At 57.9% G+C, this 56518-nt stretch carries 54 protein-coding genes and 2 pseudogenes (2 of these 56 cut by a window edge); 27 read left to right on the forward strand and 29 right to left on the reverse strand.

Translation table 11 applies throughout. The annotated features are described in order from the left end of the window. A protein-coding gene (locus ACIPIN_RS03020) for a helix-turn-helix domain-containing protein (RefSeq protein ID WP_401115093.1) crosses the window boundary here: on the reverse strand, positions 1–768 show its 5' portion. 57 nt of this gene lie to the left of the window's left edge; the window shows 768 of its 825 coding nt (coding positions 1–768); the start codon lies at positions 766–768; its stop codon lies off the left edge, out of view. A 33-nt stretch (positions 769–801) separates the two neighbouring features. Next, positions 802–1419: a LysE family translocator gene (locus ACIPIN_RS03025; protein ID WP_401115096.1), complete on the reverse strand. Its 618-nt coding sequence runs from the start codon at positions 1417–1419 to the stop codon at positions 802–804. Positions 1420–1665: 246 nt separating this feature from the next. Here ACIPIN_RS03025 and ACIPIN_RS03030 point away from each other — a divergent pair, with 246 nt between their 5' ends. Continuing rightward, positions 1666–2151: a MaoC family dehydratase gene (locus ACIPIN_RS03030; protein ID WP_401115099.1), complete on the forward strand. Its 486-nt coding sequence runs from the start codon at positions 1666–1668 to the stop codon at positions 2149–2151. 147 nt (positions 2152–2298) lie between these two features. Here the strand turns inward: ACIPIN_RS03030 and ACIPIN_RS03035 are convergent, their stop codons facing one another. Continuing rightward, complete coding sequence (locus ACIPIN_RS03035; RefSeq protein ID WP_401115102.1) at positions 2299–2634, reverse strand: hypothetical protein; 336 nt, start codon at positions 2632–2634, stop codon at positions 2299–2301. A 149-nt stretch (positions 2635–2783) separates the two neighbouring features. Here ACIPIN_RS03035 and ACIPIN_RS03040 point away from each other — a divergent pair. From ACIPIN_RS03040 to ACIPIN_RS03060, 5 genes and pseudogenes are all read left to right on the forward strand, one after another. Then, positions 2784–3152 (forward strand): annotated as a pseudogene (locus ACIPIN_RS03040) (LysE family translocator); the annotation flags it as partial. Positions 3153–3805: 653 nt separating this feature from the next. Then, positions 3806–4351 carry a DUF2867 domain-containing protein gene (locus ACIPIN_RS03045; RefSeq protein WP_401115105.1) on the forward strand — a complete coding sequence of 182 codons (546 nt, stop codon included), beginning with the start codon at positions 3806–3808 and terminating at the stop codon, positions 4349–4351. A gap of 197 nt (positions 4352–4548) precedes the next feature. Continuing rightward, positions 4549–4812: pseudogene (locus ACIPIN_RS03050) on the forward strand (LysE family translocator); the annotation flags it as partial. A 393-nt stretch (positions 4813–5205) separates the two neighbouring features. After that, entirely contained in the window at positions 5206–5706 is a 501-nt protein-coding gene (locus ACIPIN_RS03055; RefSeq protein ID WP_401115107.1) for a GNAT family N-acetyltransferase, read from the forward strand. Between the two features lie 519 nt (positions 5707–6225). Then, positions 6226–6516 carry a hypothetical protein gene (locus ACIPIN_RS03060; protein ID WP_401115110.1) on the forward strand — a complete coding sequence of 97 codons (291 nt, stop codon included), beginning with the start codon at positions 6226–6228 and terminating at the stop codon, positions 6514–6516. 225 nt (positions 6517–6741) lie between these two features. Here the strand turns inward: ACIPIN_RS03060 and ACIPIN_RS03065 are convergent, their stop codons facing one another. Continuing rightward, positions 6742–8169, reverse strand: a complete 1428-nt coding sequence (locus ACIPIN_RS03065) for a phophatidylserine decarboxylase associated domain-containing protein (protein WP_401115113.1) — start codon at positions 8167–8169, stop codon at positions 6742–6744. Between the two features lie 442 nt (positions 8170–8611). Here ACIPIN_RS03065 and ACIPIN_RS03070 point away from each other — a divergent pair, with 442 nt between their 5' ends. The 4 genes from ACIPIN_RS03070 (at position 8612) to ACIPIN_RS03085 (ending at position 11253) form a co-directional block, all read left to right on the forward strand. Beyond that, complete coding sequence (locus ACIPIN_RS03070) at positions 8612–9652, forward strand: DMT family transporter (RefSeq protein ID WP_401115116.1); 1041 nt, start codon at positions 8612–8614, stop codon at positions 9650–9652. 157 nt (positions 9653–9809) lie between these two features. Further along, positions 9810–10421, forward strand: a complete 612-nt coding sequence (locus ACIPIN_RS03075; protein WP_401115119.1) for a DNA-3-methyladenine glycosylase family protein — start codon at positions 9810–9812, stop codon at positions 10419–10421. Then, positions 10418–10711 carry an Ada metal-binding domain-containing protein gene (locus tag ACIPIN_RS03080; RefSeq protein WP_401115121.1) on the forward strand — a complete coding sequence of 98 codons (294 nt, stop codon included), beginning with the start codon at positions 10418–10420 and terminating at the stop codon, positions 10709–10711. The genes ACIPIN_RS03075 and ACIPIN_RS03080 overlap by 4 nt, the downstream gene beginning before the upstream one ends. A gap of 56 nt (positions 10712–10767) precedes the next feature. Continuing rightward, positions 10768–11253 carry an adenosine-specific kinase gene (locus ACIPIN_RS03085; protein ID WP_401115262.1) on the forward strand — a complete coding sequence of 162 codons (486 nt, stop codon included), beginning with the start codon at positions 10768–10770 and terminating at the stop codon, positions 11251–11253. Positions 11254–11323: 70 nt separating this feature from the next. Here the strand turns inward: ACIPIN_RS03085 and ACIPIN_RS03090 are convergent, their stop codons facing one another. The 3 genes from ACIPIN_RS03090 to ACIPIN_RS03100 all read right to left on the reverse strand — a co-directional run bounded on the left by ACIPIN_RS03090 (position 11324) and on the right by ACIPIN_RS03100 (position 13110). After that, entirely contained in the window at positions 11324–11899 is a 576-nt protein-coding gene (locus ACIPIN_RS03090; RefSeq protein ID WP_401115124.1) for an antibiotic biosynthesis monooxygenase, read from the reverse strand. Between the two features lie 27 nt (positions 11900–11926). After that, positions 11927–12358, reverse strand: a complete 432-nt coding sequence (locus ACIPIN_RS03095) for a DoxX family protein (protein WP_401115127.1) — start codon at positions 12356–12358, stop codon at positions 11927–11929. A gap of 107 nt (positions 12359–12465) precedes the next feature. Continuing rightward, a complete protein-coding gene (locus tag ACIPIN_RS03100) occupies positions 12466–13110 on the reverse strand; it encodes a hydrolase (protein ID WP_123425321.1) in 645 nt (214 codons plus the stop codon). A 176-nt stretch (positions 13111–13286) separates the two neighbouring features. Between ACIPIN_RS03100 and ACIPIN_RS03105 the strand changes: the two genes are divergently transcribed. Then, on the forward strand, positions 13287–14180 hold the full coding sequence (locus tag ACIPIN_RS03105) for a LysR substrate-binding domain-containing protein (RefSeq protein ID WP_401115130.1): 894 nt from the start codon (positions 13287–13289) through the stop codon (positions 14178–14180). Between the two features lie 149 nt (positions 14181–14329). Here the strand turns inward: ACIPIN_RS03105 and ACIPIN_RS03110 are convergent, their stop codons facing one another. From ACIPIN_RS03110 to ACIPIN_RS03120, 3 genes are all read right to left on the reverse strand, one after another. After that, positions 14330–14695: a DoxX family protein gene (locus ACIPIN_RS03110; RefSeq protein ID WP_401115132.1), complete on the reverse strand. Its 366-nt coding sequence runs from the start codon at positions 14693–14695 to the stop codon at positions 14330–14332. Positions 14696–14815: 120 nt separating this feature from the next. Continuing rightward, the gene (locus tag ACIPIN_RS03115; protein ID WP_401115133.1) at positions 14816–15442 is read right to left on the reverse strand and encodes an NAD(P)-dependent oxidoreductase; all 627 of its coding nucleotides are present in this window, start codon (positions 15440–15442) and stop codon (positions 14816–14818) included. Between the two features lie 141 nt (positions 15443–15583). Continuing rightward, complete coding sequence (locus ACIPIN_RS03120; RefSeq protein WP_401115134.1) at positions 15584–16456, reverse strand: NmrA family NAD(P)-binding protein; 873 nt, start codon at positions 16454–16456, stop codon at positions 15584–15586. A gap of 313 nt (positions 16457–16769) precedes the next feature. On the opposite strand from ACIPIN_RS03120, the gene ACIPIN_RS03125 reads away from it, so the two are divergent. After that, positions 16770–17216, forward strand: a complete 447-nt coding sequence (locus ACIPIN_RS03125) for a helix-turn-helix domain-containing protein (RefSeq protein ID WP_262114314.1) — start codon at positions 16770–16772, stop codon at positions 17214–17216. Between the two features lie 233 nt (positions 17217–17449). Here the strand turns inward: ACIPIN_RS03125 and ACIPIN_RS03130 are convergent, their stop codons facing one another. Beyond that, positions 17450–18358 carry a DMT family transporter gene (locus ACIPIN_RS03130; protein WP_401115137.1) on the reverse strand — a complete coding sequence of 303 codons (909 nt, stop codon included), beginning with the start codon at positions 18356–18358 and terminating at the stop codon, positions 17450–17452. Between the two features lie 159 nt (positions 18359–18517). Here ACIPIN_RS03130 and ACIPIN_RS03135 point away from each other — a divergent pair, with 159 nt between their 5' ends. After that, entirely contained in the window at positions 18518–19402 is an 885-nt protein-coding gene (locus ACIPIN_RS03135; RefSeq protein WP_401115139.1) for a LysR substrate-binding domain-containing protein, read from the forward strand. A gap of 217 nt (positions 19403–19619) precedes the next feature. On the opposite strand, the gene ACIPIN_RS03140 is transcribed toward ACIPIN_RS03135, so the two are convergent. From ACIPIN_RS03140 to ACIPIN_RS03160, 5 genes are all read right to left on the reverse strand, one after another. After that, positions 19620–20315: a tRNA (adenine(22)-N(1))-methyltransferase gene (locus ACIPIN_RS03140; protein WP_401115142.1), complete on the reverse strand. Its 696-nt coding sequence runs from the start codon at positions 20313–20315 to the stop codon at positions 19620–19622. A 281-nt stretch (positions 20316–20596) separates the two neighbouring features. Beyond that, positions 20597–21337, reverse strand: coding sequence for a Mut7-C RNAse domain-containing protein (locus ACIPIN_RS03145; protein ID WP_401115145.1), 741 nt, complete (start codon positions 21335–21337; stop codon positions 20597–20599). Between the two features lie 298 nt (positions 21338–21635). Beyond that, on the reverse strand, positions 21636–22847 hold the full coding sequence (locus tag ACIPIN_RS03150) for a patatin-like phospholipase family protein (RefSeq protein ID WP_401115147.1): 1212 nt from the start codon (positions 22845–22847) through the stop codon (positions 21636–21638). 289 nt (positions 22848–23136) lie between these two features. Beyond that, on the reverse strand, positions 23137–24492 hold the full coding sequence (locus tag ACIPIN_RS03155) for a dicarboxylate/amino acid:cation symporter (protein ID WP_401115150.1): 1356 nt from the start codon (positions 24490–24492) through the stop codon (positions 23137–23139). 106 nt (positions 24493–24598) lie between these two features. Further along, positions 24599–25654 carry a tartrate dehydrogenase gene (locus tag ACIPIN_RS03160; RefSeq protein WP_401115152.1) on the reverse strand — a complete coding sequence of 352 codons (1056 nt, stop codon included), beginning with the start codon at positions 25652–25654 and terminating at the stop codon, positions 24599–24601. A 138-nt stretch (positions 25655–25792) separates the two neighbouring features. Between ACIPIN_RS03160 and ACIPIN_RS03165 the strand changes: the two genes are divergently transcribed. After that, a complete protein-coding gene (locus ACIPIN_RS03165; RefSeq protein WP_401115155.1) occupies positions 25793–26716 on the forward strand; it encodes a LysR family transcriptional regulator in 924 nt (307 codons plus the stop codon). Positions 26717–26886: 170 nt separating this feature from the next. Continuing rightward, positions 26887–27312: a DUF1810 domain-containing protein gene (locus ACIPIN_RS03170; RefSeq protein ID WP_401115157.1), complete on the forward strand. Its 426-nt coding sequence runs from the start codon at positions 26887–26889 to the stop codon at positions 27310–27312. Positions 27313–27458: 146 nt separating this feature from the next. Here the strand turns inward: ACIPIN_RS03170 and ACIPIN_RS03175 are convergent, their stop codons facing one another. Then, entirely contained in the window at positions 27459–28313 is an 855-nt protein-coding gene (locus ACIPIN_RS03175; protein ID WP_401115160.1) for a LysR substrate-binding domain-containing protein, read from the reverse strand. Positions 28314–28420: 107 nt separating this feature from the next. Between ACIPIN_RS03175 and ACIPIN_RS03180 the strand changes: the two genes are divergently transcribed. After that, positions 28421–29062 carry an FMN-dependent NADH-azoreductase gene (locus ACIPIN_RS03180; protein ID WP_401115162.1) on the forward strand — a complete coding sequence of 214 codons (642 nt, stop codon included), beginning with the start codon at positions 28421–28423 and terminating at the stop codon, positions 29060–29062. Positions 29063–29253: 191 nt separating this feature from the next. Here the strand turns inward: ACIPIN_RS03180 and ACIPIN_RS03185 are convergent, their stop codons facing one another. Then, positions 29254–30150, reverse strand: a complete 897-nt coding sequence (locus ACIPIN_RS03185; protein ID WP_401115164.1) for a LysR family transcriptional regulator — start codon at positions 30148–30150, stop codon at positions 29254–29256. A 128-nt stretch (positions 30151–30278) separates the two neighbouring features. On the opposite strand from ACIPIN_RS03185, the gene ACIPIN_RS03190 reads away from it, so the two are divergent. From ACIPIN_RS03190 to ACIPIN_RS03200, 3 genes are all read left to right on the forward strand, one after another. After that, entirely contained in the window at positions 30279–30944 is a 666-nt protein-coding gene (locus tag ACIPIN_RS03190) for an RraA family protein (RefSeq protein WP_401115166.1), read from the forward strand. Positions 30945–30956: 12 nt separating this feature from the next. Then, positions 30957–32165, forward strand: a complete 1209-nt coding sequence (locus ACIPIN_RS03195) for a pyridoxal phosphate-dependent aminotransferase (protein ID WP_401115169.1) — start codon at positions 30957–30959, stop codon at positions 32163–32165. A 93-nt stretch (positions 32166–32258) separates the two neighbouring features. After that, positions 32259–33527, forward strand: a complete 1269-nt coding sequence (locus tag ACIPIN_RS03200; RefSeq protein ID WP_401115172.1) for a cation:dicarboxylate symporter family transporter — start codon at positions 32259–32261, stop codon at positions 33525–33527. A gap of 145 nt (positions 33528–33672) precedes the next feature. Here the strand turns inward: ACIPIN_RS03200 and ACIPIN_RS03205 are convergent, their stop codons facing one another. From ACIPIN_RS03205 to ACIPIN_RS03220, 4 genes are all read right to left on the reverse strand, one after another. After that, on the reverse strand, positions 33673–34797 hold the full coding sequence (locus ACIPIN_RS03205; RefSeq protein WP_401115174.1) for an agmatine/peptidylarginine deiminase: 1125 nt from the start codon (positions 34795–34797) through the stop codon (positions 33673–33675). Positions 34798–34914: 117 nt separating this feature from the next. Next, complete coding sequence (locus ACIPIN_RS03210) at positions 34915–36018, reverse strand: extracellular solute-binding protein (RefSeq protein WP_401115177.1); 1104 nt, start codon at positions 36016–36018, stop codon at positions 34915–34917. A gap of 1 nt (position 36019) precedes the next feature. After that, positions 36020–36928 (reverse strand): N-carbamoylputrescine amidase, encoded by a 909-nt coding sequence (gene aguB / locus ACIPIN_RS03215; protein WP_401115180.1) that lies wholly within the window; start codon positions 36926–36928, stop codon positions 36020–36022. Positions 36929–36932: 4 nt separating this feature from the next. Further along, positions 36933–37985 carry an agmatine/peptidylarginine deiminase gene (locus ACIPIN_RS03220; protein ID WP_401115182.1) on the reverse strand — a complete coding sequence of 351 codons (1053 nt, stop codon included), beginning with the start codon at positions 37983–37985 and terminating at the stop codon, positions 36933–36935. A 134-nt stretch (positions 37986–38119) separates the two neighbouring features. Between ACIPIN_RS03220 and ACIPIN_RS03225 the strand changes: the two genes are divergently transcribed. Then, positions 38120–38998, forward strand: a complete 879-nt coding sequence (locus ACIPIN_RS03225) for a LysR substrate-binding domain-containing protein (RefSeq protein WP_401115185.1) — start codon at positions 38120–38122, stop codon at positions 38996–38998. A 168-nt stretch (positions 38999–39166) separates the two neighbouring features. Here ACIPIN_RS03225 and dapF read toward each other — a convergent pair whose 3' ends face one another. From dapF to ACIPIN_RS03245, 4 genes are all read right to left on the reverse strand, one after another. Beyond that, complete coding sequence (dapF, locus tag ACIPIN_RS03230) at positions 39167–39985, reverse strand: diaminopimelate epimerase (RefSeq protein ID WP_401115265.1); 819 nt, start codon at positions 39983–39985, stop codon at positions 39167–39169. Positions 39986–40287: 302 nt separating this feature from the next. Beyond that, a complete protein-coding gene (locus ACIPIN_RS03235; RefSeq protein WP_401115187.1) occupies positions 40288–42156 on the reverse strand; it encodes an amidohydrolase in 1869 nt (622 codons plus the stop codon). A 159-nt stretch (positions 42157–42315) separates the two neighbouring features. Then, the gene (locus ACIPIN_RS03240; protein WP_401115267.1) at positions 42316–43338 is read right to left on the reverse strand and encodes a helix-turn-helix transcriptional regulator; all 1023 of its coding nucleotides are present in this window, start codon (positions 43336–43338) and stop codon (positions 42316–42318) included. Positions 43339–43466: 128 nt separating this feature from the next. Further along, entirely contained in the window at positions 43467–45425 is a 1959-nt protein-coding gene (locus tag ACIPIN_RS03245; RefSeq protein WP_401115189.1) for a methyl-accepting chemotaxis protein, read from the reverse strand. 384 nt (positions 45426–45809) lie between these two features. On the opposite strand from ACIPIN_RS03245, the gene ACIPIN_RS03250 reads away from it, so the two are divergent. Then, positions 45810–46301, forward strand: a complete 492-nt coding sequence (locus ACIPIN_RS03250; RefSeq protein WP_401115191.1) for a GNAT family N-acetyltransferase — start codon at positions 45810–45812, stop codon at positions 46299–46301. A 70-nt stretch (positions 46302–46371) separates the two neighbouring features. Here the strand turns inward: ACIPIN_RS03250 and ACIPIN_RS03255 are convergent, their stop codons facing one another. Beyond that, positions 46372–47289 (reverse strand): LysR substrate-binding domain-containing protein, encoded by a 918-nt coding sequence (locus tag ACIPIN_RS03255; RefSeq protein WP_401115193.1) that lies wholly within the window; start codon positions 47287–47289, stop codon positions 46372–46374. A 210-nt stretch (positions 47290–47499) separates the two neighbouring features. Here ACIPIN_RS03255 and ACIPIN_RS03260 point away from each other — a divergent pair, with 210 nt between their 5' ends. From ACIPIN_RS03260 to scpB, 3 genes are read left to right on the forward strand one after another with little or no spacing between them, the layout of a single operon-like run. After that, a complete protein-coding gene (locus ACIPIN_RS03260) occupies positions 47500–48795 on the forward strand; it encodes an MFS transporter (protein WP_401115195.1) in 1296 nt (431 codons plus the stop codon). Positions 48796–48829: 34 nt separating this feature from the next. Next, the gene (locus ACIPIN_RS03265; protein ID WP_401115198.1) at positions 48830–50086 is read left to right on the forward strand and encodes a CaiB/BaiF CoA transferase family protein; all 1257 of its coding nucleotides are present in this window, start codon (positions 48830–48832) and stop codon (positions 50084–50086) included. After that, the gene (gene scpB, locus ACIPIN_RS03270; RefSeq protein ID WP_401115200.1) at positions 50083–50883 is read left to right on the forward strand and encodes a methylmalonyl-CoA decarboxylase; all 801 of its coding nucleotides are present in this window, start codon (positions 50083–50085) and stop codon (positions 50881–50883) included. The genes ACIPIN_RS03265 and scpB overlap by 4 nt, the downstream gene beginning before the upstream one ends. Before the next feature lie 56 nt (positions 50884–50939). On the opposite strand, the gene ACIPIN_RS03275 is transcribed toward scpB, so the two are convergent. Both ACIPIN_RS03275 and ACIPIN_RS03280 read right to left on the reverse strand, forming a co-directional pair. Beyond that, a complete protein-coding gene (locus tag ACIPIN_RS03275) occupies positions 50940–51293 on the reverse strand; it encodes a BON domain-containing protein (protein ID WP_401115202.1) in 354 nt (117 codons plus the stop codon). A gap of 250 nt (positions 51294–51543) precedes the next feature. After that, complete coding sequence (locus ACIPIN_RS03280; protein WP_401115205.1) at positions 51544–53403, reverse strand: APC family permease; 1860 nt, start codon at positions 53401–53403, stop codon at positions 51544–51546. A gap of 762 nt (positions 53404–54165) precedes the next feature. On the opposite strand from ACIPIN_RS03280, the gene ACIPIN_RS03285 reads away from it, so the two are divergent. The 3 genes in view from ACIPIN_RS03285 to kdpB are tightly spaced (at most 60 nt apart) and all read left to right on the forward strand, a layout consistent with a single transcriptional unit that may run on beyond the window. Next, positions 54166–54249 carry a potassium-transporting ATPase subunit F gene (locus ACIPIN_RS03285; RefSeq protein ID WP_401115270.1) on the forward strand — a complete coding sequence of 28 codons (84 nt, stop codon included), beginning with the start codon at positions 54166–54168 and terminating at the stop codon, positions 54247–54249. A gap of 60 nt (positions 54250–54309) precedes the next feature. After that, a complete protein-coding gene (gene kdpA / locus ACIPIN_RS03290) occupies positions 54310–56037 on the forward strand; it encodes a potassium-transporting ATPase subunit KdpA (RefSeq protein WP_401115208.1) in 1728 nt (575 codons plus the stop codon). 16 nt (positions 56038–56053) lie between these two features. Then, positions 56054–56518 carry the start of a potassium-transporting ATPase subunit KdpB gene (gene kdpB, locus ACIPIN_RS03295; protein ID WP_401115211.1) on the forward strand. 1623 nt of this gene lie beyond the right edge of the window, so the window shows 465 of its 2088 coding nt (coding positions 1–465); the start codon lies at positions 56054–56056; the stop codon falls past the right edge of the window.

Below are 56518 nucleotides of genomic sequence, written 5' to 3' on the forward strand. Positions count from 1 at the left end.
CTTCTTGAAGTGCCTGGACATGTGGCTCTGGTCGAAAAAACCCGCCTCGATCGCGGCATCTGATAGCGCCTTCCCCGCATGGGTTAGCGTCTTTACCCGGTCCAGGCGCCGCAAAGTGAGATACCGGTGCGGGCTGGTGCCGAAAAACAGGCGGAAGTCATTCGACAAGCTCCAGCGATCCCGTCCGGCACAGTCGGCGAGATCGTCCAGCGTAATCGCTCGGTCCAGATTGTCCTCTATGTACTCGCGAGCTCGCGCTGCCGCTGCAAAGCTTTGGGTGGTCCTTGCGAGGGGTTGGTCAGCGAGTTCTGCCAGAGTAATGACGAAGGTGTAGAGGGCATCATCTTCCGCCAGCGGGTCCAGCTCGGCGTCCAGCGTATTGAGGAGCGCATCGGCCGCAGCGGCCAGTCGTGTGTCCTGAGTCACGCCTGCCTTGAAAAACGGCAGCGGCTTGCCCTTCACGATCTGCTGAACCAGTGACGGCGGTACGTACACACCCCGATAACGGAAGCCCGACTCGGAACCGGCGCAACCGTCGTGCTGTTCGTCCGGATGCACAATCATGGTTTCACCGGGCAAACACAGTTTCGCTTCACCCCGGTAGTGGAAACGATGCACGCCGGAGACGGTTCGCCCGATGGCGTACGTATCGTGCCGATGAGGGTCGAAGGCATGGCCGCCGAAAAACGCTTCGAACCGCTCGACCTTCGAGGCCTGGGGCGCATGTTTGACCCAGTCCCGTTCCGAATGGCGATCTTGCCTGTTCAAGTTGCCTCCGCAAACGCTGGTCATGGAACTCACTTATAGAATCTTAACGTGCAGGTAGAACTCGTGAAACATGAAGTAAGCACACACCACCAGCGCGAGCCCCATCAGACGATTGAACACCGTGAACCAGGACTCCCGGGTGATACGTCGGCCAAGGATAGCACCCAGCAACAAATAGACTCCTGGCGCCCCGCCACCGGCAATCGCCAGCAACGCGGAGACCATGGCGATCGAGGCGCCGGTGATATGCGAGGCCGGCAGCATGACGCTGGTGATCGGTAGCACCACCATGATGCCTTTGGGGTTCAGCAACTGGATCAGGAAACCGTTCCAGAAAGTCAGGGTCTGCTGCGGCGCGGCCGACTGTTCGTTGGCCTCCCCAGGAACTGCGGTTGTCGCGGTGTAGACCTGGTACGCGAGATAGAGCGTGTAAATACCGCCGACCAGCGAAATGTAAGGCAGCGCCGCCTGGGAAATAATCGCCTCACCGGTATAGCCGAAGAGGATAAACAGAACCAACAACGCACATCCCACACCGACGAAGAAGCCCAGCGAACGACGAAACCTTCCGGTCAACCCGGCATTCAGCGCCATGAAATTGACCGGGCCGGGGCTGTACATGACGCTGAAGGCGTAAAGAAAAATTTCCATGACGTGCCTGTAGTTTACGAAGGAATAACGCTGTTGCCTGGAAGCGTCGCCGAGTGTCCGCGCCATCTATCCGTGAAAGAATCGTCCGAGTCTACGCAAGCCACTGATGACCTGGCTTGTACGTTTGTGGGTGGCGGATTACCGGGTTGACACGTGGCAATAACGCACTTATTTATTGAACACGCTCACGCGGTTTTCCGTTTGATGAGTGGCCAATAACCACACACAACGATGAAGGATTATTCAGTGATCAGCTTCAGACAGCGCGCCGTGAAAGGACTGCAAGTGGGCGATAGCTTCACCGTCTCCCGCCATTTTTGCGAGGAAGACATCCAGGTCTTCGCCAGAATTTCCCGGGACTACAACCCGGTCCATTTCGATGCGCGCTACGCCGAGGCCCGTCGCTTCAGGGCGCCGATCTCCCATGGCCTGCTGACGGCCAGTCTGGTCACCGAGATCGGCGGGCAGATCGGTTGGCTCGCCTCCGGCATGACGTTCCACTTCAAGAAGCCGGTCTATGCCGGCGACACCATCACCTGCCACTGGGTCATCAAGGCAATGGATGATCGGGGTCGAGCTACGGCAGCTATCACGATGACCAATGAGCAAGGAATCACCGTACTGGAAGCAGAAACCAGCGGCGTAGTGCCTGGCGTGAAGGAGCGAGAAATCCTGATGCAGATGCTTTCGGAGGGGGATCCCACTAATGGTGGAGCTACAGCTCCCTGTTAACTCAATGACTGGCCATGGCGTTGCGCAATGGCTATGACTTGATGGATGTATCTCCCCCATTTCGCGCAACGAGTACATACGAATAAGCCCGGCTAAACCGGGCTTATTCACGTCAGAGCGCACTCGCCAGCAGGCTGAGTACTGCGCTTACTGAACGTTTTTCAGCTTGACCACATCACCGGAGATCTTGGTGGTGTAACCGGTCAGGACCCAAGCCCAGAACCAGTTTTCCTGCACCTGGGTGTTGATCATTGCGTCGCCGCCCTTGGCCTTGATCGCCGCGTCCTGAGCACGAACAAAACGGCTGTTCTGCTGGATCGGGATGCAGCCAAACAGCAGGATGCCAGTGGCGCTCGCTTCACTGTGGCCCAGAACGGTGTATTGGCTGCTGTCATAGTGCTGGGTCTTCATCGAGGTGCCGGTGCAACCCGCCAAAACCAGGCCGAACAGGGCAACGGCAACCACTTTGCTGAGGTGTTTCACTGATGTAACTCCATGAGAAAAGCCCGGGATCCATCTCTCGAGCGGCGCACACTTTAACGGACGAGATGGCAAATTGGTATCACCTTTGAAATCAGGTAACCCGCCCGTCAGCTGTGATAAAAATACCGCCCCTGCTTCTGGAGGCTGCCATGGATCTCGCCACGCTCACACTATTCCTTCCCGCCTGTTTCGCCCTGAACATGGCGCCTGGCCCGAACAATCTGCTGTCGGTCAGCAACTCGACCCGATACGGCTACCGCACGTCCTGTGTAGCCGGGCTCGGACGTTTGCTGGCGTTCGCCGGGATGATTGCGTTGGCCTCGGCCGGGCTGGCGGTGGTGCTACAAACGTCGGAGCTGCTGTTTTACGGGATCAAGATTCTTGGTGCGGCGTATCTGTTCTACCTGGCGTTTCAACTCTGATGAGCCAATCCGCAGGCTGAAAGCGCAGTCGCCAGCGCACCGATCGGCATCATGGCGTTGGCCCGGCAAGAGTTCTTGGTTGCGGCCGGTAAGCCAGACGATTGCCAATATTAATTTTCTAAATGGACCGCTTTCGGCCAGAAGCTGCCATCTAGCAATTTCTCAGATAACTGCCGTTTGAGTTCTTCCAACTGCAGATTTGTTGCTGATGATGCAATCTTCACATACACCGTCGCGACATGGACTGGCGCCAAAGGTGTCCGTCTTTCTCGGATTTTTATGTTTCCTGTTAAATCGACCGATCTCCCGCACGCTAAGCCCCAAGCGGCTTGTCATCCGATCAGCGTCCGCGCATGATGGACAGGTCAAGCCTGTGAAATGTACAGTTAAATTTCAATATGCCGCTCTACACATACATCGTCGCTTTTAAAGGCTCAATGTATGCTGCGCAGGGCAGCTACAGCAATTTCAAATGGTTTGTTTCGAGTTGGTCTGGAAATTTGCCGCCAAATGCCTTGTCAGGTCTTACTCCGGCATTAAAAAGTGAACTGTCACAGAAAGCATATCGAGGCGAGTTTTCAGAAGTGCCGAATCGAAAGCACGTGTGGAAAAAGACTATCGACTTGAGTGGAGAAGAATTCGTCGTCTATGCAGTTCAGACCCAAATTTAACTTGTCACTCGACGCCGTCACGCAAGCGTGCCGGTCAGCTCGGCGTTAGACCTCAGAAACGAACCATAGGCCGCATACATGTCAACCGAACACCATCACGCAACATCTGTGTCGCTTCCTCCAGAGTCGGCGATTGCTAAAGCCTACGCATCGATGAATCTCGCCGACGCTTACTCGATCGAGCTTCCCACCGGAGCGTCAACCAATCCCGAATTGTTGGCGAGGTTCATCTTCGCTCACCAAGCGCCTTGGGTCAGCAGCCTCATGACGGTTCGAGACGCGCTCGTAGCCGGTTTCGGCCTCAAGACAGCTAAGCATCTCGCATCACTGGATGCGGAGAGCGGAGCGGGCCGACTCGGCATCTTTAAGATCTACAGCACAAGTCCAACTGAAGTTGTTCTTGGAGAAGACGACAAGCACCTGGACTTCAGGCTCTCTGTTCTGTGTTCCGGTCAGTCGTCGCCGGGAGCTAAACGTCACTTGATTCTGTCGACCGTTGTTCATTGCCACAATCGCTTAGGTCGTCTCTATATTTTTCTCATTGCCCCGTTTCATCGCTTAGTCGTTCAGTCCAATCTTCGTAGTGCGGCACGGATCGGCTGGCCGTCGGCGACGGAGGCGTAAGCCAAAGTCCAAATCATCATGCGCGGCCAACTGAGGTCTAACCCTTTCCTCAACCCGGACCGCAACCGAAGACTGCCGCTGCGCGGCATAGGTTGCGGCCTGTTAGCTCGGCGTTGAACGACAGCTTCCGGGAAGCATGACCGACGGCAAAGGGTCGATAGCAGCTACCCGCGCCGACGAAAAAAATCAAGCCAGGCTCCAGCAATCCCAAAGCCATTCTCATTTTCACCGCGTTCCTCCCGCAGTTCGTCGACCCGACGCAAGCCGTGACGCCGCAATTCGCAGTATTGGGTGCGTTGTTTTTGTGTCTGGAGTGGATCGCCATCAGTGCCTACGCCTACATGGGTTTGCACATGCGTCGCTGGTTTGCCGAACCGCGAGGCAAACGGATTTTCAATCGTTGCTGCGCCGGGCTGTTGTCGGCGGCGGCTTCGGTGTTGCTGATGGCGCGGCGGGCCTGATGATGGCCTTGCTTGATACTCTTGATGAGCAGTTTTCGGCCCAGGCTGTGTAAAAACGCAGGCGCTGTTATGAAGTCTGCGTTGCTACGTAAAATCTGCCAGTGCTTGGTTAATCAGCGACCTGAAATTTACGTAGGAACGCAATTTTCGTTCTGGTTCTAACCGTCAAACCTGCTCTAAAACGTTTTTACGCAGCCTCGGTCGATTCCGGCCGGGTGTGACCGGTAGAAACCGGCCAAGAGCCGACCTAATCCAACGTGACCTGAAAATCTGGAGAAATGTTGTGTTGGTACCATTGACTTCAAAAAAGTATTGATTATCTCATTTAGACTGATAAGACTCGGTAAGCAGAGACTCAAAACCAGGATAGTTTAAGCGAGGAGATGCGACCCAATGAATACATTCAGAGTTCGCAAGCTGGAAAATACTGATATTGAAGCGTTACTGACATTCGAAATCCATAACCGTGAATGGTTCGAATCTCACATTGATGCGCGCGACCCTGCCTTCTACTCATTGCAGGGGGTTGCCGATCATATTGAGAGCTATTTGTCCGATTTTGCTATCGGGGCCTGGCACCCATTTGTTATCGAAGATTCCAGTGAGGGAATAGTGGGTCGAGCAAATTTGAAGAGCATCAACTCACCGAAGGGTTCCGCAGAAGTAGGCTATCGGATTGATCAACGCTTTTGCGGGCAGGGACTAGCAACACTGGCACTGAAGCATCTAATCCAAGAGGCACAGATGCACTGGAACCTTACGCAACTGCTTGCCAATGTATACAAGAATAATATTGGCTCAAGAAAAGTACTTAATCGGTGCGGATTTTTAGTTGAACATAAATCTTGGATGGACAAAACGAAGGACGAATGCCGATTCATCCTTTCGATCTAGAAACATGTTTCGGACGTGATTTGCAATTCTCTTCTTCTCATCTCGGCGAAAGTTTGAGAGCCTCCGACTTTATTCATTGGTAAGTTAAGACTCACCATCTCCCGCTATCTGGTTAAACCTGATTAACGAGGGCGGGTGAGTATTTTGATTCATCAAGCAGGAGAGAAGTGACGGATGTTATGTTGGTATACAAAAGCTCAACAGTCAGCCTTAGGCCAGATAGGTTCTTTATGACGCAAGGGCTTTCTGCTGTATCACTGTGAGCTTGGGAATGAAATGCTTAGAGGCGGCCGAGAGGCCAGGCCTGATCACGCTCGTACACGTTACAGGCAGCCTGGGTCGATTGCAGCCTTTCGCGACAGGCAACAATCGGCCAAAAGTAGCCGGTGGTCGTTGCATTTCGCTTGTCGCCGGCGTTTGGCTAAGCTGAATACATCGGGACGAACTGAAACCTGAGTGATAGCGGCCATCAGCGGATCTGGATTGGCATCAAGACGGTAACTCCCCAAGGAGACGACTATGTATGCGGTTATAAGAACCTACCTGGGTGCTGGAGCAAAGCAGCTTTTCAATCTTTTGGAAGAGCGCAAGGCCGACGTCGAAGCTACCCTGCGGACAGTGCCTGGCCTCGTAAGCTACACACTGCTGAATACGGGTGATGGCGTTACGGCGGTGACTGTTTGCACGGACAAGGCCGGCAGCGATGCGAGCTTGAAAGTCGCGCGCGACTGGATTCAGAAAAATGCCTCGAATATCCACGCGAACCCGCCGATCGTAACGGAAGGTCCGGTCATTGTGCAGATCAAATAGCGCGCCCTTCCGATTGATCTCACGACACTATCGCTGTCGCAAATTTTGTATCTTTGCTTCGCAGAGATGTGATCGTCCGCAAACCATCAGATTGGGGCAGATTTTCAACCATTGCTGCGCCGGTTTGTTGCCGGCGGCGTCGGTGTTGCTGATGGCCCGCCGTGCCTGACGCTTGGGCTCAGGGCACCGGCGCGATAGCGCCGGAGTCCTTTGTCAGCCATCAGATTACTTTGATACTGTTTTATCCAGCGCCGTGGCGATGACACTGCCCATTCGCGTAGGTTGGGGATCGTTCTGGTGCTGCACTGCGTTGACAGCCCACTCCTCGAGACGCACGCGGTCTCGCTGGAAGACCATCATGTGCGTCGAACCGCCAAACTCGAAGTGTCCGATCTCGGTGCCGCGGGTGATGCTGACGGGTTCAGCCCCCTCATCGACGATGAACTCTGGCTCAATAATGCACGTCGACACCTCGACCATGCCTATGCAGATGAGCCCGACGTAGCCGCATAACGGGTGCTCGAAGATGAAGATGGCGCGGGCCGCGACATGGCCGAGGTAGGGCTGCGATTCGGTGCCCTCCCAGGTGCCACTGCCCTCGCTTTGTCCCGGGCGCTGTGCGAAGTAGGTTCCCGGCTGCACCCATGAACGCACAAGGGTGCCGTCTAACGGTGCATTCCAACGGTGGTAGTGTGTCGCAGACAGGAACCCTTGGTAGATTTGCCCCCCCTCGAAAGGCTTCGCCCACCGTTCCTGTCCCCCGAAGATGTCTAGCAAGGAGTAGTTGACATCCTTGATCCAGAAATCGGTCTCAAGCGAGACGTTATTTTCGTATTGCCATGGCGTGGTCTCACAGCCAATGTCGATCTGGGTCTTTGGATCTCCCTGGAACGGACGCGCGCCAGGCACGAACTTGCGAATAAAAAACGAGTTCCATGAATCAAAACCATACCCCGGCTTCTCGGGGTCGCATTCCATTTGATCCCACACACCGGCCTCCCATGCAGCTTCAGATATCCATGAGCCTTCTTTCTCGGGGTCATTGATGTCGAGCTTGTCGAGCGAGGCACTGCTCTTGAGGAATGTGTTCCACGCATTGAGCACCTTCTTGAATTGAAGGTTGAACGTCATATCGTGGAACAACGCGACGCCCGCTTCAGTGGCCATCGAAACCGCCAGAAAGCCATTCATCGGAGTGCCGACCTGGGCCGTCGCGTTGAACGACGAGGAAGTCGTGATGATCTCGTTGAGAATCTCGAAGAAGCTGTCGTAGCCTTTAATCCAGACAGCGTCGCCGTCCGCGTCTTTAATTTCCTCCCTGGTTTTTTCATCAAGCGTAAGGACGTAAGCGTTCGACTGCTCGATCATCGACATGACCCACATGCGGTACACGCTGTGCGTTGTCACCCAAGTCTTGAATTCAGCTATCTGAGGTTGCATCGGGGCCAGCGTACCGGCCCTTTTCTTCTCGGCGATAAAGTCGCGAAGCGGGACGAGGAACCGGGCAGTCGCCCACACACGGTTGGGAACCCAGAAGCCCATCTGGATAGGCCCGGCATTCTCTAGCGTGAGAAGGCTGGACGAAGTTCCTTCTATGCGGGCTTCCTTCGAAGGCTGTTTTGGATTTGATATCTGGTTATCGAATTGAGTCATTGCTTACTCCTTTAAATTCAGGAACTCCCAAAAACTCCATCCAGGCAATTTTTAGAGTCGCCATTCCAGACTGCGGTTGTGTAACTGCTCGCTCTAAACAGCCCCCAAAAGGGGCAAGAACTCACACCTTCAGGCGTGATAATGATTTAACGGGCTGGGTGGGCAACATTCCTTGTCCTCTGTGCTATCCCTGTCCAGGGAGGGGCGTTGCAGTGGCCGGATGACCGTATAGAAGTGTTGTTCACAATAGTTGGTAAAGGCGTTCCTGCTAGCTTTTGGCTGAAAGGAGGCACATTTATTTTCCAGGATCTGAACGACTGCTTTGGTCCAGAGCCGCCGGCGAAGAGCGGATCGTGGTGTAATTGAGATATTGATTGCCTGCGCTGTCGCAGGTTTAGCCGTGCATCTATTGCGCTAATGAACATCAGTGGAACGAAAGCCCATGAACCTGAGCATTTTCTACGCCTTGAGCGCAGCCGCACTGTTTGGCGCCAGCACACCGCTGGCCAAGCTGTTGGGTGTGGACGTCTCACCGGTTTTACTGGCCGGGTTGCTGTATCTGGGCAGTGGCATCGGTTTGACTCTTGTCAGGTTTATCCGTGATCGCGGCTGGCAGGCAACCGGCCTGACGGCCGGCGAGTGGCCGTGGTTGATCGGGGCAATCGCCTTCGGCGGTGTGCTCGGCCCGGTGGCATTGATGTTCGGTTTGACCCTGACGTCGGGGGCAACGGCATCGCTGATGCTCAATCTGGAATCGGTGCTGACAGCGTTGCTGGCCTGGCTGGTGTTCAAGGAGAACGCAGATCGGCGAATCGTTGCGGGGATGCTGGCCATCACCGTTGGCGGAGTGATCCTCGCCTGGCCACAAGGTCCGGCGCAGACCCAGGGCTGGATCGGCCCGTTGGCTGTGGCGCTGGCCTGTGCCTGCTGGGCCATCGATAACAACCTGACCCGCAAGATCTCGGCGTCCGATGCGCTATTTATTGCCGGCATCAAGGGGCTCGCTGCCGGGACGGTCAACTGCGCCATTGCGGTGTTTCTCGGGGCCAAAATTCCGGGCGTTGCCACGCTCGCGCCGACACTCCTGGTCGGCTTTCTGGGCTACGGCATTAGCCTGGTGCTGTTCGTGCTCGCCCTTCGCGGCCTGGGCACCGCGCGCACGGGTGCATACTTTTCGACCGCGCCGTTTCTGGGGGCAGCGATTGCCATTGTGCTTCTGGGCGAGCCGGTGTCAGTTACGTTCTGGATCGCCGCCATGCTGATGGGGATCGGCGTATGGATTCACCTTCATGAAAACCATGCCCACGAACATCAGCACGACCCGCTCAGCCATGACCATCGACATGTTCACGATGAACACCATCAGCATGAGCACGACGCTGAATGGGACGGCACCGAACCTCACAGCCACTTTCACCAGCATGCGCAGATCCGCCACAGCCATCCACACTTCCCGGATATTCATCACCGGCACAAGCATTGAGGTCAGCCCGGGCAACCCCACGCCACTGGAGTTTTGACGGTTGAATGGCTTGATGGCGCCGTAACCTCTGCGAAAGTTTGAGCGCAAGAGACCGGGTGCGATCCTGTGAGCAGACCTTTAATCTGCTCGCAGTGCCTAAACTTCAGTCGGAACACCCATGCCCTATCACCACGCCAGCCAATTCCTGTGCGCCATCGACCCGGACTGGGCGCGGCACATCGCAGCAACCGGTCCGTGCCTGCATCAGCCGAAACCGGCCCGCGATCCCTATGAAGCGTTGGTTCGGGCCATTGCTTATCAGCAACTGCATGCCCGGGCCGGCGATGCGATTCTCGGGCGTTTGCTAGCGCTGTTTCCCGAATCGCCCTTCCCTACGCCCGAGCAATTGCTGGCCTGCGAATTCGAGGTGCTGCGCGGTTGTGGTTTCTCCGGCAGCAAGATCGCCACGCTTCAAGGCATCGCCCAAGGAGCGCTGGAGGGTCTGGTGCCGGATCGCTCAAGCGCGCTGTCGATGAGCGATGACGTACTGATTGATCGCCTGACTCAGTTGCGCGGCGTCGGCCGCTGGACTGTCGAAATGCTGTTGATCTACACCCTCGAACGCATGGATATCCTGCCCGTCGACGACTTTGGCGTGCGCGACGGCTACCGTCGCCTCAAAGGTCTGGAGCAACAGCCGAGCCGTAAGCAGATGGTCGATATCGGTCAGGCATGGAGCCCTCACCGCACCGTGGCGGCCTGGTATTTGTGGCGAGTGCCGAACCCATGAAACGCTTTGTGTTGCTCAACGCTCTGGGCAAGTCAGTAGACAGCGCCGCCCCCGGACAATTGGGCGGCCATCGACGATCACGAATCTTCGGTCGACTGGACTGCCCAGTTGCGCTGCGCGCCATTGCCCGTGGCGGCTATGTCGCGCATCGGGTGTTCTTTGCCGATGAGGCCACCGCCCGGGCTGCCGGTTATCGACCGTGTGCGGTGTGTTTACCGCAGGCTTATGCGCAATGGAGGGTAGTTTTCGACCAGACGCCATCAGTGGACGGAGCAATGGTAAATGAGTAGCTATGCTAGGTCTGTTGCCAGGCTCTGCTAGCAACATCGTGAAAGGAGGCGTTGAGATGCAACTCATCACGTTGAAAATCGATAAGCCGGAAGCGACGAACTTCATTTTTGGTCAGACGCACTTCATCAAGTCCGTCGAGGACATTCACGAAGCATTGGTAAACGCGGTGCCAGGTATCACGTTTGGCGTGGCCTTTTGTGAAGCCTCTGGCAAATGCCTGGTGCGTTGGTCTGGCACCGATACAGCGATGATCGAACTGGCCCGAAAAAATGCACACGCCATCGCGGCAGGCCATAGCTTCATCATTTTCCTCGGCGACGGTTTCTATCCGCTGAACGTGTTGAACACCCTCAAAATGGTTCCAGAGGTGTGCCATATCTTTTGTGCGACAGCCAATCCAACTGAAGTGATTCTCGCTGAGACGGAACAGGGACGAGCAATCCTGGGCGTAGTGGATGGCTTCTGCGCCAAGGGCATTGAAGGCGACGAAGACATCCTGTGGCGCAAGAACTTGCTGCGGCAGATCGGTTACAAGCAGTGAGAAAAAACGGGGCAGATTGATTTTAAAACTGCCCTTGTTCTTGCTGCCGAGCCTTCATCAATGGCCTCGCTCATGGGCCGGGTTTCGGCTGCAGCCATTTCCCGAACAGGCGGGTCACCCGTGGCATGAACACATACACCACCAACAGCACAATGCTTGCGGTGATCAGCACATTGCCTTGTACATAGCCGCCCAGCCAGGGCATCCAGCCAAACAGCGGCTTGAACAGCATCGGTACCAGAAAGCTCAGGGGCAGGATGACCAAAAAGGTCACGCAGGCCTGCTTCCAGCGCGGTGGGGGCGGCGCAGCCGCATCGATCGGGGTAAACCAGAACTCACGGTCGGCATTGACCTCGGTCTGGTCGCCATCGGCGAGCAATGGCTGCGCCTCTTCCACCAGCGTGCGGCGATCCTCGGAGTCGAGCCAGTACTGCAATTGTTCAGTCGTAGCAAAGCGCAGCACACTGGTGAACTGGGCCAGCCCCTGGCTTTGTCCGCGCACAACATCAATGCCCAAATGCCCCGGATAGGTACGAGCCTTGGCGATGGTGCGACGCAACCAGTGTTCATACGCCTCATCTCCGCCCTTTTTGACCCGGTGGCGCACCAGCAGCGTGACCACGCCTTCCGACAGTTCGATGTTCATGACTGACTCTCCCGACCCTGATGGTTTTTAAAGGTTTTTGAACAGCGGATAGCGACGCGCCAACCGTGCACCCAAGGCGAGTCGCCCTGCTCCACCGATCAACAGCGCGCCAAATACAATCACCAGCAACCAGGCAAACTGCCCTTCGCCCAGGCTCCACTCCGGGTGCACCAGCACCAGTGACACCAGCAGCAGGAAAAGAATCGGCAAACTGGCCAGTCGCGTCAGTAGCCCAAGTGCTATCAGCAGTGGGCAAAGCACCTCGGCGAATATCGCCAGCATCAACGTCAGATGCGCCCCGAGCCCGAAGGGATCTTCGATCAGGCCCAGTTCATGTTGGAAGTTCAGCAGTTTGGGCAGGCCATGGACGCAGAGCAGCAAGGCTGCGCCCGTAATCCGCAGCCAGAGCAAGGCCCAATCGGCTGGCGTGTTACTGGAAAACGTGGGGGCGGCGTTCATTGTCTGACTCTCTGAAGAATCCGTGGCGTGGAGGCCACTCTCACGATAGCCCCTGGCTGTGACGGCGCAGCGAACTGCGCCGTTGTGCAGCTGTATTTTTTAAAGGTTCACTTGACCTGACGTTGCGGCGCCTTGTGCACCATGGTGTAGGCGTAATCCACGCCCATGCCGTAGGCACCACTGTGTTCCAGCACCAGACCCATCACTGCGTCGTAAGTCTCTTTGTGCGCCCAGTCACGCTGGTACTCGAGCAACACTTGTTGCCAGGTCACCGGCACCGCACCGGCCTGGATCATCCGTTGCACCGACATGTCGTGAGCTTCCTTGCTCGTGCCACCGGAAGCGTCGGTGACGATGTACACCTCGTAGCCTTCGGCCAGCGCTTCCAGAGCCGGGAAGTTCAAGCACACTTCAGTCCACAGCGCGGCCATGATCAGTTTCTTGCGGCCGGTAGCCTTCACCGCTTCCACCAGTTTTTTATCTTCCCAGGAGTTCATCGAGGTGCGCTCGATGGGCTTCTGGTCTGGAAACACACTGAGCAATTCCGGCCAGATGTAGCCGCTGAAGCTTTCGGTTTCGACCGACGTCAAAATGGTCGGCACGTTGAAAATTTTCGCAGCTTTGGCCAGTGCAACGGTGTTGTTCTTCAAGGTCTGACGGTCGATCGATTGCACGCCGAACGACATTTGCGGCTGGTGGTCGATCAGGATCAGAGCGGAGTTGGTTGGGTTGAGCAATTCACGAATAGACATGGCGCGTTCCTTTTGATGTCGGTGTGCTGGATGGATGGGTTCGTTTGACTGCTGGGCTCGGCGCGTACTCCGGTGGGAGGCTGTTTGCTGCCGGCTTGGGAGTTAATATAGTTTCTGGATAAAATCGAAACAATTACCTAAAATGCATAATCATTATTTCCAAAACAGGGACAGTATTGGACCGAATCGAATGCATGCGTGCTTTTGTCGCCACCGTCGGAGAAAACGGCTTTACCGCCGCAGCCCGAGCGATGGATGTGCCACGTTCAAAAGTCAGCAAACAAATTCAGGCGCTGGAAGAGGCCATCGGTGTGCAACTGCTGCAGCGCACGACACGCAGCCTGCACCTTACCGAGGCCGGCGCGGAGTACTACGAGGCGGCCTGCGAAGTGATCGCTTCGGTGGACGAAGCCGAGCAACGTGCCCGTAACGGAGTTGGCGAATTACGCGGTGTGCTGCGGGTCAACGCGCCGATGTCTTTCGGCCTGCGTCGGCTGGGGCCGCTGATCCCGTTGTTTCATGAGCAGCATCCGAACATCGAGCTGCAACTGGTCCTGAGTGACCAGCAGGTCGACCCGGTACGCGGCGGCTTCGATGTGACCATCCGCATCGCGAGCATGCCGGACTCCTCCCTGGTAGCCCGCCTGTTGGCACCCGCTCCGCGGATCATGGTGGCCTCGCCTGCCTATCTTGAGCGCGCGGGTACACCGCAATCGCCAAAGGACCTGAGCACACACCAATGCTTGAATTATGGCTATCTGCAGAGCGGCGTCAGCCTGCAGTTGAGCAACGGCAAGGAGACGCAGCGCGTGCATGTCACCGGCCCCCTGCACGCCAACAATGGCGACCTGCTGGCCCAGGCCGCCGAGGCCGGCATGGGGATCGCCTTGTTGCCGAATTTCATTGTCGAAGACGCTCTGGCGGCAGGCAGACTGGTGGCGGTGTTGTGCGAATGGCACGCCCCGCCGATCACCATCAACGCGGTCTACTCGTCTGCACGTCGGGTCCCGCAGAAGACTCGGGCGTTTATAGATTTTCTGGTGGCGGAACTTGCGCAAGGGCCGAGTTGAGGCTGCGTCGGATCGACCCCGGTCAGTCGCGACAGGCAGGAATCGGCCAAAACCTGTCGGTCGGAATGTCCATCAAGTTGCCCGATAGCGGCCGTTGGAGGCTTGCTTTGTGGGTGCTGGCGACAGCGCGCGAAAGGCAGATCCCTGCGTCAGCTCGGTTCGGCTAACGCCATCCGCTTGCGCCAGCTTATCCAGCCGACTACAAGTGACAACGTCGCCACGACGAGTGGTGGCACAGCGTGCCCGTATTCGCCGTGGATGATGACGGTCGCGAGGGCGGCAAACATGACAGTACAGCCGAGCGCCGAACCTAACAGGCGACTCGGCGCCCGGAAAAGCAGAATGGCAGCAGTGAATTCCAGCGATCCGGTCACGAAATGGAACCAGCGCGGGTACCCCCATTTCAGGTATTCCTCGTAGATAGATCCCGGGGCGAAGATGTTGCTGAGTGAGCCCACGACGAAGAAAGCGGCAAGAGCTAAGGGTAAGACTTGGCGCCAGGAGATTTTAGACATTTGTCCGACCTTAGATGATGAGTTTGCTGCCGAGGAATGGTGTGACTGCCTGACCGACAAGCTGGCTGATTTCCGACGAATGCCGCGGCTGGAAAAGGTGATCTACGAGACCCGTCCTCATCACAGGAGGACGGGTGTCCGCTTCAACCAGGTGTTAGTCGCCAGTTGCTCCACCACGAACCGAGCGACATCCGCGCGTGCTATTTTCCCGCCGTTGACGCCGGCGAGGTCGGTAACGGCCCTGAAACTTCCGCGAGCTGAGTCGTTGGTGAGCATGGCGGGCCGAACTATGACCCAATCTAGTGAGCTGGCGCGGATCGCGGCTTCCTGACGCCCCTTGTCCTTGTAGGCATGGCGAAGCAGCAAGGGCATGAAGAGCCGGTCGAATACGAAGCCGCCGTGACCGCGGCTGTCTCCGACCCCCAGGGCGGAGATGCAGACCAGACGGCGGACACCACTGCGCCTCATCGCCGAGACCAGCGCGTGTGTCGCTTCGGTCAGCAGGCTGACCTCGCTGAAAGGGCTAAGGCCGGTCCCCAGCGAGCTGACGACAGCATCGCAGCCGTCCAAGGCGCGCATGAGGGCGCCTTCGTCGCGAGCATCGCCCTCGATGATGCCTGCTCCCGGGAGATCGGGCGCGCGCGCCTTCGAGCGAATCAGCGCCACTACGGAATGTCCCTTCTCCAAGGCGTCGTGAACGATCAGCCGTCCGGTTCCGCCAGTTGCACCCAAAACAAGAACCTTCATATTCGACCTCGATCTTTGTTGGTATGAACGCCGCAGTTCACAGGGAAACGGGCTGTTTCGGCCTCTCTGCCAGAATCGCGATGGGGATGCGAATTTCCGGAGTAGGTTCCGAAAGTCGCATTCCACCGCTGATCCGCGGACCTACGCTGTAGCGGCCTTCTGGGCCGCCGCGAAGACATCGCGGGCGGACGTCGCGCCCGGGACGTGCTCCGTACCCTCGACCCCGAGGTCCATCCAGCCTGAGTTGACGGCGTCAAACATCGCTTCGGCCGGTCCCGTCTGGCCCTTCGGAATGCCGAACTGCTCGAACGCCGCCGGCCACCCGACCCGCGGGATAGCAAAAGCTTTGACGTCGACCTTCAAGACCTCACCCAATTGTGTCGCTACTTCATCCGCGCTGACCATCGAACCGAGCTCGATGACCCGATGCTCCAACCATGCCGGCCCGGTCAGAAGCGCTGCGATCTCGGCGCCGATATCATTGGTCGCGACCATGGTCGATTTCCGATCTGTCGGGTTGTAGTAGACGGGGAACGTGCCACCCTGGGCAACATGTAAGCCGTAGAGGAAGTTTTCGAAAAACCCGCCGGCGCGCACATAGGCAATCGGCAATTTCAGGTCGCGAAATCCTTGCTCCAGAAGCGACAGGGCCGTGCTCATCCCCAGCCCGCTGGTTCTGTTCGCACCCATTGATGAGAGTGCTACCACCCGCGGCGGTGCTGCCTGGGCAAGCGCACCGACGTAGTTTGCAATCACAGCCTTCGCTTCTTTGTAATCAGGCGAAGGCGCCCATTCAGCTGGCAACATGACAAACGCGCCTTCGACATCTCTAAGCGCCATCTCAATGGCTGCCGAATCATTCCAGTCGCCGTCTACCAGTTGCACGCCTTCGTCGGCCCACTTCGCCGCCTTTCCACGATTCCGGACGAGCGCGCGTACTTCTTTGCCTTGCGCTAACAGATGTTTTGCCGTTGCGCCGCCAACTTTTCCCGTAATTCCCATGACTAAAAACATGAGCGTTCTCCTGATCTTTAGGATTTTTGTACGTAAAGGCCAACTAACAGGCAGGAATTCCTACCGATACGCTTTAGTTGGAGTAAGTGATTCCAAACCATCGCCCCGCTCAATCGTCAGACGGCGAAGCCACTCCAAGCGTGATCCGCCCGTATGCCGGAGCCAGTGACGAGAAAGCGGGCGGGAACAGATGGGGACATGGAGACTCCGTGAGCGGGGGACTTATTACTTGGGGTAGGTCTACTATAGAGACCGCTGCCGCGTGCCGTAAGGAGGCAGTTTTTTGTAACCAGCAGATTTCGAGGAATTCCGCATGAGCAACGCATTGAGGGCGATCGAAAGATTCAGCCAATATCCATTGGGCGAGTCCCAATCCGTGCACTGCCCGGTTCGAGACGTGCTCGACCGTATCGGCGACAAATGGAGCATGCTCATGATCATGGCTCTCGCGATGCGACCGCACCGCTTCAGCGAGCTTCACCGCGCTGTCCATGACATTTCCAAGCGCATGCTCACCCAGACCTTGCGCGATTTGGAGCGCGATGGACTGATCACCCGCCATGTCTTTCCGACCAAGCCGCCGGGCGTTGAATATCGGTTGGCCCCGCTGGGCCAATCGCTGCTGGAACCGATGGCGAGCCTCATCGATTGGGCGGATCGTTGCTATGGCGACATCCATGCCGCACGCGCCCGCTTTGACGGCACGCCCGGTGATGCCCCCACGTCAGGCTTTTCCTGCTCGATCGAAGGTGCCGCCTGACAGCACCAACCGGCAAGGGTGACCAACTCAAACCGGCACGCTGTTCACTCCCTACCAGCACCCGCAGTTGAAGACAGGGCTTCCCAAAAGCAGCCGCTCGCGACCGCCTGCAACGGGTCGACCTCAGTCAGTCGTGACAGGCAGAAATCGGCCAAAAGCTGCCTCTCAGCAGAGAGAAGTCAGCTCCTGACATCTACCTTTACTCACTGCTTCCCATCCACTCATTTGATCGATCACCGGTTGTTTTGAACAGTTGCCATTCTGGATTGTGGTCGGTTGGAGAATTGTACGCAGGCCACTCCCGCGAGAATGGTCGCGATGGCGAAGCCTGCGCTCATGGAAATCGGCTCACCAATCGCGATCCCGATGAGCAGAGCGACCACCGGCGGGATATAGCTGACGGCCGACGCAGCCACAGCGCCGAGCGTTTCAACGATGCGGTAATAGGCGATATAGGCAAAACCGGTACCCAGCAATCCCAAGCCGAAGACCAGGCCAACCCACGCCCGTGTGTCGTCGAATACCTGGGTGATGCCTTCAAGTGGCGTGACCAAAAGCAAAAAGAATAACGCCAGACCGATCTGGTAAGTCGTCAATGCCACCGCTGGCAAGCCGAGCGGGCTGATAAACCGTCGAGCATAAACGAACGAACAACCCACGCTGAGCGAACCGATCATCATGTAAGCGATTCCGCTCGGATTGATTACGCCTTCAGCCGACCACGGCTGCGCAATGAGCAGAACCCCCATGAAACCGAGCGCAATGCCCAGCACCTTCAGCCCATTGAGTGGCTCGCTACGCAGAAATAGCCAGGCACACAGGAACGTGAACAGCGGAATAGCTCCACCGAGCATGCCGGCAACGCCCGAGGGCAACAAAACAGTGCCTTTGGCGAAGGCGTAGTAATAGACAGCGGTCGCCAGCAAGGACATGACCACGAAATGATGCCCATGGCGCCAATGCGCCCAACGTAATGCGCCCTTGTACAGCGCGAAGGCAAGGACTGGCAGGAAACCGAAAAGCACACGCAGCAACGTGATTTGCACCGGTGAGATGCTGTGGCCGGCCCATTTGACGAAAATGAAGTTGCTGCCCCATACCAGGCCAAGCAGCACAAATAGGACAAAAGAGGTTTTCTTCATGACACTGGCCCTTTGATCGTGCGATTTAATTTCTATCGGCTGGGCTTCTGTTCGCTAACTTTCCTGTTAGCTTGAATAGCCTGTTGGTCAGACTAACAGTGCAGTGACCGCACTACCGATGCAGTATTTCTTCCTTGATCCAGTAGAATTTCTATCATCATGTCCAACGATACCCTTCCCCTGCCGCCTCTCAATGCCTTACGTGTATTCGAGGTTGCAGCCCGCCATCTGAACTTCCGGCTGACCGCCGAGGAGCTGGGAGTCACTCAGGCAGCAGTGGCCCAGCAGATCCGTGGCCTGGAGGCAAATCTGGAGCTGAAGTTATTTGAGCGATTGCCCCGTGGGTTAATGCTGACCGATGCTGGCCAGCGCTACAGTGTAAGCATCCGCCATGCTCTGGAATTGATTTCTGAAGCCACCCAGACGCTTCGCCCGGAGCCTGCGCACCTGACCGTCAGCGTGACACCCACCTTCGCTTCGAAATGGCTGATTCCGAAGCTGGCATCGTTCACCCAGTTGCATTCGGACATTGATCTGCGCGTACTGGCCACTGAACGCCTGTCGCACTTTCAGACTGATCGCGTCGATATCGCCATACGTTACGGTAGGCCACCCTTCGGCCCTGGTCTCAATAGCGAGATGCTGCTGGAGCAACGAATCGTGGCGGTCGGCAGCCCCGCGTTGATTGAATCAATCGGGATGCCACACGACTTTGACCAATTACAGCGCAACCCGCTATTGCATGACGCCCACAACTTTTGGCCGCAATTTATCGCGCAGATTTTTGAACACCCGGTGCAGGCTGCACCGAAAAATCTGCGTTTCAACCAGACCTCACTGGCGATCGAGACCGCAATCGCCGGCCAGGGGCTTGCCTTGGCCGATGACTTCTTCGTCCAGGCAGACATTGATGCCGGTCGGCTGACCCGACTGTTTGAATCTGAACTGCATACCGACGCTGGGTATTACTTGCTCTGGCCCCGCAAAGCGAAATCCCCTTCCGCCCTGGCGACTGTTCGGCAATGGTTGATGGATCAACGGTAGTACTGCGTCAGTTATTGCAACTCGAATCGTCGGTGATCATTGTTCGTAGAATGACCCGACCGCAGCGAATGACTACTATGGGTCTGTTGCGTTGAAAACAGGTTCGGGATGCTCATTTACACCCCATAAAGTCGAGCGCGACCCCGGCCGTTCCTCGCCTGTTTTCACCTTGCCTGATCGCCGCTCGGTGACTTTCCGTACAAACCCTGGACCGGGCTCAAGCCAGCAGCTCGGTGATCCACCGGGCCTGCCGGGCGATGTCCTGCACCTTCTCCTCGGGCACGGCCTGCCGCGCCCGGGCGAAGTTGTTCAGGGTCTTCTGCTTCTGGCGCAGCATGCGCTGCCACTTGACCAGGAACGCCGGGCTGCGAGCCTGCATCTGCAGCGGGCCGAAATACAGCTCCTCGGCGGTGTACATCACCGGCCCGGCGCGCTCGGCGACGATGATTTCGTAGTCGAAGCGGTTTTCCCGCAGCAATTCCTCGTAGAGGATGCGGTAACCATTTTCCATCAGCCATTGGCGCAGTGGCTGCTCGCCGCCGTTAGGCTGCAGGATCAGGCGCTCCTGGCCGCTCAGGCACGCCTTGCCGCTGTCGAGGATGTCGCGGATCGTCTCGCCACCCATGCCACAGATGCTGATCGCCGTGATCCCGTCTCCCGGCTCGATCGCCGCCAGACCATTGGCCAGGCGCACGGTGATCCGCTGGTCCAGGCCGTTCTCGCGCACGGTGCGTTCGGCCGAGCGAAACGGCGTCAATGCCACCTCGCCGGCCACCGCCGCCGCGATGGCGCCACGGCGCATCAACGCCACCGGCAGGTAGCCGTGATCCGAGCCGATATCGGCCAGGCGCGCACCTGCTGGCACATGCGCCGCCACGCGCTCCAGGCGCATGGACAATGTCTGTTCGTTCAAATGCAGCCCCTTTTCACCACGAACGTCCGGCACCTTTGGCCGGATTGGGGCGCGATTCTGTCGAGCAACGCCGTGCATTTCAAATTTATGTGACCGGGGCCATGGCTCGGCCCGTACCTACCGCTCGCGTATCGGCCCAAAGCGAACCCTGGTTATCAGGGGAGTTACTTTTCCAACAGAATCGGTCAGTAGCAGTCAGGGCTGATCGTCAGCTTCAGGCCGTTATCTACCTGATGCAAAGCCAGTTATCCCTGGCAACGTCGCCGGCCCGATGCGCTCGGCTATCGGTCCAGCAGAGGTGCCAGCAGTGCACACATGCCGCGCCAGTGCGAACCCTCCCAGTAAATCCGTTGGCAGGCGTCGCAGCGCAGGAAGCGCGAATAGAGGGCACCGATGCGTGGCGGCACCTGTGACCGGGCCAGCTCCGAGCTGATCTCGTGCAGCGGCAGGTTGCAATGAAGGCACAGGCTGAATGGCCGCGCGCTACGCGCCAGGTCGAGGCGCTCGTACAATTCGCGCAGTTGCAGCGACGGTTTCAGGGCATGCACGTAACAGCCGTGGCTGATGATCCGCCGCTTGAGCAGTTCGCGGTCGCGGGTTAGCACGATGCGTCCTTGCTGCGCAGCGATCTCGGCGATCTCGCCATCCTCGAAGCCATTGTCGTAGAGGGTGTCGAAGCCGCTCATGCGCAGCAGGCTGGCCAGCCCGCCAAGGTGCGCATCAGCGACGAAGCGCAGCACCCGTAAAGGTTGCGCACGAACCTTGAGCAGCGGGCTGATGTCCAGCGCTTCGAACTTGGGATACACCGCCAGCCGGTCACCGTCGAAGATCACCCGCTCGAAGCCCACCGACTCGCCGTTGAGCAGCACCAGCTCGACCTCGGTGTGCGGTATCCCGAGCGCCTCGATCATGTGCTTGACCGTCGCCCCTCGCGCGCACTCGCAGGTGAAGGACTGCCGCCGCCGTTCGGCCGGCAGGAAATCGTTGAGCTCCTCGTAGAAGCGGAAGGTTGCACTGGTCATGCTGAACAGTATGGCAGGGCTGCAGGATGAGCGAGTCTAGTCCGGACATCTTCTCCGGCAGGCCCAAAACCACGATCGTAATCATGTTGAAATTGACTATGCCATGGAGCTTCGATACTGGATGTACTGCTTGAAATTGTTATCCGCGTCATTTGCTACCCAGCAGGCTGGGTGTTTATCAAGGTCGTAATATTGGGAATCCGACTTTTTCAACAGAATCGGCCGATAGCTGCCCGTCACGAAGGGCTGCAATCGACTGTGGACTCAACCGATCGATGCAACAGATTGGCTCAATCTTTCAGCGGGTGTTTCGTAGTTTAGTGATTTCCGAGGGCGGCGATTTATGCCACAGATAGCCCTTCGCGCTGAGTTGAAAGGCGTAATCGAATAAACGCTTCATGTATTCGCCATCGAATTTCTGATTGTGCGCAAAGTTAAAGTCGGAGCCAATGTACGCAAGATTGAAATCCGCTCCATCCTGCTGCGCCATACGGTAAATTCGCTCCAGGTCGCTGATCCCCTGAGTTTGAATCAATGCACTGATGGCTCGACCGCCGATGCTCAATGTACGGCGTTTCGTCCCAGACCACTGCGGCTCCAGTGTCCCATTACGAATGACATAGAAATGACGTTCGAGTCGCAAAGGGGCTCCGGTGGCTCTGTTCAGCGCCATCTTGGTGCCAGGTGGGTAAAGGAACACCTGAGTGATTACCCCGCCGTCCACGTGCATTTCCTGAAACTGTTTGCCGTCAACGTCCACATCGATCATGACGGGTGAGACTGCGCCGGGAATACTCATCGACGCGATCATGATGTTGCGGAAGAGGTCGAGCGCTCCCGGTGCTTCGCTAGAGGCAATAGTGCCCATGTTCCAAGTGACTGGCCGCCCTGAATCAAGGTCGGTTGTGCCGATCAGGAGGATTCGTCCTTTGGCGTATTCCGACGCAATCGCCGCAAGAATCTCCGCAGTGACGTACTTTGTAATGAGCCGCGACAGTGGCTTGCTGTCCGCTATACCGTCGCTAGCAAGACGGGTTAGCACGTTTCGCGAATGAAAAACGTCTTTTGGACCGATGGCGTTGGCGATATACCTAATGACGTCGTCGTAATCGGATCCCAGGTAAGCGAACGGGGCGACCAGGGCGCCCGCGCTAATGCCCGTGACGACCTTGAACATGGGTCGAGTCCCATGTGTGGTCCACCCCGTAATGAGTCCCGCTGCGAATGTGCCTGCGTCACCGCCTCCCGAAACTGCCAGCATATTTGCCAGCGGCAGGATGTTGTTCGGTTTCCCAGCCCTGGCGAGAGCCTCGCTCTCGCGTTTGTTGCCCTCAATTGCATCCTGAATGAACAGAGTCAGGTCGTGGTCCAACCAGTAGCGAGCATTGGGAATGCCTGGGATGACCGCTTTTTCCGTTAACGTTTGCGGCACAGCGTCACGGCGTGGCAAGCCCCCTTGCAGAAACATGTTCAGAGTTGAGGCGCGAGGTCTGAGCGGGAATGGTTTCAAAACGCCTCCTCCGGCCCCTGCAGTCGACAGCAAGCGCGCTCATCGTACCCGAGAAAGTCCTTACCCGTGGTTCCCGAGATGACTACACGCCAGCCGACTGCGACACGTCATTCGAACGCCAGGTAGCTCATTTTGCGCTCCTTTACATGATAAAAAAACTCATTGGCCGCGTGTTCCAGGTTCTATATGAAAGCCTTTGAAATCTCCAGGTTAAGGGGCAGAACGTGATATTCAAGACGGGCCTGTAGTGGTCAACTAATCCCGGACACGACGTTCAGCGCCATGTACCTTACGCCCGAGAAGCTTTTTTAAGGCTTGGTAGCAAGGGACTGGCCGCCACCGATGAAGGAGCCAAGACAACCTCTGCCTGCTCCGCGTCAGGCTTTTCCTCTTCGACCTCGCCATTCAGCGCGTTGTGCATTTTCACTGTGTCCAGTGCCCCGACCCATTTGGCAATGACCAGGGTGCCGACACCGTTGCCTATGGTGTTGGTGATCGCTCGCGCTTCCGACATGAATCGGTCGACGCCCAGCAACAACACCATTCCCGCCACTGGAATGGTGCCGAGGGAAGACAACGTCGCCGCAAGAATAATGAATCCGGAGCCGGTGACACCGGCAGATCCCTTGGATGTAAACATCAGTACTGCCAGGACGATCAACTGATCAGTCAGGGTCAGCGGGGTGTTCGTCGCCTGGGCAATGAAGATAGCGGCGATGGTGTAATAGATCGCTTGCCCATCCGGGTTGAACGTCAAACCGGAGGGAATGATCATCCCGGCAACGGGCTTGGAAACACCGGCCTTTTCCATCTTGGAAATCATCTGCGGCAGCACCGATTCCGAAGAGCTGGTGCCGAGTACGGTGAACAGTTCTTCCTTGATGAATTTTAGAAACTTCCACAGGCTGAAACCGCTGTAGCGGCAGATCGGCCCCAGCACAAAGATCACGAACACAGCGCAGGTCAGGTAGACGCAGGCCATCAGCTTGCCAAGCGAGAACAGCGAGCCAAAGCCGTATTTACCGATGGTGAACGCGATTGCGCCGAATGCACCGATAGGGGCCAGGCGCATGACCATGTTGACGATGCGGAACATCCCTTGCGTCAGGCTATCCAGTGTCTCGACGAACATTTTTCCGCGCGGTCCCACATGCGCCAAAGCAATGCCGAGCAGGATGGAGAACAGCAGGATTTGCAGCACGTTGCCCTTGGCGAAGGCATCCACGATGGTGTCGGGGATAATGTTCATGACGAAGTCCATGAACGACGCGTGCTTCACGGCTGAGGTGTAGGTTGCCAGACTGGAAGTATCCAGCGTGGCGACATCAATGTTCATGCCCGCGCCGGGCTTGAACACATCAACGACCACCAGACCGACGACCAGCGCCAGCGTGGACACGACTTCGAAATAGAGCAGAGCCCGGAAGCCGACGCGGCCCAGTTCCTTCATGTTTTCCATGCGTGCAATACCCGTGACCACGGTCAGGAAAATCACAGGAGCGAGGAGCATTTTGATCAGTTTGATGAACGCGTCGCCCAGGGGTTTGAGCGCTGCTCCGGTTTCGGGAATCAGCACGCCGACGACTGCGCCGAGGATCACGGCGATGAGCACTTGTACGTAGAGTTTGCCAAATATTCTTTTCATGACAGGGCCCTGATTTTTATTGTTGTCAGGAAATGCCAAGGGGTCAGATTCAGTGATCTGCCCCTTGGCGTTGTGCCGCAGTACTACTTTGAATCAGTGAAAAACATCAGCGGTTGATCAACTCGATGACCGCATCAGTGATCTGGCGGGTGGTGGCTTTACCGCCGAGATCAGGGGTATGCAAACCGCTTTCGGTCACCGCTTCGATGGCCGACATCAGGTGTTTCGCCGCGGCTGGCTCGCCGAGATGCTCGAGCATCATGGCGGCCGTCCAGAATGTCGCAATCGGGTTGGCGACACCTTTGCCGGTGATGTCGAAGGCCGAGCCATGGATCGGTTCGAACATCGATGGGAATTTGCGCGAAGGATTCAGGTTGGCCGTCGGCGCGATGCCCAGACTGCCGGACAAAGCCGCGGCCAGATCGGACAGGATGTCGGCATGCAGGTTCGTGGCGACAATAACGTCCAGCGTCGATGGCTTGAGCACCATGCGTGTGGTCACCGCGTCGACCAGTTCCTTATCGATCCTGACGTCCGGAAAATCCTTGGCGACTTCGTAGAAGATCTCATCCCACAGCACCATACCGTGACGCTGAGCATTGGACTTGGTGACCATGGTCAGGTGTTTGCGTGGACGGCTTTGCGCCAGTTCGAAAGCAAAGCGGTGAATGCGCTCTACCCCGGCACGGGTGAACACCGACACTTCGGTGGCGACTTCTTCAGGCAGGCCGCGGTGGACACGACCGCCATTGCCGGAGTACTCGCCCTCGGAGTTTTCACGCACCACCACCCAGTCGATCTGATCACCATTGAGCAGCGGGCTTTTTACCCCCGGCAGTACGCGAGCCGGACGCACGTTGGCGTACTGGTCGAAGCCCTGGCAGATCGGCAGGCGCAGGCCCCAGAGAGAAATGTGATCCGGTACGTTGAGCGCACCGACCGCGCCAAAGAAGATCGCGTCGAAGGTCTTCAGTTCTTCCAGACCACCTTCCGGGATGTAGTAGCCGTTTTTCAGGTAGTTATCGGAGTTCCAGTCGAAGTGTTTGAAATCCAGTTCGAAGCCGGATTTTTTTGACAAGGCTTGCAGCACCTCGACGCCAGCGGAAATCACTTCAACACCGATACCATCACCTGGAACCGCAGCAATTTTGTATGCGCTCATCAATCAACTCCACTCTCGTCACGTTCTTGTTGTGCCTGTCGAACGGGGGTGTTCAATCAGGGTGTGAGCGGAGTATATGTAGTGAGCAAATGAGCGTGAGTTACTCCAAATCACTACATACATGACTTTGAGTTACGAATGAGCCAGACCCTGGATTTGTCATTTTTCTACCTGCTGGCCAACAAAGGCAGCCTGGCGGCGACGGCTCGAGAGCTTGGTGTGACACCGCCGGCGGTGAGCAAACGCCTGACCGCACTGGAGGCACGGCTAGGCATACGCCTGGTCAACCGCACCACGCGCTCGATGAGCCTGACTTCGGAAGGCGAACTGTATTTTTCGCATGCCGCCCGCATCCTGACGCAGATCGATGAGGTCGAGCAGTTGATCAGCAGTAGTCGGGCGACGCCTAAAGGCCTGATTCGTGTCAACGCATCGTTGGGATTCGGTCGGCGCTACATTGGCCCTGCATTGGGAGCGTTCTTCGCACAATACCCCGAGGTGGAAATACAGCTGGAAATCAGCGATCACCCGCTTGACCTGGCAACTCACGGGTTTGACTTGGGTATTCGTTTCGGCACGCTGCCGGACGCTGCCTTCCACGCACGCAAGATCGCCTCCAATCGCCGTCTGTTATGCGCCTCGCCGCTGTACCTGGAAAAGCATGGCGTGCCTCAACGCCTGGCGGACTTGCAGCAACACAACTGCATCTTCCTGCGGCAAAACGAAACGCCCTACGGTGTGTGGAGTTTCACCAACGGTGGGCGTACACAAAACATCAAGGTGCGCGGAGCCTTAGGCTGCAACGACGGAGAAGTCGCCCTGAACTGGGCGCTGGAAGGTTATGGAATTCTGCTTCGGGCCGAATGGGACATCGCCCGGTATGTGCGCAGCGGTCGCCTGCGCCTGGTGCTGGAAGATCAGACACCGACCCGCGCCGATGTCTATGCCGTGTACCCGCAACAGTTGCACCTGTCGGCACGAGTGCGCAGCCTGATCGATTTCCTGGTCGAACGCTTCAAGCACATCGATCATCTGGATGAAGCGGAATCTACGCGCGACTGAACAACGTTGACCAGCGTCAGCTTTCGATGAAACTGCTGCCTTCGCCGATGTGTCATACCATTACAGGCTGAATCATTCGGCGAGACCTGCGGCGTTGCGTTTCTGCGCCCTGGTTCAAACGGCCCGCGCTGCCAGGCTTTGCAGTGTCTGCCAACTCAGGGAGTACAAGCATGCACGATCCCTTCAACCTTCTTCGTTTCGTCGAGGCCCAGCGCCCGGTTTTTACCCGAGCCATGGAAGAATTGCGTGCCGGGCACAAGACCAGTCACTGGATGTGGTTCATCTTCCCGCAACTGCATGGCCTCGGGCGTAGCGAAATAGCCGAACGCTTTGCCATTTCTGGTGCTGCCGAAGCCCGGGCCTATCTGCTGCACGATTTGCTGGGGCCACGGCTGGAGGAAAGCGTAAGTACCCTCCTGCAACACAGCGACAAGAGTGCACTGGAAATCCTTGGCCACCCTGATGACCTGAAGTTGCGCTCCTGCCTCACGCTGTTCGCCAGCATCAAGCCCGAACACCCCCTATTCCAGTCGGCCCTCGATCAGTTCTTCGCCGGCGAGCCAGACGCCAGGACCCTGTTCCTTCTTGGAGAATAAGGTCGACGCGAGCTACGTCGCCAGCACCACGTCGAACCTCGAAGATACCGTGATCGACCAGTTTGGGTTGATGCAACTGACTATTTGCAGCTGCTATTGACGACCGGTTGAATCCACAGTCGACAGCAGCCCTTCGCGAATGACTGTCAAGCCCTCCTCGTGGAGCAATACTCCACAATGAGCTGAGTGACCGCTGCCACAATCGGCTGATCCGCTTCAGGGGAGGTAAACAACCGAAATTGCGCATCCGGCAAATCCGGCAACCCGTGTTCGCCCCCAAGAACCGCCAGTCCTTGTCCCAACTGACTGAGTGTCATGGGCGCTACCGCGAAGCCTGCAAGCGCCGCCGCCCGCAACCCGGCAGCGCTGTTGCATAACATCGCCGTGCGTTGGGCGATCCCTGCCTGAGCCAGCCTCGTCAGCGCTATTTCTCGATAAGGGCACGGCTCGGGGAACAGGGCCAGCGGCAACGGCGTCGGTAACTGGGTGACGGGTTGCGCCGACCAGGCCCACACCAGCGGTTCTTGCCACAGCAGCAGCCCCGCTTCGCTGGTTTCGCATAGAGAACCGATGACCAGCTCCAGATGGCCTTGCTTCATCAGGTTCAACAACGTGCCAGGAATGCCTACCTGCACGTCGATCTCCATGCCCGGGTACTGCGCCGCGAAATCCTGAAAAGTGCACAATAACCGTGATTCGACAAAATCCTCGGACACCCCGATCCGCAGCCGTCCGTGAAACGGCGTGCGCGTCAGTTCTGCCCACGCATCACGGTTCAGTACAAGGATCGTGCGCGCATAAGAGAGCAGGCGCTCGCCATCGGGAGTCAATTGCTGGGAGCGGGTGGTACGAGTCAACAGGGGTTTACCAATCTGTTCTTCCAATCGCCGCACGTGGCCACTGACCGCAGACTGAGTGAGGTGCAGCTTCTGGGCTGCACGGCTGAAGCCTTCTTCATCGACGACAGTGACAAATGTTTTGAGCAGCAGAGTATCGAACATAGTTTTATACGTGATCAATTTCGCATTAATTTACGATTTATATTTCAAATCCAACTATATTGCAATGCTCCCACCTGCCCTATCTCCCCCACCACTCAAGGCGTGCCATGACTACTCTTCTGCATATTGAATGTTCTCCACGCAAGCAGCGTTCGGCCTCCATTGAAGTCGCCCGCAGCTTCATTGCGCGTTATCAAGAACACACCCCGGACACCGAAATCATCACGCTCGACCTTTGGAACATGGCTTTACCGGAATTCGATGATCTGGCAATGGAGGCCAAATACGCCGGGCTCAATGGCACGCCCTTGACCCCTGCACAACAAGACGCCTGGAACACGTTGAAAGATTTGGCAGGTCACCTGCACCGCTCGGATGTGCTAGTGATGTCCGTACCGCTGTGGAACTTCAGTATCCCGTACAAACTCAAGCACTTCATCGACCTGGTGTCGCAGAAAGACATCCTGTTCAGCTTTGACGCGGAGCGCGGCCTGGAAGGTATGCTTCTCAACAAAACCGCTGTGGTGATGTACGCCCGTGGCCTGGATTTTTCGGCGCAGTCAATCACGCCGGCAACGCGCTTCGACTTTCAGAAGCCCTATGTTGAAGCCTGGCTGAAATTTGTCGGCGTGACGGATGTGCATTCGGTGATTGTGGAGAAAACCATCTTGGGCGAAGACGTTGATCGCAGCGCGCGTGAGGCCGCGACTCAGCAGGCCAGGAGATTGGCAGATAGTATTTGTCGCTGACGCTTCAGGGGCTCTGCATTGTCGCGGCGTAAAGCTTGACGGCTCCCATGTGCTGCGCGGTGGCAGCCGCTCGCTGAGCGAGGGCCGCCGGATAAGCTGGGGCATTCAATCAGGCAACGCCTTGTGCGCGACAGTCTACAGCTCCATCGTCGGGCCGTTCGTGAATCAGCTCGAAAAAGCGTTACGCCGGCCTAAAGCAACAGCCGAGAAAAATCACAGCACTCCAGCGCCAATTGCGCCACGTTCTGGTTCAGCCCGAACTGGCGGTCGATGCGGTGCAGCGCGGTGTAGCGAATCCGCGGCAATCCCGGCGTCGTGACCAGTGCGCGCAATGCGCCACGCTCGATCAAGTGCGACAGGCAGGCCTTGGGCAGGTAGCTCACACCGACCCCGGACAAGGTCAACCCGACTTGCACCAACAGGTTATGGCTGGTGAGGGTTCTGGGCATCTGCACATTGTGAGAGGCCAGCCAGCGCTCGTAGATCAGCCCTGTGCCGGACTGGGAACCCTGGGTCAGCACCGTGCAACCGGCCAGACGTTCGAGACTCACCGGATCAGGGTCCGGAATCAGGCCCGGAGCGCACATCCAGGCATTCTCGACGCTTTTCAGCGGGGTACTGACAAACCGCGCATCGTTGTAAACGTCCGGTACGATGACCAGGTCGAGCTGATCATTTTCCAGTTTGCGAAACAGCTCGCTGCTCAACTCCACCGACGGTTCGATCTGCACCTTGGGATAGGCCTGGCGCAGGGCTTCGACCAACGCCGGCAACCAGGTCAACGCGGTAAGTTCGGTGACACCGAGTCGAAACCGGCGCACCAGCACTTCACGCGCGCTGACCCGCTCCAGCAAATAATCGCGGCGTTCCAGCAAGTCCTTGGCGTAGTCGAGCAGTTCCCCACCCTTCTCGGTCAACCGCGCATTGCGCTTGCTGCGATCGAAGATTTCCACGTCGAAGGTTTCTTCCAGCTCCTGAATGCGCTTGGAAATCGCCGACTGCGACATGTTCAGCTTGTTTGCCGCCGCTTCGAAGCTGCCCAGCTCGGCAATCCAGTACAACGCGTCAATCTGCTTGAAGGTGATCATCGAAGACACCACATGAAAAAAAGCGATGCTACCGCATAATAAAATATCGCTAAAACTGTTTGTTCATCAGTCCTAAGATCGAGCCACAGCCCTGACCGGCTGCCACCTCATTCTTCAGGAGATCAGCCATGTCCTTGCCCGGTTCACGCATTCTGCCCAATCCGCCGCTGGCCGCTGCCGAAGTGCTCGAAGCCTTCGCCAACGTGGTCACGCCGCACATCAGCGACAACCTCGGCCGACACATCGGCGCTCGCGGCCTGACCCGTTACAACCGCAGCGGCAAGCTGGTGGGCACCGCCCTCACCGTCAAAACCCGACCCGGCGACAACCTGCTGATCTACAAAGCCATGAGCATGCTCCAGCCCGGCCACGTGCTGGTGGTTGATGCACAAGGCGACACCAACAATGCGGTCATCGGCGAACTGGTCAAGCTCTACGCCCAGCAACGTGGCTGCGTCGGCTTTGTCATCGACGGCGCGATTCGCGATGTTGCCAGCTTCGACGACACCCCCTGCTATGCCCGCAGCGTCGTGCATTGCGGCCCTTACAAGAGCGGTCCCGGTGAAATCAACGTGCCGGTGTCGATCGGCGGCATGCTGGTTCAGCCAGGCGATCTGTTGGTCGGTGACGAAGACGGCCTGGTAGCGTTCTCCCAGATGGATGCCGCCGAAGTACTGCGCCGCGCCGCACAACACGCCGCCCACGAGGAAGAAGTCAAAGCCGAAATCGCCACCGGCGCCCTGCGCCAGAGCTGGATGGACAAGGTCTTGCAACAAGCCGGTCTGGCCGATTAAGGGGAAGCCTTCATGAGCACTGCATTTTTATCCGATCGGGTGCTGGGCATTCAGCCTTCGCCGAGTATCGCCGCCAACGCGCTGGTCACCGAGTTGCGTGCCCAGGGTCGGGACATCGTCAACTTCACCATGGGCGAGCCGGATTTCGACACGCCGGCCCATATCCTTGAAGCCGCCAGCGCTGCGATGCACAGCGGTGACACTCATTACACGCCCACCAACGGCACACCGGCCCTGCGTCAGGCGATCTGCCTCAAGCTTGAGCGCGACAACAGCCTGCATTACGCCCTGGACGAGGTTATCGCCGGCTGCGGTGGCAAGCACATCATCTACCACGCCCTGGCCGCGACCCTGAATCCGGGCGATGAAGTCATCGTGCATACGCCGTACTGGGTGTCCTACCCGGACATCGCACGGCTGAACGACGCCACGCCGGTGATCATTCCCGGTGACGAAGCCAACGGCTTCAAGCTTTCTCCAGAAGCGCTGGAGCAAGCGATCACCCCACGCAGCAAATGGGTGATCCTCAACACGCCGAACAACCCGAGTGGCGCGGTCTACAGCGAAGCCGAGCTGTTGGCGCTGGCCGAGGTGCTGCGCAGGCACCCCCACGTAGTGATCATGGCCGACGAAATCTACGAGCAGTTCGTCTACGGTGATGCCCGGCATGTCTCACTGACCCGACTCGCCCCGGACCTGAAGTCGCGCACGCTGATCGTCAACGGTGCCTCCAAGGGCTACGCCATGACCGGTTGGCGACTGGGTTTCGGCGCAGGTCCTGCGTGGTTGATCGCGGCCATCGGCAAACTGTTGTCGCAGACCACCACCTGCCCCAGTTCGCTCAGCCAGGCGGCTGCAGTAGCGGCGTTTGCCGGTGATCAGGCACCGATTGCCGGCATGCGCGAGGTTTACCGGCAGCGCCGCGACCGCATGCTGGAGCTGCTACACCCGATCAGCGGCTTGAGCTTCACCCCACCGGACGGGGCGTTTTATGTGTTCGCCAACGTCGCCGGCCTGATAGGCAAAAGCACCGCCAGCGGCGAGCGCATCGGCAGCGATTCGCAACTGGTCGCCTACCTGCTCAAGGAACATGGCCTGGCCACGGTCAGCGGCGCGGCGTACGGCATGTCGCCGTATATCCGACTGTCGTTCGCCAGCGCAATGGACGTGATCGAAGAAGGCTGCCGTCGCCTCAAAGAAGCGTGCCATCGATTGCGCTGACGGTTTATCGCAACACCCGACAGCCAGCGGACGGCTGCTTATTGACTGCCTAGAACAACACTCATAATCATAGTCATCAAATGAGGCATCCCCATGCACACGCCCCGTATCGCGCTGGTCTGGCAAATCATGATTGGCCTGCTCGCCGGCATCGCCATCGGCGCCCTGCTGCACAGCTTTCCCGAGTCTCGCCCGTGGCTGGTGGACAACCTGCTGCAACCGGCCGGCGATATCTTCATCAAGCTGATGAAGATGATCGTCGTCCCGATTGTGTTTTCCTGCATGGTGGTCGGCATTGCCGGTCACGGTGACGGAAAATCCCTTGGCCGCATCGGGATCAAATCGCTGACGTACTTCTTCAGCATCACCACCCTGGCAATCATTGTCGGACTGGTGATCGGCAACCTGCTCAAACCCGGTTCCGGCACCGATCTGGCAAGCCTCAAGGCTGCCGCCATTACGTTGCCAACCGCCAACGCGGGTGGTCATGGTCTGGGGCAGATCATCGTCGGGATCATCCCGGATAACGTGATCAACGCCATGGCCCAGGGCGGTCTGCTCTCGGTGCTGTTTTTCGCGGTGATGTTCGGTCTTGGGGTTTCAAAGCTCGGCAACGAACGCAAGGAGCCATTGATCGCACTGCTGCGCGGCGTGTCGGAAGCGATGTTCAAGGTAACGTCGATGATCATGGCCTACTCGCCCATTGGCGTGTTCGGCATGATTTCCGTGACCGTGGCCAACTTCGGTTTCAGCTCATTACTGCCGCTGGCCAAGCTGATCATGGTCAGCTACGTGGCGATTGCCTTCTTCGTGCTGGTGGTGCTCAACCTGGTGGCGCGGCTGTGCGGGATCAATCTGTTCGCGTTGATGCGCCATATCAAGGATGAATTGATCCTGGCCTTTTCCAGCGCCAGCTCGGCGGCCGTGATGCCGCAATTGATGAAGAAACTCGAAACCTATGGCGTGCCACCGTCGCTGGTCAGTTTCGTGGTGCCGGTGGGCTACTCCTTCAACCTCGATGGTGCATCGCTGTTCCTGGGTATCGGCACCCTGTTCGTTGCTCAGCTGTACGGTATTGACCTGAGCCTGGGCGATCAGGCGCTGCTGGTGGTGACCATGGTTTTGACGTCCAAGGGCGCTGCCGGTGTGCCGGGCTTCATGTTTGTGATTCTGTCCGCCACGCTCGCCAGCGCCGGACTTCCGCTGGAGGGCATTGCCTTTATTGCCGGTGTATACCGACTGATGGAGATGCCGACCACCGCGTTGAACGTACTCGGTAATGCCCTGGCCCCCCTGGTGATCGCCAAATGGGAGGGCCGCGCCGCGCATTGTCTCAAGGCGCATGCCAGCCTTGGCATTTAACTGGAGAGCGATACGGATTTGCTGCACAAAAAACTGTCTTGCTGACCGACCGACGCCCCTGATTGGGGAAGTGCTGTCCGGATCTACTGTAAACAATGAATAAGGCGCCGTTGGCGCCTTATTCATTGTTTACAGTAGATCCAGATCAAGCCAACGGCTGGTGACTGGTCACACAGTGGATGCCGCCACCCCCTGCGGAAATTGCGTCGATATTGAGCTGCACCACCTCACGGTCCGGGTAGAGTTCAGACAACAGATCGAAGGCTTTCGTATCTGCCGCCTTGTCACCGAACTCGGGCGCAATGACCGCACCATTGATCACGAAGTAGTTGATATAGCCCGCGGCGAAGTCTGGATTGCTTTTGCTGAACATACTCTGTCGTGGATTGAGCGGAGGCGATACGGTGTGCACTTGCAGCGTGTGGCCATCGGCATCAGTGGCATTCTTGAGAATGTCCAAATGGGCAAGCGTCACTTTGTGGTCATATGACTCCGGGTCGTTGTCAAGGTTGGCGATCACGACGCCTGGCTTGACGAAGCGGGCGTAAAAGTCGACATGGGAGTCGGTGATGTCCTTGCCTTTGATTCCAGGCAGCCAGATGATTTTGCGCAAGCCAAGCCTGTTCTTCAGTTCTTCCTCTATGTCTGCCTTGCTCCAGCCGGGATTGCGGTTGGTATTGATCCAGCTGCTTTCGGTCATGATCCCCGTGCCGTGGCCATCCACTTCGATACCGCCACCCTCGCCAACCAGCTGGCTGCGGATATAGCTGGCGTCAGCTGTCCGGGCGACCAACGCGGCCAGCTGCGCATCATCGGCATGCTGCTGCTTGTTGCCCCAGCCATTGAAGTTGAAATCCACGGCGCCGAGCCCACCTTCGCCATCGATGACGAAGTTGGCCCCGATATCGCGCATCCAGATATCGTCCAGCTCCGTGACAACAAAGGTGATGTTGCCCGTACCACATTTTTCTTCAGCCAGATCCCGCTCGCTCTCACGACAGAACACGGTTACCGGCTCATAGTTGGCGATGGTGCGGGCGATCCGGCCCAAGGCATCTTGCACGTAAGGAGTGAAGTCCTCGTGGATGGCCTCCTGTGCACCGAAGGCGATAAAGGCCTGCCGGTGTTTATCGCCCTCGTCCGGCATATGCCAGTTGCCCTTGATGGCTGCCTGCACCCGGGAAGCATTCAGGCCCAGTCCCATGGACGCGGCTGCGCCCAGGCCGGCAACGACCGATACCTGCTTGATGAACTCACGACGTGTCGACATCTGTACCTCTCTGTTCTTGTCGTGCTTTGTCTTGGCGGACTGCGCCTGCAGCCGCCAATTTTGCCAATATGAGGCAAGCCTGCTTTTGAGGCCGACCCTCTGGAGGTCGGCTTGCCGTCATTTAACGGAGGCTGTCTTGAACTTGGTCCACGCACGCATGCGCGCACGCATATCAGCCTGGGGAATGTCTTTGCCCGGGATCAGTCGTTGGTAAGTGGCGTCATCGAGGTAGATATCCGGGTTGTTACGCATCACTGAATCGACGCTCGGACGCGCCTTGGCATTGGACGTAGGGTAACCGGTGAAGTTACTGATGGCGGCCATGTTCTCCGGGCGCATGACGAAGTTGATGAACGCATAGGCGTACTCGGGATGCCTGGCGTCGACAGGGATCGCCATGGTGTCCATCCACACCGTGGTGCCTTCGCGCGGGATGTGATACTGGAACGTCGCTTTCTTGCCGGCGGCATCTGCAGCCCGTTGCGCCTGAGTCATATCCCCGCTGTAACCGAGCGATAGGCATAAGTTGCCGTTAACCAGATCGGTCACCGGTTGCGACTGGAACTTGCGGATATACGGCCGTAGCTTGAGCAAGAGTTCACTGGCCGCTGCCAAGTCCTCCGGCTTGGCGCTGCGCGGCTCACGGCCGAGGTAGTTGAGCGCTACCGCCAGCACTTCGTCCGGCGAATCGATCAGGGAGATACCGCAGTCCGCAAATTTGGCGGCCAGTTCCGGCTTGAACAGCAAGTCCAGGCTATTCACCGGCGCATCCGGCATACGCTTGTTAATCTGCTCGGCGTTGTAGGTCAGGCCGATGGTGCCCCACGTGTAGGGTACGGTGGCCTTGCTCGAGTAGAGATAATGCGTCCGTAGCTTCTGCAAACCTGGCTCGATGTCATCCAGGGCAGTGAGCTTTGACTTGTCCAGCGGCTGCAGGCTGCCGGCGCGCATCAGACGCTCGCCAACGGTGTCGCCCGGGAAGATCAGGTCATAACCACTGCCGCCGGCCATCATCTTGGCTTCCAACGTCTCACTGCCATCCATGACGTCGTAGATCACCTTGATCCCGGTTTCGGCGGTGAACCTGGACAGGGTGTCCTCGGCGAAGTAATCGGCCCAGTTGTACAACCTCAAGGTCTTTTCCTCCGCCTGCGCCGACGACAAGACACCGCTCAGAACCAATCCCAAGGAGCAGAGCAAAAGCTTGTTGGTAACGTTCATGTCAAACCCCTTGAGTATTCCAGCGAGCATTAATGTGACGACCATCCAGGCTTAACAGCGCCCCGTACATTTCTGGACGGCGGTCGCGGTAGATGCCCCAGGTCAGGCGCTCTTCGCGCATGGCGGACAAGTCCAGGCTGTGTACCAGCACACCCAAGCTGTCGCGGTCAGCCTCGGCGAGGAGCTTGCCCTTGTGGTTGCAGATAAAGGACGAGCCGTAGAAGTTCATCTGCAGGGTCGGATCGGTGGTCGCCACTTCTCGACCGATGCGGTTGGCTGCCACCACCGGCAGGAGGTTTGCGGCGGCATGGCCGCGCATGGTCATCTGCCAGTGGTCACGTGAATCCAGTGCTGCGCAGCCAGGTTCAGAGCCAATGGCCGTGGGAAACAGCAAGACTTCGGCGCCCATCAACGCCAGGCAGCGTGCGGTCTCGGGGAACCACTGATCCCAACAGATGCCCAGACCTATGCGCCCAAAAGCAGTGTCCCAGACCCGAAAGCCGGTATCACCAGGGCTGAAGTATTCCTTCTCCTGATAACCGATGGCGTTAGGTATGTGCGTCTTGCGATACACACCCAGCAGTTGCCCATCAGCATCGACCACACTCAACGAGTTGAAGTAGGCATTGCCCGCCTTCTCGAACCAGCTCAGCGGCAGCACCACACCCAACTCCCTGGCCAGCGCGGCAAAGCGTTTGAGTACACGGCTGTCTTGATACTCTTCGGCCAGCGCCAAGTGTTTATGACTTTGCTCGATACAGAAATACGGTGTGGCAAACAACTCCTGCAACAGGATGACCTGGGCGCCCTTGGCGGCCGCCTCACGCACCAACTGCTCGGCCTGATCGAGGTTTTGTTTCAGATCCCAGGTGCAGGGCATCTGGGTTGTGGCAACAGTCAAAAGGGTCATGGCATTAACCCTTCAGTGGCCAGGCTGGCTGTTGCTGGGTAATGCAATGCACACCGCCGCCGCCATGGGCCAGATGATTGATCCGCACTGGCACCACCTCACGCCCCGGGAAAGCCTGACCCAACACTTGCGCAGCCACCTTGTCGGCGTCAATGCCATAGGCCGGCATGATGATGGCGTTGTTGGCGATGTAGAAGTTGGTGTAGGAGGCACAAAACACTTCAGCCTCGGTGTCCACTGCATCGGTGGCTTCATACAGCTCGATCAGCTCAAACTTTCGACCTTGGGCATCTGTTGCCAGCTCCAAGGCACGACGGTTTTCTCGTACAACCTCGGCATACACCGAGTGCTTGTCGTGAGTGGCGTCCACCAGCAGCACACCAGGGCGGGCGAAAGCACACACGCCATCGACATGCCCGTCGGTCATGTCACCGGTCACATAGTCTGGATCGCCCGGCAGCCAGACGGTCTTCTTCACGCCTAGCAGGTGAGTGAAGATCTCCTCCATCTCAGCCTTGCTCATGCCCGGATTACGATTGGGGTTGAGCAATACCGACTCGGTGGTGATCAGCGTACCTTCGCCGTCCACATGAATGGCCCCGCCTTCGTTACTCAGCGTGGGAGCAAAGCACTTCACCCCCAGGTGATCGAGTGCGCGGCGAGCCAGGCTTTCGTCCAGGTCAAAGGCCGACTTCCCGCCCCACGCGTTGAAACGCCAGCTCACACCGGCCAGGCCTAGTTGCGGATGGCAGACGAAACTCGGACCGGAATCCCGACACCAGCTGTCGTTCACCGCCAGCTCGATCAGTTCGATGTTTGGCCCACACAACGCTTTGGCACTCGCGACAGCAGAAGGGTCAACGACCATTTTCACCGGTTCAAAACGGGCAATGGCGTTGGCCACGCGAGCGAAGTCCTCTTGCACCAGCGCCAATGTGACACCCCAACCCGACTCCCAGAGCGCTTTGTTGTGCGGCCAAACCATCCAGGTCGCTGTGTGCCTGACCCATTCCGCCGGCATCCGCCAACCACTGTTCTGAATTTCATTCTGCTGCATGACAAGCACCTTTAAGTTAAGTCATTGTGTTCAATGAAAACTGCCTATGCGGTCTTGGCATGCATGCTACGTCTGCAAAAACGGGCAAACAAACGATGGATTTTGTAGATAAATGATTAGAGGAACTTATCAGCATGCTCAAACACTGGCCGCCTCTCGGCACCCTTCGCGGCTTTGAAGCCGCCGCCCGGCTAGGCAGTTTCCACAAGGCCGCCGAAGAGCTGCACCTCACCCAATCGGCGATCAGCCAGCAGATTCGAAGCCTTGAGGCGTACCTTGAACAACCCTTGTTCTATCGCAGTGGACGCAGCGTCAGCCTGACCGATGCCGGTCACGACCTGCTCAGCACCACCCAGGCACTGCTGCAACAACTCGCCGTCGGCATTCGCCGCCTCGGGCAGTACCAAAAACCCAACCAACTGGTCCTCAACACCACCCCGGCGTTCGCCCGTCACTGGCTGCTGCCACGCCTGGAAGACTTCCGTCGCCAGCATCCGGAAGTTGATCTCTGGATATTCAGTACCGATGAAGTCCCGGACATGACGAGCCAGACCATCGACCTCGCGGTGCGAGATGACATCAGCTCCCAGGCCGAATGCAGCTTCAAGGTGCTGCACGCCGACCGCCTGTACCCGGCTTGCCACCCAAGCCTGTTGGCGGTGCCCAGCGAACAGCGCACAACCCTCCATGGTGAGCGGGAAATGGACTGGAGTCACTGGGCGGTGGAGGCTGGCATAGATGTAGGTCAGAAGGATCAGGGGCTGAACTTCTCCGACCCCGGCCTGCTGTTGGACGCCGCTTGTGCAGGGCTCGGTATCGCCTTGGTCAGCCAATTATTGAGTCGGCAAGCGCGCGCCAATGGGCTGTTGCAACCCTTGGTCGAGGAAACCATTCGCGGCCCCAACTGGGCCTTGCTGACCCATCGTGATAGTGAGAACAACCCACTGGCGCGCAGCTTCAGTGAGTGGTTACTTAGCAACCTGGCAGCAGGCAGCCAGGTAACTCTTGAGTGAGAGCATTGCGTCATTCAGGCTATTCCCACGGCGGGAAATCAAGCAAAGCAATAGGTGCTCGCGAAAATAATGTAACCCCAGATATGTCCGGCCGTTATTTCGTCTCGCAACAAATACCCACTTTTCGGTTGCGAATGATTAACTCCGCTGTTTATCACGATATAGCAGCTATAAAACTTGTAACACGCTATCCGTGACTGTTCCCGAAAAAGTCGTCTCTACCGGCCCGATGAGAAAGACAGGTCCCACACCATCCCATTGAACCGTTACAGTTCCGCCATCACATTCAACCTCAACGGAATTGTCTAACAAGCCACGACGAATTCCGTTAACAGCGGCGCCACAAGAGCAGGAACCTGAACCAAGCGGAATACCACCCCAGCGTTCCCAAATGCGTAACCGAATGTGCTTTCGGTTAATGATCTGGACGAAATGCACGTTCGTCCTGAGGGGAAATAGGGGGTTGGTTTCAATTGTCGGTCCGATTGTCGCTATATCAACGGCTGTTAGATCATCCAAAAAATAGGTGCAGTGCGGATTTCCCATGCTGCAAGCTGTTGGGCCACCAGCAAGTGGCAAAACAGCAGTATCCAGTTCCAGAGCCAGGGGAATATCCGACCAGCCGAAAAGCGGCTCCCCCATGTTGACAGAAATTGCGCCGGTTGAGGTTCGTTCGCAAGTTAGTAGACCACGGTTGGTTCGGAGCGCTATCGAAGTAATATTTGATTCGCGCATCAGCATATCCGCGGCACCCCGCGTTGCGCTGCCACAAGCATCCAGCGTGGAGCCATCTGCATTCCAAAACATCAAGCGCGCAACTGCATCATCGCAATCGAGTACCACCGCGAGTTGATTGAATCCGACTCCTCGGTTCCGATCACCCATTCGCCGAGCCATGGTACTTGTCATTGGATTGGCCGAGTTTCGCGAGTCCACGATAACGAAGTCATCACCATTGGCGTGCATTTTATGAAACCTCAGCGGCATAAATAGACCCTGACGACGAGACATGTGGTGAATTGAAGTTTAAAGGCGATCTAGCCCCATTCGCATACCCTTTGCAAGCTGTGTGAAAGCTCGAGAGCCAGATGTGTCTGGCTGACACTTACGTCCACTTAAACAGGTGGACACCATCGTCCTAAGCGATGGCGTCAGGAAGGTGTGTGGCCCGCTCAACGATGGACTACTTCTTCATGTCCTACACCAGTTTGCCCACGATCAGATCAGAAACGCGGGCAACCTGGTTCTCGCTGAAGGAGTTCGGCGTTTCAGAACTCTCTCTCTTGTTTTTATTGGGCTGGTCGGGAGATGGATGCCTGGGACAACACCTTGGGATCAAGGCCAGCGAACGCCTCCTTGGCCCACACGACCTTGCCGCCCACAACCGTCAGCAGCACGTCATTTCGAGCCAGCTCATCCTCCGGCACCTGCATGAAGTTCTTGTCCAATACGATCAAGTCGGCGAACTTGCCGACTTCGACCGAGCCGACGACAGCGTCCAGTCGCAGCTGTTCAGCGGCGTTCAGGGTGATGGCGCGCAGCACTTCAGTACGCGACAGTGCCGGGTCGGCATTCAGCCTTCCCGCAAACTTGGGTCCATAGCTATGTGGGTTCAGCGGATCGCCTGAGCGGGTGACACCGATCTTGAGCGCAAGGAATTCGTCGAGCGGGTCGACGGGCCAATCGCTGCCAAATGCAACACGACCACCCGCGCGACTGATGCTGCCCGACGGCTCCATGCGTGCAAAACGGACCGGGCCGAGGTGATCGCTGGTGCCGTCGACGGTAGAAGGCTCCTGCTGGGCCCACTGGAAGGACATGGTGGCGGTCACATCAAGCGCCTTGAAGCGCGCATAGTCGGCAGGATCCACTGTCTCGGCGTGAGCGATGGCTGGACGGAACCCGTTGCCGGGCAGTTGCTGACGCACGTATTCGATGCTGTTCAGCGCATCACGCACCGCGCGCTCCCCGGTGGCGTGAAGGTGCGGGTCGAAGCCGGCCTGGACCGCCTGTAGCAGCAGCGGGTTGAGTACTTGTGGGGGGAAATAAAGCTCACCGAGGTTCTTGCCAGGTGTCCACTTGGGCGCCGTAGCGGTCCCGGTATTGTGCAAGTACGGCGTTAACATCGCACCGGTGTCAGCCGGAGCGTTGATGATGCCATCCATGAACAATTTGACGTGGCGCATGCTCACGCCCGGCGCGGCTTTGGTTTCGCCCTGGTCGTAGGTACTGGCCAGTTCCCTGGCCTCGGCGATGGTCTTGGCCGGGTCTGCAGCAGCGGCGGCAGGATCAAGCTTGATCGCCAACAAGGCCCGGGCGGTCAGCTCGCCCGACCGCTGCAAGGTGCTGAAGGCTTTGCCATTCTCAGGCCCCGACAAGGCATCGAAGAAACTGGTGATGCCTTGCTGACGCATGGCGTCGAGCGCCGCACGGGCCTGGTTCAGTTTCTCGGCATCGGTGGCTGCCGGCACGACCCCGGCCATGGTTTCGGCTGCACCGTCTTCGCAGATGCCGGTCGGGTTGCCGGCGCTGTCGCGCACGTACTTGCCATCACCCGGGTTGATCGTGTGCTTGTTGATGCCGGCAAGCGCCAGACCGCGAGAGTTGGTCAGCACGGTATGGAAGTCGGTGGAACGGACCTGAATCGGGCGCTGGGTCTTGAGCGCATCCAGCGTCGATTTGTCGGGGTCGCCGTCGAGTCCGGTCATGCCGATGCGGTCCCAGCTGCCAACCTCTAGCCAGGCATTGGGCTCCTTGTCCTTGCTGGCATCCAGACACGCCTGGATGGTCGCCTGGAAGACCGCACGGGTCATCGTCTGGTATTTCAGGTCGCACAAGGTCATGGCGCGACCTCCGTCCCCCGGATGCATGTGGGCATCAATGAAGCCCGGCATCAACATGCGTCCCGCCAGATCGATCAGCTGTGTCTGCGTGCCGATGTACGAGGTGACCCCTTCATCGCTGCCAACATAGACGATCTTGCCGCCAGCAACAGCGATCGCCTGCTGCACGGAATTCTTGCCATCGACGGTGTAGACATAGCCGTTGCGCATCACCATGTCAGCGGGAGTCGAACCGGATGTCTGACACCCCACCAGCGCCATGCAAGAAAATGCCGTTGTCGTGGCAACAGCGATAAATAGCCTGGAAAATTTCAAATGCCTCACCTCTATTTTTATAGTTTTGGAAGTGGCCCGCACTGAGTGCCATGCAACCCCGTGATATGCAGGGCATACCCTATAGAGCGCAGCAGTCGTTTGGACCTCTACAAATGAGGAGGGGTAAGGCAATTAGTTGGAAACACGGGTACGCGACACTTAAGCGCGGTGCGTAGCATCCGCAAGTGGGGTCGACGAGCGCAGGACAAAACCTAATTCCACCTTGCTTTTGACGCCGAGCTGCAAGTAGCAATTGCGCAGATAGGTGCGCACTGTTGCCGGACTCAACGCAAGGATTTTGGCAATTTCCTTGTAGGAGTGGCCGGCGGCGAACAACATGGCGGCCGTCCGCTCGCGTGGCGCAAGCACCGCCCCGCGCGACTGCGTCTCGAGTGACAGAATGACATGCTCCGCGTTAGGACTCAGTGTCAGTGCACAGCGGCCCAGGCGCATTACGCTGGGTGCCTTTTGCAGTTGCGCGATCACTTCTGCTGGAAGCATTGAACCATTCCACCCGGGCAACTCGCGCGCAATGGCTGCACACAACCTTGCCCCCACGTAAAGCAGACTGCCGTCCATACGTGCGACCCCGAAGTCTGTCGCCCCGCTGCCCGTGTCAAACCGGATCATGTCTTGCACCTGAAATCGCCACAACTGCAACAGGTGGTCGCAGAAGGCCGAAAACAGACTGGCCTCGATCTCGTTGAACGCCGGTGCATGAGTGCCGCGGTAGAGACAGACGAAGAACATCAAGCCGCTTTCGGGCAACTCGAAGGTGATGCACATCGGGTGGTAGAGGTCGTGGCGCCGTGCGAACGCGTTCACTTCCTCGTTGGGGTCGGTGAAGCCGCTGTCACGCACGACCTCACCGGGTTGACTCAACGTGTCATGGGAGAATTTGTCGCTGCCCGCACTCTTGTGCCATTCGGCGGCAAACGACTCGGGCAGATTGATGCGCCCGTGCATCCAGCTTTGGGGCGGAGTACTGGCGTCTGACGTGGACATCTCGCCCCACCACGCCGAAGCGAAGGGCACCAGTTGACGAAACGCCTGCAGGCCGTCTGCAATGAATTGGGATGCACCACGCTCTCGAGCAAGACGACCCAGGTGTAAAACGCAAAGATTGAACGCTTTCAGCGTTGCCATCGACGCCTTGGCGCCGAACTCATCACCCTCCTCCATCGTTCCGATCCCAACTGCTGCATGGCCTGTCATTCCGACCATGCCATAGGCCGAGCAATCGCGTCCACCCCGCGCTGGAAGCTTATGTGGCTGCGCTATATCGAGGAGCATTCCCGGCTCTCCGGCGGCTATAAACGGAAGCGCAGCACCAGGGCTTGCTGGTTGTTGGCCACTTGCTGCAGGTGCTCGCCGCTGCTGCGGGTATGCGCCGCATTCCTCCGGTTGTCGCGGGTCATGTCGTGCAGGCGGTGCATATGCTGATTCACTTCCTGCGTGGTTCCGGCCTGTTCGTTCGCAGCAACGGCGATCTGCACGGCGAGGGCGTGCACGCCTTGCAGGGAATTGTCCAACTGGCTGAACGAGGTCAGCACGACCTGGGTTTCACGCTCCAGCGTCTGTGCTTGTTCGGCCGAGGCCTGCATCGCCTGCAGGGCTTCGGTGGAAGAGCTTTGCAAGGTGTTGGTGATGGCAACGATTTCTTCGGTGGCGCTGCTGGTGCGTTGGGCAAGGTTGCGCACCTCGTCGGCGACCACAGCAAAGCCACGGCCTTGTTCCCCGGCGCGCGCGGCTTCGATAGCGGCGTTGAGTGCCAGCAGATTGGTTTGTTCGGCAATGCCGCGGATCACCGCGAGCACGGTGCCGATTTTCAGTGCGTCGCTGGTCAGGGTATCGACCACTCTGCCGGCCCGGCCGATGTCGTTCAGCAAGCGTCCCTGCTGGCCGATCATCTGTTGCAAGGTGCCTTGCATCTCGCCAAAGGCACCCCGTGCGGCAGTGCTGCCGTGTGCACTGTCGGCGGCGTTGCGGGCGATTTCTTGCACGGTGCAGGACATTTGCTCGACGGCGCTGACGACCATTTCCAGCGACTCTTGCTGCAGGTCGAGGCGTTCGCTGGTTTGCCCGGCGGCGCTTAGAATTTCGCTACTGGCCTGACCGACGTCCTGGCTGGATTGGCGCAGACGCTCAATCACATCGCGCCAGGCCTGGGCCATTTCATGCAGGGCCAGCATCAAGCCGGCCTGTTGTCGATGTTCAGTCGGCAGGTTCAGCTCGCCTGCGGCCAAGCGACGGGCCAGTACGGTCATATTGCTCGGTTCACCGCCCAGCGGGCGCATCACACTGCGGCTGACCAACCAGGTGGCGATGACAACGGCGGCGACGGTCAGCAAGCCAAGCAGCAAGACTTGCCACATCAATTGGCGCACCGGGGCGAACGCCTGGGCCTGATCCATTTCGGCAATCAAGGCCCAGTGGTTGTCATCGAAGGCGACGGGGACAAACACCTTCAGCGCACTATTGCCGTCCAGCCCCGCTTCGGCGATGCGCCCCTGTTGGCCCGCCAGAGCATTGCTGACGGCGTTGCCAGTGAGGCCGACTTGCGCATTGAGGCTGCGGTTGACCTGGCGTTCCGGGAAGCGTGCCGAGTCCGAGCGCAGGCTGGCATCGCTGCCGACCAGATAAGTTTCACCTTTTTCACCCAGGCCCTGGCGGGTTTGCATCACGTTATTGAGCGGAGCGATGGGTAACTCCAGCACCAGGGTCATTTCCAGCGCACCGTTCGACATGACGGGGGCGGCCAGATACTGGGTCGGCTCCTTGCTCTGCGGGCTGTACTGCAGGTCGCTGATCAACACTTTGCCGCTATCGCGGCTTTGCTTGACCAGACGCGCCAACGAGGTATCGCGCAGGCTGTCTTCGCTGAGATTGTGCTGCTCGTCACTGCCGCCCTGCAGACTGAGCATGACGGTGCCATCGGGCATGATCAGTTTCAGCTCGCGGTAACCAAAGGTGCTGATGAAGTTTTGAAAAATCGGACTGTCATAGTGGGCGGTGCTGATCAGCGCGGTGTTGTCCAGTCCCTGGTAGTTGTTACTCAGGTTACTGGCCAGGGTGCTGATCTGGTTGCGCCGCTCCTGCCAGTTATCCAGCAATTGCTGCTGTTTGATATGGGCAACCGCCTCGAGAGCGTTCAGCGTCTGCTCGCGCAGGGCCGTACTGGCTTGTAGGTAGACCGTAAAGGCCATGCCCAAAACCGGGATCAATCCGATCAGCAGGTAGCTTAGGGCTAACTTCAAGCGTAACGGCATGTTCAACGACTCCGCGGGTAGAAGGGTTACAGATTAAGAGGCTTGTAAATTATTCTGCAAGAACTGTGCAAATTATCGAACATAATGAATTGTCTTGGCCTGATGAGTCGCTGATCTGGCTTGTAGAGCGGGCCGGACAGTGCGGGAGGAAAATCGCCGCTGGTTTTGTAGACACATCTGAAGGGCTTCTTCAGCGTCTGAAGGAGAACGCGCAGGCGTTGGCTGGTACCCGCCAGGTAACGTTGGGCGAGCTACTCAATCCAACATCCCGAACACCGACAGCGCGTGCGCCGCGGTCGCTGTATGGCGTGCTTTTATTCAATCTGTGTCTAACATTCTGCTCTTCATCGCCCTAGCATCGGCCGCTCCGTCCAGGTGCATACGATGAAAGAGATTCCCGGCAACATCGATTTTTCAGGCTTGACGGCCCGGCGGCTAGGGCCAAATGACCGTGAGATTATTTGTGTGCACCGCGAAACGATGTTCCTTGAGGCGGGAGGAGACCCATCGAAGTTGCGGGTGATGACTGAGCACTTCCGGCCCTGGTTGCACCAGCGTCTATTCGATGGCCGCTACTACGGTTTTGCGCTGATGGACACAGGGCAGCCCGTGGCGGCGATAGGCATGATGAATATCGACTGGCCACCTCATCCGTCCCATCCGACCCTAGACCAGCGCGGCTATGTGCTAAACGTTTTCGTCGAACCCGCGTACCGGCGCCGGGGCCTGGCTTCAGCCCTGATGAAGTTGGCCGAAGCCGAGTTTGCCCAACGCGGAATGAGTTTTGCCGTATTACACGCGACCAAGGCCGGCAAGCCGGTGTATGAAGGACTGGGCTGGGCAGCGACCTCTGAGATGGCGAAAACCGTTTCGTGATTTCACTGCCTGTCTCAGGAACCTGTCGGCATAAAGAACGCGTTGCCCGAGGCCCACGCAACCGCACTCGTCATTGTCCGTCCGCCCACCCCGGACGCCGTCCAAAGTCCTCGAAAAGTTCAAAAATGGTCGCCTTGACCTTTTGCACAGCGTTGCTCTGCACGGCGGTGTCAGGCCAGCACAGGGATAGATCACGAGTGAACAGTCGATGATCGATCCTGGCCAGCTTGAGCTTATGTTGATCCAGTTCAACATGGGCGGCCGCCCAAGGCAGGATCGTGACACCGAGTTTTGCCAGAACGGCTGAGAACAACAGGTCCGTGGAGTTGGCTTCGAACTCAACCTCACAGTGCAGACTGGCCTCCTGCAGTGCCGACTCGACTCGACTGCGAATCGTGTTCGGTGCACAGGGCAGCACCAGCGGCATCTTCGCCAGGGCGTCGATCGTCACGGGCCCATCGGGTAACGAAAATTCCGGCCATGCAATCAGGTACAGCGTTTCGGTGAGCAGCTGCTGCGAGATCATCCCACGGGTTTCGACCACATCGACATTCACCGCGAGCGCCACCCGCCCCACCGTGATCAGACGGCCGAGATCGGCACTCGGGGCATCGATCAACTCCAGCTTGATACCCGGATAGCGACTGCGAATCGTGCGAGCGAGCGGAATCGCCAACATGCGAGCCGTACTCGACGGCATGCCGACCGATACCTTGCCCTGCGGGAATTCGGCGTCCTGACGCAGTAGTTCCTGGGTGCCATCGGCCTGGCGCAGCAGTTCGATGGCATGCCGGTAAAGCGTCTGCCCGGCCGCAGTGGGAACCACGCCATGCACGCTGCGCTCGAGCAGTTGCATGTCCATATCCAGTTCCAGATTGCGCATCTGCTGACTGATCGCGGGCTGCGCGATATGCAGCGCTTCACTGGCGCGGGTGATGTTGCCGCACTCAACCACCTTGATGAAATACCGCAACTGGCGCAGGTCCATGAGGGGGTTTCCAAAGAATCTGACTCTATACAAAATTCCGATAGGACTAAAGGAATTTCATATTTGTTGCTTATGGCATGCGCTGCCTAGACTGATTTCACAATAAACGAAGCGCTGACGGCTGCCACAGCCTCGCAGCGCCTCAATAGGCCTGATCAAGGTCAATGGGAGATCTTAATGTCTAGAGCATTAACAGCATCAGCAACAAGCGTGAAGCCGATCAAAACGCCCCTGACCCGCGAGCAGATTCGCGGCTTCTGGACCGTCTACCTGGGTTGGGTGCTGGATGGCGTGGATTCGGTGATCTTCGCACTGGTCTTGATTCCCGCCCTGACCGAGTTACTGCCCAACTCGGGCATAACCCCAACCCCCGCCAACATCGCCATGTACGGTTCCGTCTTGTTCGGGCTGTTTCTGATCGGTTGGGGCCTGTCGTTTATCTGGGGGCCGCTCGCCGACCGCTTTGGCCGGGTCAAGATGCTGGCAGCCAGCATTCTGGTCTACTCACTGTTTACCGGGGCCGCTGCTTTCTCGGAGAACATTTGGCAGCTGGCGGCGTTTCGGCTGATTGCCGGGATCGGTGTCGGCGGCGAGTGGGCACTGGCCGGCACCTACGTGGCCGAGAGCTGGCCGGAAGACCGGCGCAAGATGGGCGCGGGCTACCTGCAAACCGGCTACTACTTCGGCTTCTTCATTGCTGCGTTGCTGAACTACACCGTCGGCGCAACCTACGGCTGGCGCGTGATGTTTCTGTGCGGCCTCGCACCGGCGGCGGTTGCGATCTACACCGCGTTGAAGGTCAAAGAACCTGCCCAGACGCACAAGGCGGCGCACCACGTCGAACGTTCCCACTCTCCAATCGCTTGCGCACGCACCTCATGGTGGGAAATCTTTGCACCGGCCTTTCGCCGACGCACACTGACCAGCTCTGCCCTCGTCGGAGTCGCCATCGTCGGCTTGTGGGCCGGCTCGGTTTACGAAGCGACGGCCGTCGTGACACTGGCGACCCGCGCCGGTATCGACCACGTCGGGGCAGTTCATCTGGCGTCCATTGGCGCGGCGGTGTTGTCGCTCAGCACGATTCTCGGCTGCCTCGTGGCGCCCTGGCTAGCCGAACGACTGGGGCGACGGGTTGCGCTGGGCATCTACTTTGCGGGCATGGCCACGTCGATCGTGTTCGCGTTCGGCTGGGTGTTCTACATGGACGACGGCCTGCATCTGTTCATGGTGTCGCTGGTGTTCCTTGGTTTCTTCGGCGGCAACTTCGCGATTTTCTCGCTCTGGCTGCCCGAGCAGTATCCGACCCGGATACGCGCCACGGCCTTCGCTTTCAACGCATCGGTCGGCCGCTTCATCGGCGCGGGCGTCAACTTCCTGCTGGCCGCGGCGATCCACTGGCACGGCTCGCTGGGCGCGCCTATCGCCTGGACGGCCGCAGCCTTCGGGCTGGGCATTCTGATCCTGCCATTTGCCGTCGAAACCCGTGATCAGCCGTTGCCGCAATAAAACAGCAGCGCTCAAACATTCACTGGAGAACCCTATGCAAGCTTTGCAAGGCGTAAAGATCGTCGACCTGAGCCGTGCGCTGTCGGGGCCGTTCTGCACCATGGTACTGGCGGACCTCGGCGCCGATGTGGTCAAGATCGAACCCGGCCCGACCGGCGACATGAGCCGGACCTGGGGCCCGTTCGACCGGGGCGTGAGCACCTACTACCTATCGTGCAATCGCAATAAACGCGGCATGTGCATCGACTTCCGCAATCCCCAGGGGTTAGCCACGATCCAGCGGCTGATCGATGATGCCGACGTGGTGATCGAAAACTTCAAACCCGGCACCCTCGATAGCATGGGGCTCGGTTATGACGTGCTCAGCGCGCGTAATCCGCGGCTGATCATGGGCAGCATCAACGCCTTTGGCACCGACGGGCCGATGAGCAGTTGGCCGGGTTTCGACCAGATCGCCCAGGGCTACTCGGGGCTGATGAGCCTGACGGGGTTCGTCGATGGCGATCCGACCCGCACCGGCACGGCCATCGGCGACCTGACCTCGGGCATGTGGCTGGTGACGGCGGTATTGGCCGCCCTGCTGGAGCGCGAACGCACCGGGCACGGCCAGCATGTCAGCACGTCGTTGCTGGCCAGCCTGGTCGGATTGTTAAGTGTGCACGGTCAACGCTACCTCAGCCTGGGCGATGTCCCCCGCCGCACGGGCAACGCCCATTCAGTCATTGCGCCTTACGGCGTGTTCCAGACGCTGGACGGCCCGCTCAATCTGGCGCCAATCACTTCGGCCATGTGGGGACGCTTATGCGTGCTGCTCGATTTACCGACGCTGCCGGACGATCCGCGCTTCGCGACCAATGAAGCCCGGGTCGCGCGGCGTGACGAATTGAAAACCATCCTCGAAAGCCGTTTAAAGACCCGCAGTAAACGCGCGTGGACTGAACTGTTCACCGAGGCAGGCTTACCCGCAGGTCCGATCAACACACTCGACGAAGTATTCGACGACCCGCAGGTGCTGCATAGCCAACTGACCAGGACACTCATGCACCCGACACTCGGCGCACTGCGTCAGGTAGTGACCCCCGTGTTCAGCGCAACCGACGCAGCAGAACCTTCGCCTGGCGCCGGCCAGCGACCACCGCCCCTCCTCGGCGAACACACCCTCGAAGTACTGCGCGAGGCCGGTTTCGACGCCGCGTCGATCAACGCACTGTTGGCCGCGAAAGCCGTATTCCAGGACACCAACGATTCGCCAGCAATGGCTTCCGAGCAATCAACAGGAACAGCCCAATGACCCCGACGCAAACCTCTTCCGCCACCGTGACCGCCAACATTGTCGATGAACGAATCGGTCGGCTGGTCTTCAGCAACCCCACCCACCGTAACGCCCTAAGCGCACAACTGCTGACGGCCCTCGACGAAAGCCTCGCTGCACTGGCGTCACAACGCATACCGGTGGTGATACTGGGCAGCGAAGTGGGCCAGCCCGTCTGGAGCGCCGGCCACGACATCCGCGAACTGCAACATGACCGCGACCCGATTGCCTACGGCAAGCCACTCGAACAAGTGCTGCGCCGCATCCGCGCCTACCCCGGCGTGGTGATTGCCGTGGTATCCGGCTCGGTGTGGGGAGGTGCGGTCGACCTGGTGATGAGTTGCGACCTGGTCGTCGCCGATCGCAGCGCGAGCTTTGCGATGACTCCGGCAAACATCGGCTTGCCTTACACCACCAGTGGGCTGCTGCGTTTCTTCAACAACCTGCCAATTCACGTGTTGAAGGAAATGTTTTTCGCTGCGCAAAAGCTCGACGCTGAACGCGCTGAACGCTTCGGTGTGGTGAACAGGCTGGTCGACAGCGACGCGCTGGAGGCGACTGCGCTTGAACTGGCACGCACGATTGCTGGCAAAGCACCGCTGGCCATTGCGGCGGTCAAGGAGCAGTTGCGCATCCTCGAAGACCTGCAACCGATGCCCGTCCAGGCGATGGAACAGATCGCAGAATTGCGTCGGCAGGCGTGTGAGAGCAGCGACTTCGATGAGGGGCTGGCGGCATTTTCGGAGCGCAGACCCGCAGTGTTTTGCGGTCGGTAGGACACTCTGCGCCCCGCTCCCCAACCGGGAGCGCGGCGCTCACAAGGTTGCCAGCGTTATTTGTCATCCATCTTTTTTTCCGACGATTGCGGCCGATACTCGGTGCTCTCTTCAGCGTTGGGAGCCTCGGGGAGATGCCCTGGAGTGAACACATGAGTCAGCAAGTCTTTGGCATCGATTTCGTTGACGCCATTCACCGAACGGGCGAGTTCTACCACCCGTTCGCACTCTTTATGGGTGTTAACCCGGCCGCTCAACGCCACCGTACCCGCAAGTGTTTTGACATTGACATGCATGCTGAGAGTCGGTTCTGAAAATGCCAGGGCCGACTTCACCCGGGTAGTAATCCACGCGTCGTGAACGGCCATTCCCAGATTATGAGAGTAATGCTGGAAGGAGTGAGTTTTCATGGCAGGACCCTCTTTCGTGTCATCGGACGTACTTTTCGTCCTATTTGCTGTGCTGCCCTCTGCCTGTCGGGCGAGCGTTATGGATACCTGACTCGATTTGGAGTACTCGCCACGCAAACACGGACACAGGTTAATTATAGTGCGGCCGTTGCGAGCGGTCAGAACGCTGCCTCGTGAACGTCCAGCTGGGTCGTGCTGTTTTAATCAAGCACGTTAAATATCGTGCATAACATCCTGCCGCCACTGCCTTTTAATGAAGTTTGATCGGCAGAATAACCAATGGAATACCCTCAAGGTGCAGTCTGCGTTGCAACACCAGAGGCGTTTGGTTGTGCAGCCATTCGGCAAACCACCACCCTTCTGGCAGGATGAGTTTGTTGCTGAAGCAGACACACTCGGGCAAACGCGAAACGATTTCCTTGAGCAGTCCTTCCAACTCCGCAACCGGGTCAATTCCATAGCCAATCTGACGAGTCGAACTGACCCCACTCTTGGCGCAAAAAGCTTCCAGTTGGTTCATTGATTGATCAAACAGGGCTCTCTTTTGTTGCATCGTATCCAGCGGGCCCAGCACATCAGCTTCAACCTTGATGATCCCGATAAAGAGGATGTTTTTGAATCTGCCCGGGAACAGTCTCTGCACCCATAGAAACGTATGGATTCCCGCCCCCCAATGCTCCGTGGCCAGAATCACTGCCGTCGGACTGCCCGGGAACGGTTCCACCCCACGGATTGCCGATAACGATTGAGCGGGCAAGGCGAAGTCGGTATCCATCTGTGTGCGCAACTTTTCCACCCTGCGATAGTGGCGTCGAACAACGACACAGCCACCGATGATGATCAGCGTCAAACATAACGTTGCCCACCCGCCTTCAAAGAATTTTTCAGTGAGCGTCACCAGCAGAATTCCAGTTGCCACCGTGAAACCTGTGGCCGCAATGAGTATTCGGCTGATCCAGCGACCCTTGAGTTCATGCCGGTGCTGCCACCAGTAACGACACAGCCCGGCCTTGGCCAGGGCAAGACTCAAAAAGACATTGATGCTGTACAGCACAACCAGCAGTCCGAGTGAGCCACGTGACAAGACTAGAACAATCAAGGCGCAACCTCCGACGAAGACCACGCCGTTTTGTCTCACCAGGCGGTTCGAGAGATTGCAGAAACGATGGGGCAGCCAGGAGTCGGCGGCCATGTTACCGAGCAGCGACGGCGCAAAAATCAGGATGGAGTTGGCCGCGACGAAAAGGATTGCCCCTTCGAGCACAAGGGTGAGCAAGAGCAATGCGTTACCGACGTTTGAGTCGATCCCGAGTTGGTCGATGATCGCTTTGAACACCACTGCATTCAACGTCTGCCCGTAGGCCGGTTCAACACTCCACAAGGTATATAAAAGGATCATGCCGCCGGCGGTGAACGCCAGCGAGATGCCGACATAGAGCAACGTCGCTCTGCCGGTTCGGACCCGAGGTTCGGCCAGCAGGTTGACGTTGTTGGCGATCGCTTCAGGCCCCGCATACGTACTTCCCCCCAGGGAATAGGCGCGTAGAAACAACGCCGCGACCATAGGCCAACCCAGATCATGTGAAAGTGCCACGGTGTCGGCCGTGCTCTGCACCCACGTTGTGACCAGACCGCCAGCCTTCGACACGACGCCATAGATAATCAGGGCGCCGTGCATCAACAAGAAGCCCAGTGCAAGCGGCAACAGAAAGCGTATCGAGTCCTGAATGCCACGCAGATTCAAAACAATCAGTAACAGGATCAGAGCGATCTCGATCAGCAACTTATGCGCCTGGGCTTCGGGCGCAAGCAAGCTGAACAACGCATCTGTACCGCTCACCACCGATACCGCAATGGTCAACACATAGTCGACGAACAAGGCGGAACCTGCCACCACACCGAGCCGGCGTCCCAGCAGCTTCGAGACGATCTTGTAGTTTCCGCCGCCCGAGGGAAACAGCTCGACCACCTGGCTGTAGGCCAACGAAATGATGAAGACCGTCACCACCGTCGCCAGTGCGAGGAACAGCCCCAACTCGGGGTGGGCACCCAGCGCAAGATAGGCTTTCTCCGGGCCGTAACTGGCAGAAGACAAACCATTGGCCCCCAACCCGGCCCAGGCCAGCAGCGCGACCAGCAGAATATGACGCCGTGCATCCGGCGCCAGCGGGTCCCGTGCAGGCCCGATGATCCAGCCTGGTACTCGTTCCAGTTTGAGCATAACCGCCACCTTGAGTTGATCGAGTGCAAACCTGGCACCCGGTGGGTGAGTCCATTACCAGTGATGCTGTGCTCACAAAGAGGAATTGACTGACCTTGCGACACCTGAACCTGAGTGTAGCTACAGTTCCGACAACGCTATTTACCCAACTTTCACGCCTCTCAGTGCCCAACCCCAAAATCACTGGATTTGCATAAAGAGCACACCACCTGGCGCGCTAATCATTTACGGTTTTTTTACGTAATTACCGACAAAAACAATGTTGTCATTATTTGGACGGATGCACGGCTACCTATACTGACACTGCACGAACAAAATATGAAAGCCCGCCATTAAAGCGGCCCTGAAACGATCTAAGTATAGAGGGTAATATCTATGCTTCTAACAGCACTCATGCTCGTTATCATGATCGGGTTTTATCTGTTTTTCGGTGTATTGATCAGTTTTTCCGAAAGGGTCATCACCACATCGAAAACCACGGACAGCAGTCACTCTCTGCCTGCGCTGCCTGACCGGCAGTGAACTCCGCCCCCCTCTATCATGACGAGCCAGTCAAAAAAGATCAGGTCGCAGCGCAAAACGGTACGAAGTGTTAGTTCGGCTGTTTCCCGGCAACGGCCAGAATTTCAACTGTAACCAGGAGAATTCGACATGGCTATCGACCTGCTTCTTGCGCTGGTCTTTGTGGTCATCGTTTACCTGTTCTATGCCGTCATTCATCCGGAAAAGTTCTAACGCGCCTATTTATAAACAATAGAAACATCAGACTATTCCGCTGTTTCAGGAGTAAACACGATGTCGCATATATGGCTAAAAATCATCATTACACTGGTGGCCACACTTGTACTGAGCATCGTGGTCGGACGGTATCTGGCCAGAGTCGTTACAGACCAGAAGACGGTGTTCGATCGCGTGTTCGATCCCATCGACAACCTCAGCTATCGGCTAATCGGCAAGCAGGCGTGCAGCCAGCCGATGAACTGGAAGCGCTACACCATCAATATGCTCGCGACCAACCTGATCATGGCCATTGTGATCTACCTGATTCTGGTCTTTCAGAATTACCTGCCGCTGAACCCACAGAATTTTGCCGGCATGGAGCCGATTCAAGCGTTCAATACAGCAATCAGCTTTATCACCAATACCAACTGGCAGAGTTATGGTGGTGAAAGCGCGTTGTCGAACTTCAGCCAGATGGCGGCCATCACCTTCCCGATGTTCACCTCGGCAGCCACCGGCTTCGTGGTCGCCATTGCCTTTATTCGGGCCCTGCTGGTGAAAGACGGCGGCGCCAACCTCGGCAACTTTTACCGCGACATGATCCGCTTCACGACCCGCGTGCTGTTGCCGGTGGTACTGCTGCTGAGCATTTTCCTGATCTGGCAAGGCGTGCCGCAGACGCTGGATGCCAGCGTTGCCTTGACTCCAATCCAGGGCGGGCATCAGACGCTGACGCTGGGTCCGGTTGCCGCGCAAGAAGCGATTGAAAACCTCGGCACCAACGGCGGCGGATTTTTCAACGTCAATGCGGCTCATCCGTTCCAGAACCCGACGCCGTTGACCAACTTTGTGCGGCTGCTCTTGATGGCCAGCCTGCCTGCTGCATTGGTGGTGATGTTCGGCTGCATGATCAAGAACCATCGTCAAAGCGCGGTGATCTATGGCGTCATGGGCCTGATGCTGGTGGGCTTCCTGATCCTTTGCGTAGTACCGGAACAGGCCGGTACACCGCTATTGCAACAGTTGGGTATTGAAACCCACGCCAGCGCCTTGGAACCGGGCGGCAACATGGAAGGCAAGGAGGTTCGCTTCGCGATAACGCAAAGCAGTCTCTACGCCGCCTATACCACGGCCTTTACCACCGGCTCCATCAACTCCATGCACGACAGTTTTACCCCCATGGGTGGCCTGCCGACCCTGGTGCAGATGATGTTGCAGTGTGTGTTCGGCGGTAAGGGTGTGGGCTTCCTGAACTTCCTGATCTACGGCTTGATCGGGGTCTTCGTCGCCGGCTTGATGGTGGGACGCACGCCGGAATTTCTCGGCAAGAAAATCGAGAAGCGCGAAATCATTCTGGTGTCGCTGGCCTTGCTGATTCACCCGCTGGTGATTCTCGCCCCTTCTGCATGGTCCATGGTCATGCCTTACGGTGTGTCTTCGCTCGGTAATGCCGGCGCGCACGGCTACTCGGAGGTGTTGTACGCCTTCGCCTCGGCGGCGGCGAACAACGGTTCGGCCTTCGGCGGACTTAACGCCAATACGCCCTGGTACAACAGCGCGATTGCCGTCGCGATTCTCATTGGCCGTTATCCACCCATCATTTTCCTGATGGCGGTGGCCGGCTCGCTCGCGGCCAAACCGACCATCAAGGCCAGTGTCGGTACGCTGCGCACCGATACCCCGCTGTTCGGCGCCTGGTGGCTGGCCACGATCATGATCGTCGGCGCCCTGACCTTTTTGCCGGCGCTGGTTCTGGGACCGATCGCCGAGTTTTTCGCCATGAACAAGCATTTGCTGTTCTAACGGTGTGGAGACAGACATGAAAGCTCAAAAAGCATTGCTGCTGAACCCGCGTCTGACGAGCACTGTCCGTAAAGGCCAGCGCCACGGCTATAACGCGGCGCTCCTCAAGCTGATCCTCGTCGAACCGTTGAAAAAGTTCGACCCGCGCCTGCAGATCAAGAACCCTGTGATGTTCGTGGTCTGGCTCGGCACACTGGTGACGGCCGCCTTGACGGTGAACCCGCAGTTGTTCGGGCCGTCTCACGCCTCCTCGCTCTACAACGGGGTCGTGACCTTCATTCTGTTCATCACCGTGTGGTTTGCCAACCTGGCCGAAGCGATGGCCGAAGGCCGTGGCAAGGCCAAGGCCGCGTCGCTGCGTCACACCACCTCGGAACTCAACGCGCTACGTCTGCTGGACAACGGCAAGACCGAAACCGTCCCGGCCGCCGCGCTGCGCAAGGGCGATTTGGTGCGGGTCAATCGTGACGAACTGGTCCCA

Source organism: Pseudomonas sp. NPDC087697 (assembly GCF_044743155.1).
In the GTDB taxonomy this organism is placed as follows: Bacteria; Pseudomonadota; Gammaproteobacteria; order Pseudomonadales; family Pseudomonadaceae; genus Aquipseudomonas.

What these genes read in the sequence shown, in the direction of transcription:
- ACIPIN_RS03025 (WP_401115096.1), bottom strand. Translation starts at nt 1,419, where the DNA reads ATGGAAATTTTTCTTTACGCCTTCAGCGTCATGTACAGCCCCGGCCCG.
- ACIPIN_RS03045 (WP_401115105.1), top strand. Translation starts at nt 3,806, where the DNA reads ATGTCAACCGAACACCATCACGCAACATCTGTGTCGCTTCCTCCAGAG.
- ACIPIN_RS03055 (WP_401115107.1), top strand. Translation starts at nt 5,206, where the DNA reads ATGAATACATTCAGAGTTCGCAAGCTGGAAAATACTGATATTGAAGCG.
- ACIPIN_RS03060 (WP_401115110.1), top strand. Translation starts at nt 6,226, where the DNA reads ATGTATGCGGTTATAAGAACCTACCTGGGTGCTGGAGCAAAGCAGCTT.
- ACIPIN_RS03065 (WP_401115113.1), bottom strand. Translation starts at nt 8,169, where the DNA reads ATGACTCAATTCGATAACCAGATATCAAATCCAAAACAGCCTTCGAAG.
- ACIPIN_RS03070 (WP_401115116.1), top strand. Translation starts at nt 8,612, where the DNA reads ATGAACCTGAGCATTTTCTACGCCTTGAGCGCAGCCGCACTGTTTGGC.
- ACIPIN_RS03075 (WP_401115119.1), top strand. Translation starts at nt 9,810, where the DNA reads ATGCCCTATCACCACGCCAGCCAATTCCTGTGCGCCATCGACCCGGAC.
- ACIPIN_RS03080 (WP_401115121.1), top strand. Translation starts at nt 10,418, where the DNA reads ATGAAACGCTTTGTGTTGCTCAACGCTCTGGGCAAGTCAGTAGACAGC.
- ACIPIN_RS03085 (WP_401115262.1), top strand. Translation starts at nt 10,768, where the DNA reads ATGCAACTCATCACGTTGAAAATCGATAAGCCGGAAGCGACGAACTTC.
- ACIPIN_RS03090 (WP_401115124.1), bottom strand. Translation starts at nt 11,899, where the DNA reads ATGAACATCGAACTGTCGGAAGGCGTGGTCACGCTGCTGGTGCGCCAC.
- ACIPIN_RS03095 (WP_401115127.1), bottom strand. Translation starts at nt 12,358, where the DNA reads ATGAACGCCGCCCCCACGTTTTCCAGTAACACGCCAGCCGATTGGGCC.
- ACIPIN_RS03100 (WP_123425321.1), bottom strand. Translation starts at nt 13,110, where the DNA reads ATGTCTATTCGTGAATTGCTCAACCCAACCAACTCCGCTCTGATCCTG.
- ACIPIN_RS03110 (WP_401115132.1), bottom strand. Translation starts at nt 14,695, where the DNA reads ATGTCTAAAATCTCCTGGCGCCAAGTCTTACCCTTAGCTCTTGCCGCT.
- ACIPIN_RS03115 (WP_401115133.1), bottom strand. Translation starts at nt 15,442, where the DNA reads ATGAAGGTTCTTGTTTTGGGTGCAACTGGCGGAACCGGACGGCTGATC.
- ACIPIN_RS03120 (WP_401115134.1), bottom strand. Translation starts at nt 16,456, where the DNA reads ATGTTTTTAGTCATGGGAATTACGGGAAAAGTTGGCGGCGCAACGGCA.
- ACIPIN_RS03125 (WP_262114314.1), top strand. Translation starts at nt 16,770, where the DNA reads ATGAGCAACGCATTGAGGGCGATCGAAAGATTCAGCCAATATCCATTG.
- ACIPIN_RS03130 (WP_401115137.1), bottom strand. Translation starts at nt 18,358, where the DNA reads ATGAAGAAAACCTCTTTTGTCCTATTTGTGCTGCTTGGCCTGGTATGG.
- ACIPIN_RS03135 (WP_401115139.1), top strand. Translation starts at nt 18,518, where the DNA reads ATGTCCAACGATACCCTTCCCCTGCCGCCTCTCAATGCCTTACGTGTA.
- ACIPIN_RS03145 (WP_401115145.1), bottom strand. Translation starts at nt 21,337, where the DNA reads ATGACCAGTGCAACCTTCCGCTTCTACGAGGAGCTCAACGATTTCCTG.
- ACIPIN_RS03155 (WP_401115150.1), bottom strand. Translation starts at nt 24,492, where the DNA reads ATGAAAAGAATATTTGGCAAACTCTACGTACAAGTGCTCATCGCCGTG.
- ACIPIN_RS03160 (WP_401115152.1), bottom strand. Translation starts at nt 25,654, where the DNA reads ATGAGCGCATACAAAATTGCTGCGGTTCCAGGTGATGGTATCGGTGTT.
- ACIPIN_RS03165 (WP_401115155.1), top strand. Translation starts at nt 25,793, where the DNA reads ATGAGCCAGACCCTGGATTTGTCATTTTTCTACCTGCTGGCCAACAAA.
- ACIPIN_RS03170 (WP_401115157.1), top strand. Translation starts at nt 26,887, where the DNA reads ATGCACGATCCCTTCAACCTTCTTCGTTTCGTCGAGGCCCAGCGCCCG.
- ACIPIN_RS03175 (WP_401115160.1), bottom strand. Translation starts at nt 28,313, where the DNA reads ATGTTCGATACTCTGCTGCTCAAAACATTTGTCACTGTCGTCGATGAA.
- ACIPIN_RS03180 (WP_401115162.1), top strand. Translation starts at nt 28,421, where the DNA reads ATGACTACTCTTCTGCATATTGAATGTTCTCCACGCAAGCAGCGTTCG.
- ACIPIN_RS03185 (WP_401115164.1), bottom strand. Translation starts at nt 30,150, where the DNA reads ATGATCACCTTCAAGCAGATTGACGCGTTGTACTGGATTGCCGAGCTG.
- ACIPIN_RS03190 (WP_401115166.1), top strand. Translation starts at nt 30,279, where the DNA reads ATGTCCTTGCCCGGTTCACGCATTCTGCCCAATCCGCCGCTGGCCGCT.
- ACIPIN_RS03195 (WP_401115169.1), top strand. Translation starts at nt 30,957, where the DNA reads ATGAGCACTGCATTTTTATCCGATCGGGTGCTGGGCATTCAGCCTTCG.
- ACIPIN_RS03200 (WP_401115172.1), top strand. Translation starts at nt 32,259, where the DNA reads ATGCACACGCCCCGTATCGCGCTGGTCTGGCAAATCATGATTGGCCTG.
- ACIPIN_RS03205 (WP_401115174.1), bottom strand. Translation starts at nt 34,797, where the DNA reads ATGTCGACACGTCGTGAGTTCATCAAGCAGGTATCGGTCGTTGCCGGC.
- ACIPIN_RS03210 (WP_401115177.1), bottom strand. Translation starts at nt 36,018, where the DNA reads ATGAACGTTACCAACAAGCTTTTGCTCTGCTCCTTGGGATTGGTTCTG.
- aguB (WP_401115180.1), bottom strand. Translation starts at nt 36,928, where the DNA reads ATGACCCTTTTGACTGTTGCCACAACCCAGATGCCCTGCACCTGGGAT.
- ACIPIN_RS03220 (WP_401115182.1), bottom strand. Translation starts at nt 37,985, where the DNA reads ATGCAGCAGAATGAAATTCAGAACAGTGGTTGGCGGATGCCGGCGGAA.
- ACIPIN_RS03225 (WP_401115185.1), top strand. Translation starts at nt 38,120, where the DNA reads ATGCTCAAACACTGGCCGCCTCTCGGCACCCTTCGCGGCTTTGAAGCC.
- dapF (WP_401115265.1), bottom strand. Translation starts at nt 39,985, where the DNA reads ATGCCGCTGAGGTTTCATAAAATGCACGCCAATGGTGATGACTTCGTT.
- ACIPIN_RS03240 (WP_401115267.1), bottom strand. Translation starts at nt 43,338, where the DNA reads ATGGAGGAGGGTGATGAGTTCGGCGCCAAGGCGTCGATGGCAACGCTG.
- ACIPIN_RS03245 (WP_401115189.1), bottom strand. Translation starts at nt 45,425, where the DNA reads ATGCCGTTACGCTTGAAGTTAGCCCTAAGCTACCTGCTGATCGGATTG.
- ACIPIN_RS03250 (WP_401115191.1), top strand. Translation starts at nt 45,810, where the DNA reads ATGAAAGAGATTCCCGGCAACATCGATTTTTCAGGCTTGACGGCCCGG.
- ACIPIN_RS03255 (WP_401115193.1), bottom strand. Translation starts at nt 47,289, where the DNA reads ATGGACCTGCGCCAGTTGCGGTATTTCATCAAGGTGGTTGAGTGCGGC.
- ACIPIN_RS03265 (WP_401115198.1), top strand. Translation starts at nt 48,830, where the DNA reads ATGCAAGCTTTGCAAGGCGTAAAGATCGTCGACCTGAGCCGTGCGCTG.
- scpB (WP_401115200.1), top strand. Translation starts at nt 50,083, where the DNA reads ATGACCCCGACGCAAACCTCTTCCGCCACCGTGACCGCCAACATTGTC.
- ACIPIN_RS03275 (WP_401115202.1), bottom strand. Translation starts at nt 51,293, where the DNA reads ATGAAAACTCACTCCTTCCAGCATTACTCTCATAATCTGGGAATGGCC.
- ACIPIN_RS03285 (WP_401115270.1), top strand. Translation starts at nt 54,166, where the DNA reads ATGGCTATCGACCTGCTTCTTGCGCTGGTCTTTGTGGTCATCGTTTAC.
- kdpA (WP_401115208.1), top strand. Translation starts at nt 54,310, where the DNA reads ATGTCGCATATATGGCTAAAAATCATCATTACACTGGTGGCCACACTT.